This window comes from Gracilibacillus alcaliphilus (assembly GCF_016909015.1).
In the GTDB taxonomy this organism is placed as follows: Bacteria; Bacillota; Bacilli; order Bacillales; family Amphibacillaceae; genus Gracilibacillus; species Gracilibacillus alcaliphilus.
In genome coordinates this window covers 1-57,671 of sequence record NZ_JAFBFA010000004.1, presented here as the reverse complement: position 1 = coordinate 57,671, position 57,671 = coordinate 1, and the positions used below count along the sequence as shown (strand labels likewise).

The 57,671-nt window shown below is 39.2% G+C and carries 58 protein-coding genes (1 of these 58 running past the window's edge); 44 read left to right on the top strand and 14 right to left on the bottom strand.

Going from position 1 to position 57,671, the window contains the following annotated elements; all coding sequences use genetic code 11:
* From JOD18_RS04415 to JOD18_RS04405, 3 genes are all read left to right on the top strand, one after another.
* Positions 1-138 carry the 3' portion of a DMT family transporter gene (locus JOD18_RS04415; RefSeq protein ID WP_204667735.1) on the top strand. It extends 177 nt beyond the left edge of the window, so the window shows 138 of its 315 coding nt (coding positions 178-315); the start codon falls outside the window, past its left edge; its stop codon occupies positions 136-138.
* 378 nt (positions 139-516) lie between these two features.
* Entirely contained in the window at positions 517-1,578 is a 1,062-nt protein-coding gene (locus JOD18_RS04410) for a M20/M25/M40 family metallo-hydrolase (protein ID WP_204667734.1), read from the top strand.
* 137 nt (positions 1,579-1,715) lie between these two features.
* The gene (locus tag JOD18_RS04405; protein WP_204667733.1) at positions 1,716-2,294 is read left to right on the top strand and encodes an ECF transporter S component; all 579 of its coding nucleotides are present in this window, start codon (positions 1,716-1,718) and stop codon (positions 2,292-2,294) included.
* 14 nt (positions 2,295-2,308) lie between these two features.
* Here JOD18_RS04405 and JOD18_RS04400 read toward each other — a convergent pair whose 3' ends face one another.
* Complete coding sequence (locus JOD18_RS04400) at positions 2,309-2,686, bottom strand: hotdog fold thioesterase (RefSeq protein WP_204667893.1); 378 nt, start codon at positions 2,684-2,686, stop codon at positions 2,309-2,311.
* Positions 2,687-2,726: 40 nt separating this feature from the next.
* A complete protein-coding gene (locus tag JOD18_RS04395; RefSeq protein ID WP_204667732.1) occupies positions 2,727-3,659 on the bottom strand; it encodes a 1,4-dihydroxy-2-naphthoate polyprenyltransferase in 933 nt (310 codons plus the stop codon).
* A 675-nt stretch (positions 3,660-4,334) separates the two neighbouring features.
* Here JOD18_RS04395 and JOD18_RS04390 point away from each other — a divergent pair.
* The 9 genes from JOD18_RS04390 (at position 4,335) to metK (ending at position 14,140) form a co-directional block, all read left to right on the top strand.
* The gene (locus JOD18_RS04390) at positions 4,335-5,726 is read left to right on the top strand and encodes an isochorismate synthase (RefSeq protein WP_204667731.1); all 1,392 of its coding nucleotides are present in this window, start codon (positions 4,335-4,337) and stop codon (positions 5,724-5,726) included.
* Entirely contained in the window at positions 5,723-7,465 is a 1,743-nt protein-coding gene (gene menD, locus JOD18_RS04385) for a 2-succinyl-5-enolpyruvyl-6-hydroxy-3-cyclohexene-1-carboxylic-acid synthase (RefSeq protein WP_204667730.1), read from the top strand. Before JOD18_RS04390 ends, menD begins: the two co-directional genes overlap by 4 nt.
* Positions 7,455-8,249, top strand: coding sequence for a 2-succinyl-6-hydroxy-2,4-cyclohexadiene-1-carboxylate synthase (gene menH / locus JOD18_RS04380; RefSeq protein WP_204667729.1), 795 nt, complete (start codon positions 7,455-7,457; stop codon positions 8,247-8,249). The genes menD and menH overlap by 11 nt, the downstream gene beginning before the upstream one ends.
* A complete protein-coding gene (gene menB / locus JOD18_RS04375; RefSeq protein ID WP_204667728.1) occupies positions 8,246-9,064 on the top strand; it encodes a 1,4-dihydroxy-2-naphthoyl-CoA synthase in 819 nt (272 codons plus the stop codon). The genes menH and menB overlap by 4 nt, the downstream gene beginning before the upstream one ends.
* Before the next feature lie 359 nt (positions 9,065-9,423).
* Entirely contained in the window at positions 9,424-10,857 is a 1,434-nt protein-coding gene (locus JOD18_RS04370; RefSeq protein WP_204667727.1) for an o-succinylbenzoate--CoA ligase, read from the top strand.
* A gap of 127 nt (positions 10,858-10,984) precedes the next feature.
* On the top strand, positions 10,985-11,302 hold the full coding sequence (locus JOD18_RS04365; protein WP_204667726.1) for a hydrolase: 318 nt from the start codon (positions 10,985-10,987) through the stop codon (positions 11,300-11,302).
* Positions 11,303-11,404: 102 nt separating this feature from the next.
* On the top strand, positions 11,405-11,929 hold the full coding sequence (locus tag JOD18_RS04360; RefSeq protein WP_204667725.1) for a hypothetical protein: 525 nt from the start codon (positions 11,405-11,407) through the stop codon (positions 11,927-11,929).
* 260 nt (positions 11,930-12,189) lie between these two features.
* Positions 12,190-12,675: an RNA deprotection pyrophosphohydrolase gene (gene ytkD / locus JOD18_RS04355; protein ID WP_204667724.1), complete on the top strand. Its 486-nt coding sequence runs from the start codon at positions 12,190-12,192 to the stop codon at positions 12,673-12,675.
* 265 nt (positions 12,676-12,940) lie between these two features.
* Complete coding sequence (gene metK, locus JOD18_RS04350; RefSeq protein ID WP_204667723.1) at positions 12,941-14,140, top strand: methionine adenosyltransferase; 1,200 nt, start codon at positions 12,941-12,943, stop codon at positions 14,138-14,140.
* 128 nt (positions 14,141-14,268) lie between these two features.
* On the opposite strand, the gene JOD18_RS04345 is transcribed toward metK, so the two are convergent.
* Entirely contained in the window at positions 14,269-14,790 is a 522-nt protein-coding gene (locus tag JOD18_RS04345) for a gamma carbonic anhydrase (protein ID WP_204667722.1), read from the bottom strand.
* Positions 14,791-15,031: 241 nt separating this feature from the next.
* Between JOD18_RS04345 and JOD18_RS04340 the strand changes: the two genes are divergently transcribed.
* Entirely contained in the window at positions 15,032-16,102 is a 1,071-nt protein-coding gene (locus JOD18_RS04340; protein ID WP_338029485.1) for a tetraprenyl-beta-curcumene synthase family protein, read from the top strand.
* 98 nt (positions 16,103-16,200) lie between these two features.
* On the opposite strand, the gene mnmM is transcribed toward JOD18_RS04340, so the two are convergent.
* Positions 16,201-16,755, bottom strand: a complete 555-nt coding sequence (gene mnmM, locus JOD18_RS04335) for a tRNA 5-(aminomethyl)-2-thiouridylate-methyltransferase MnmM (RefSeq protein ID WP_204667721.1) — start codon at positions 16,753-16,755, stop codon at positions 16,201-16,203.
* Between the two features lie 431 nt (positions 16,756-17,186).
* Between mnmM and JOD18_RS04330 the strand changes: the two genes are divergently transcribed.
* The 13 genes from JOD18_RS04330 (at position 17,187) to JOD18_RS04270 (ending at position 29,558) form a co-directional block, all read left to right on the top strand.
* Positions 17,187-17,468, top strand: coding sequence for a DUF2524 family protein (locus JOD18_RS04330; RefSeq protein WP_204667720.1), 282 nt, complete (start codon positions 17,187-17,189; stop codon positions 17,466-17,468).
* Between the two features lie 64 nt (positions 17,469-17,532).
* Positions 17,533-18,261: a hypothetical protein gene (locus tag JOD18_RS04325; protein WP_204667719.1), complete on the top strand. Its 729-nt coding sequence runs from the start codon at positions 17,533-17,535 to the stop codon at positions 18,259-18,261.
* Positions 18,262-18,264: 3 nt separating this feature from the next.
* On the top strand, positions 18,265-18,627 hold the full coding sequence (locus tag JOD18_RS04320; protein ID WP_204667718.1) for a GntR family transcriptional regulator: 363 nt from the start codon (positions 18,265-18,267) through the stop codon (positions 18,625-18,627).
* Positions 18,624-19,286 (top strand): ATP-binding cassette domain-containing protein, encoded by a 663-nt coding sequence (locus tag JOD18_RS04315; RefSeq protein ID WP_204667717.1) that lies wholly within the window; start codon positions 18,624-18,626, stop codon positions 19,284-19,286. The genes JOD18_RS04320 and JOD18_RS04315 overlap by 4 nt, the downstream gene beginning before the upstream one ends.
* A 597-nt stretch (positions 19,287-19,883) precedes the next feature.
* Positions 19,884-21,140 (top strand): cytosine permease, encoded by a 1,257-nt coding sequence (gene codB, locus JOD18_RS04310; protein WP_204667716.1) that lies wholly within the window; start codon positions 19,884-19,886, stop codon positions 21,138-21,140.
* Positions 21,141-22,397 (top strand): cytosine deaminase, encoded by a 1,257-nt coding sequence (codA, locus tag JOD18_RS04305; protein ID WP_204667715.1) that lies wholly within the window; start codon positions 21,141-21,143, stop codon positions 22,395-22,397.
* A 167-nt stretch (positions 22,398-22,564) separates the two neighbouring features.
* Positions 22,565-23,197 carry a TetR/AcrR family transcriptional regulator gene (locus JOD18_RS04300; protein WP_204667714.1) on the top strand — a complete coding sequence of 211 codons (633 nt, stop codon included), beginning with the start codon at positions 22,565-22,567 and terminating at the stop codon, positions 23,195-23,197.
* A 10-nt stretch (positions 23,198-23,207) separates the two neighbouring features.
* Positions 23,208-25,523 carry an ABC transporter permease gene (locus JOD18_RS04295; protein ID WP_204667713.1) on the top strand — a complete coding sequence of 772 codons (2,316 nt, stop codon included), beginning with the start codon at positions 23,208-23,210 and terminating at the stop codon, positions 25,521-25,523.
* Positions 25,524-25,526: 3 nt separating this feature from the next.
* Entirely contained in the window at positions 25,527-26,285 is a 759-nt protein-coding gene (locus JOD18_RS04290) for an ABC transporter ATP-binding protein (protein WP_204667712.1), read from the top strand.
* A 176-nt stretch (positions 26,286-26,461) separates the two neighbouring features.
* Entirely contained in the window at positions 26,462-26,650 is a 189-nt protein-coding gene (locus JOD18_RS04285; RefSeq protein ID WP_204667711.1) for a hypothetical protein, read from the top strand.
* Entirely contained in the window at positions 26,650-27,564 is a 915-nt protein-coding gene (locus JOD18_RS04280) for an ABC transporter ATP-binding protein (protein WP_204667710.1), read from the top strand. The genes JOD18_RS04285 and JOD18_RS04280 overlap by 1 nt, the downstream gene beginning before the upstream one ends.
* Before the next feature lie 6 nt (positions 27,565-27,570).
* Entirely contained in the window at positions 27,571-28,407 is an 837-nt protein-coding gene (locus JOD18_RS04275; protein ID WP_204667709.1) for an ABC transporter permease, read from the top strand.
* A 371-nt stretch (positions 28,408-28,778) separates the two neighbouring features.
* Positions 28,779-29,558, top strand: coding sequence for a hypothetical protein (locus JOD18_RS04270; RefSeq protein WP_204667708.1), 780 nt, complete (start codon positions 28,779-28,781; stop codon positions 29,556-29,558).
* A 314-nt stretch (positions 29,559-29,872) separates the two neighbouring features.
* On the opposite strand, the gene JOD18_RS04265 is transcribed toward JOD18_RS04270, so the two are convergent.
* Positions 29,873-30,217, bottom strand: a complete 345-nt coding sequence (locus tag JOD18_RS04265; protein WP_204667707.1) for an RpnC/YadD family protein — start codon at positions 30,215-30,217, stop codon at positions 29,873-29,875.
* Between the two features lie 456 nt (positions 30,218-30,673).
* Between JOD18_RS04265 and JOD18_RS04260 the strand changes: the two genes are divergently transcribed.
* Complete coding sequence (locus JOD18_RS04260; protein WP_204667706.1) at positions 30,674-32,383, top strand: energy-coupling factor transporter transmembrane component T family protein; 1,710 nt, start codon at positions 30,674-30,676, stop codon at positions 32,381-32,383.
* A 132-nt stretch (positions 32,384-32,515) separates the two neighbouring features.
* Here the strand turns inward: JOD18_RS04260 and JOD18_RS04255 are convergent, their stop codons facing one another.
* Entirely contained in the window at positions 32,516-33,754 is a 1,239-nt protein-coding gene (locus JOD18_RS04255; RefSeq protein WP_239587920.1) for an MFS transporter, read from the bottom strand.
* 934 nt (positions 33,755-34,688) lie between these two features.
* Here JOD18_RS04255 and JOD18_RS04250 point away from each other — a divergent pair.
* From JOD18_RS04250 to JOD18_RS04225, 6 genes are all read left to right on the top strand, one after another.
* Positions 34,689-35,339, top strand: coding sequence for a helix-turn-helix transcriptional regulator (locus tag JOD18_RS04250; RefSeq protein WP_204667704.1), 651 nt, complete (start codon positions 34,689-34,691; stop codon positions 35,337-35,339).
* A 1-nt stretch (position 35,340) separates the two neighbouring features.
* A complete protein-coding gene (locus JOD18_RS04245) occupies positions 35,341-36,147 on the top strand; it encodes a pyruvate, water dikinase regulatory protein (RefSeq protein WP_204667703.1) in 807 nt (268 codons plus the stop codon).
* 29 nt (positions 36,148-36,176) lie between these two features.
* On the top strand, positions 36,177-37,145 hold the full coding sequence (locus tag JOD18_RS04240) for a 2-hydroxyacid dehydrogenase (protein WP_204667702.1): 969 nt from the start codon (positions 36,177-36,179) through the stop codon (positions 37,143-37,145).
* A 440-nt stretch (positions 37,146-37,585) separates the two neighbouring features.
* Entirely contained in the window at positions 37,586-37,813 is a 228-nt protein-coding gene (locus JOD18_RS04235) for a hypothetical protein (RefSeq protein WP_204667701.1), read from the top strand.
* Between the two features lie 432 nt (positions 37,814-38,245).
* Positions 38,246-39,067 carry a sirohydrochlorin chelatase gene (locus tag JOD18_RS04230; protein ID WP_275582960.1) on the top strand — a complete coding sequence of 274 codons (822 nt, stop codon included), beginning with the start codon at positions 38,246-38,248 and terminating at the stop codon, positions 39,065-39,067.
* Positions 39,052-40,089: an anthranilate phosphoribosyltransferase gene (locus JOD18_RS04225; protein WP_204667699.1), complete on the top strand. Its 1,038-nt coding sequence runs from the start codon at positions 39,052-39,054 to the stop codon at positions 40,087-40,089. Before JOD18_RS04230 ends, JOD18_RS04225 begins: the two co-directional genes overlap by 16 nt.
* Before the next feature lie 347 nt (positions 40,090-40,436).
* Here the strand turns inward: JOD18_RS04225 and JOD18_RS04220 are convergent, their stop codons facing one another.
* Entirely contained in the window at positions 40,437-41,066 is a 630-nt protein-coding gene (locus JOD18_RS04220; RefSeq protein ID WP_204667698.1) for a precorrin-2 dehydrogenase/sirohydrochlorin ferrochelatase family protein, read from the bottom strand.
* Between the two features lie 183 nt (positions 41,067-41,249).
* Between JOD18_RS04220 and JOD18_RS04215 the strand changes: the two genes are divergently transcribed.
* The 8 genes from JOD18_RS04215 to JOD18_RS04180 all read left to right on the top strand — a co-directional run bounded on the left by JOD18_RS04215 (position 41,250) and on the right by JOD18_RS04180 (position 48,942).
* On the top strand, positions 41,250-41,858 hold the full coding sequence (locus tag JOD18_RS04215) for an alpha/beta hydrolase (protein ID WP_204667697.1): 609 nt from the start codon (positions 41,250-41,252) through the stop codon (positions 41,856-41,858).
* 553 nt (positions 41,859-42,411) lie between these two features.
* A complete protein-coding gene (locus tag JOD18_RS04210) occupies positions 42,412-43,194 on the top strand; it encodes a SurA N-terminal domain-containing protein (RefSeq protein WP_204667696.1) in 783 nt (260 codons plus the stop codon).
* 196 nt (positions 43,195-43,390) lie between these two features.
* The gene (locus tag JOD18_RS04205) at positions 43,391-43,756 is read left to right on the top strand and encodes a GntR family transcriptional regulator (protein ID WP_204667695.1); all 366 of its coding nucleotides are present in this window, start codon (positions 43,391-43,393) and stop codon (positions 43,754-43,756) included.
* A 17-nt stretch (positions 43,757-43,773) separates the two neighbouring features.
* Positions 43,774-44,673 carry an ABC transporter ATP-binding protein gene (locus tag JOD18_RS04200; protein ID WP_204667694.1) on the top strand — a complete coding sequence of 300 codons (900 nt, stop codon included), beginning with the start codon at positions 43,774-43,776 and terminating at the stop codon, positions 44,671-44,673.
* Positions 44,648-46,615, top strand: a complete 1,968-nt coding sequence (locus JOD18_RS04195; protein WP_204667693.1) for a DUF6449 domain-containing protein — start codon at positions 44,648-44,650, stop codon at positions 46,613-46,615. Before JOD18_RS04200 ends, JOD18_RS04195 begins: the two co-directional genes overlap by 26 nt.
* A gap of 29 nt (positions 46,616-46,644) precedes the next feature.
* A complete protein-coding gene (locus tag JOD18_RS04190; protein WP_204667692.1) occupies positions 46,645-47,154 on the top strand; it encodes an RNA polymerase sigma factor in 510 nt (169 codons plus the stop codon).
* 197 nt (positions 47,155-47,351) lie between these two features.
* Positions 47,352-47,609 (top strand): hypothetical protein, encoded by a 258-nt coding sequence (locus JOD18_RS04185; RefSeq protein ID WP_204667691.1) that lies wholly within the window; start codon positions 47,352-47,354, stop codon positions 47,607-47,609.
* 292 nt (positions 47,610-47,901) lie between these two features.
* Positions 47,902-48,942: a lactonase family protein gene (locus JOD18_RS04180; RefSeq protein ID WP_204667690.1), complete on the top strand. Its 1,041-nt coding sequence runs from the start codon at positions 47,902-47,904 to the stop codon at positions 48,940-48,942.
* Positions 48,943-49,003: 61 nt separating this feature from the next.
* Here JOD18_RS04180 and JOD18_RS04175 read toward each other — a convergent pair whose 3' ends face one another.
* From JOD18_RS04175 to JOD18_RS04165, 3 genes are all read right to left on the bottom strand, one after another.
* Positions 49,004-49,171 carry a hypothetical protein gene (locus tag JOD18_RS04175; RefSeq protein WP_204667689.1) on the bottom strand — a complete coding sequence of 56 codons (168 nt, stop codon included), beginning with the start codon at positions 49,169-49,171 and terminating at the stop codon, positions 49,004-49,006.
* A gap of 23 nt (positions 49,172-49,194) precedes the next feature.
* Positions 49,195-51,129, bottom strand: coding sequence for an aconitate hydratase (locus JOD18_RS04170; protein WP_204667688.1), 1,935 nt, complete (start codon positions 51,127-51,129; stop codon positions 49,195-49,197).
* 449 nt (positions 51,130-51,578) lie between these two features.
* On the bottom strand, positions 51,579-52,253 hold the full coding sequence (locus JOD18_RS04165; protein WP_204667687.1) for a BMQ_0737 family morphogenetic spore coat protein: 675 nt from the start codon (positions 52,251-52,253) through the stop codon (positions 51,579-51,581).
* A gap of 306 nt (positions 52,254-52,559) precedes the next feature.
* Here JOD18_RS04165 and JOD18_RS04160 point away from each other — a divergent pair, with 306 nt between their 5' ends.
* Complete coding sequence (locus JOD18_RS04160; protein WP_204667686.1) at positions 52,560-53,564, top strand: hypothetical protein; 1,005 nt, start codon at positions 52,560-52,562, stop codon at positions 53,562-53,564.
* Positions 53,565-53,625: 61 nt separating this feature from the next.
* Here the strand turns inward: JOD18_RS04160 and JOD18_RS04155 are convergent, their stop codons facing one another.
* The 4 genes from JOD18_RS04155 to JOD18_RS04140 all read right to left on the bottom strand — a co-directional run bounded on the left by JOD18_RS04155 (position 53,626) and on the right by JOD18_RS04140 (position 56,186).
* Positions 53,626-54,129, bottom strand: a complete 504-nt coding sequence (locus JOD18_RS04155; RefSeq protein WP_204667685.1) for a hypothetical protein — start codon at positions 54,127-54,129, stop codon at positions 53,626-53,628.
* A gap of 442 nt (positions 54,130-54,571) precedes the next feature.
* Positions 54,572-54,883, bottom strand: coding sequence for a hypothetical protein (locus tag JOD18_RS04150; RefSeq protein ID WP_204667684.1), 312 nt, complete (start codon positions 54,881-54,883; stop codon positions 54,572-54,574).
* Positions 54,876-55,436, bottom strand: coding sequence for a hypothetical protein (locus tag JOD18_RS04145; protein ID WP_204667683.1), 561 nt, complete (start codon positions 55,434-55,436; stop codon positions 54,876-54,878). Before JOD18_RS04145 ends, JOD18_RS04150 begins: the two co-directional genes overlap by 8 nt.
* A 99-nt stretch (positions 55,437-55,535) precedes the next feature.
* On the bottom strand, positions 55,536-56,186 hold the full coding sequence (locus JOD18_RS04140) for a BMQ_0737 family morphogenetic spore coat protein (protein WP_204667682.1): 651 nt from the start codon (positions 56,184-56,186) through the stop codon (positions 55,536-55,538).
* 503 nt (positions 56,187-56,689) lie between these two features.
* Between JOD18_RS04140 and JOD18_RS04135 the strand changes: the two genes are divergently transcribed.
* Together JOD18_RS04135 and JOD18_RS04130 are read left to right on the top strand one after the other, a co-directional pair.
* On the top strand, positions 56,690-57,103 hold the full coding sequence (locus JOD18_RS04135; RefSeq protein WP_204667681.1) for a M67 family metallopeptidase: 414 nt from the start codon (positions 56,690-56,692) through the stop codon (positions 57,101-57,103).
* Between the two features lie 340 nt (positions 57,104-57,443).
* The coding region (locus tag JOD18_RS04130) for a helix-turn-helix domain-containing protein (protein ID WP_204667680.1) at positions 57,444-57,671 on the top strand (228 nt) is incomplete at its 3' end.

The following is a 57,671-nucleotide window of genomic DNA, read 5'->3' as shown; positions in this document are numbered from 1 at the left end:
GCCATTTGGACGGGAATTGGTGTTGTCGGCGGGGCACTGGTTGGCATGATATTTTATGGTGAATCAAAAGACTGGAGAAGAATGATTTTTATAGCCATGGTTTTAGGCTCGGTAGTCGGACTTAAACTGGTCGCATAAGCGTGTGAAGGCAAACGTTCTATGGTGCTGACAAATGACAAACTAGGAATGATAAGCAAAATGGCTGAGCAAAGAATAAAATATATCCACTTGTACCATCCTAGATAAGAGAGTCTTTCGTTTGTAAATTTGATACCGAGACTATGGTGAAGAAATCTATATAATGTTTAATAAAAGATACCAAGTAGGGATTGTTTTCCGCTTGGTATACTTATTTACAATTGAAAGCAGTGCAAGGAGATGGGGCAGCCTATTTTGTTCTGGTGAGGTCTCTGCTATAATATTCCTAACAGCTTGCTCAGAGGCGAACTGTCTTATGCTAATTAAATTACTTACCTAATGCAATTATATGAACCATTTTAACTGGAGGAATTGACCATGAAAAAGGAAAGTTTGCAATTTTTACAATCGTTACTACATACTCCATCTCCATCAAGTCTGGAGATGAATATTCAACGAAAATGGATCGATTACGTGAAGCCGTATGTGGATGAGATCAGAACAGACCACGCTGGTAATGTGATTGCTGTGAAAAATGAACAAGCCCCTTTCCGTTTATTGCTAGCTGGACATTGTGATGAAGTAGCCTTTGTAGTGAATCGTATCGATGAATCAGGCTTTGTCTATGTGGATAAAATGGGGGGAATTAACCTAAAAGCTGCAATTGGAATGAAAGTCAAGATTTTGGGAGAGGAGCAATCTGTACCCGGTGTGATTGGTGTAAATGCCCAGCATCATGGCGGTATGAAAGATGACTTTGATATAGGGGATTTATTTATTGATTGTGGAGCTAAGAATAAAGCAGAACTAGCTGACAAAGTGCAGATTGGTGATTTGGTAATCTATCGTCGAGAATCTGAACTGTTGATGGATCGATACTTATCCGGCAGGGGATTAGATAATCGAACAGGGGCTTTTATTGTCGCAGAAGTAATGCGACAACTCCATCAGCGTGATATCCAAATTGGGGTATATGGTGTTAGTACCGTCAATGAGGAAACCAATATGGGCGGAGCTTATTTTGCTGCGGCAGGATTAAATCCCGATGCCGCCTTGGCATTAGATGTTACCTTTGCAACCGACTATCCAACTGTGGATCGAAACAAATATGGTGATGTTCGTTTAGACGGAGGGCCTGTTCTTGCCAAAGGTGCACCAATCAATAGGCCATTAAATAAAATGTTGGAGAACACAGCACAAAAAATGGCTATTGATATTCAATATGAGCTTACTCCAAGACAAACTGGAACAGATGCCGATCGGATGCGTTTAACGGGTAAGGGCGTACCAATCAGCTTAGTATCCTTGCCGCTGCGGTATATGCACTCACCAGTTGAAACGGTGAGTATCAAGGATATACAAGAAGAAATTGATCTATTAACCAATCTGATTGTATCGATGACAGGAAAAGAAAGTCTGAATCCACTTGAATTATTCTGATGCAGCGCTGACCAGATGGTTGTGAGGAATTGCGCCTCCATGATAAGAAGGATTGACAACTGACTGAGATAAAACTACTATATAAGAGGACTTTATAGCGGTTGCTCAACAAGTCCAATAAAAGGAGGGAGCTGTAATTGAAACCATCTTCCACACGTTCAGGGAATCTATATCGTTTGATTGTTTTATCAATTATGGGGACGATAGCTGTACTATTAATGTTTTTAAGTTTTCCATTACCAATCCCATTTATTCCGCCTTATTTACGAATAGATATTAGTGATATTCCAGCATTGATAGCTGGTGTTGTCTTTTCTCCTGTGGCAGGGATTATCGTTGTAGGGATTAAAAACCTGCTCTACTTGCTGATAACGGCGGTTTCCGACCCTATTGGCGTGGTAGCCAACTTTATTGCAGGTGTTTTCTTTGTTGTACCTGTTGGTTTTATGTATATGAAATACAAGACCAAGCGCAGTGTGCTCTATGGCTTGTTATTCGGTACGTTGTTATTAGCTGTTAGTATGGCCGTTGGGAACTACTTCTTATTTATTCCCGCCTATAGCTGGTTCATGGGATGGGAAACAATGCCGCAGGCCGTTAAATTAAATACGGTATTAATTGGAATTTTACCATTCAACCTAATAAAAGGGATTGTCGTAGGACTAATATTCTTACTTATTTTTTTGAAATTAGAAAAATGGATAAAGAAGACATAAAAAAATCGAGCAGATTATGCTCGATTTTTTTTTGTAGTGGTGATGATTCCCAATGTACAGCGGGAACTTGCAACCAGCTTGTCCATCTCGTCTTTAATATCAACTTGAAATACCATTGTTGTTCTGCCGACATGAATAGGATGAGCGACAGCGATAATTTTACCGTCCTTTTTACTGCGGAGATGATTACAATTAATTTCAATGCCAACAATGGATTGTTTGGTACTGTCGACATGCTGCATACCACCAAGGCTGGCAGCTGTTTCTGCTAAAGCTGTCGTTGCCCCGCCATGAAGAAATCCCATCGGCTGTTTCACCTTGTCCGTAACCAACATCTCTACGACGGTTTGTTCAGGGGATTGGACAGTGACCGTCATTCCTAAAGTAGACATCAGTGTGTTTGTCAATTAGCTCAGCTCCTCTCATCTCGCACTATAAAGGATATATAATTTGTAAAAGCAATGAAATACCGATAAGTAATCCATAGATGGTATTAGTTTTAGCAACGGCTACCATTGCTGGAATCATGCCTACATTGGTCGTATTGGCATGGAAGGTGCGTACGGCTTCCCGTGCTTTGAAGATACTGAGTAAGCTGATCATGCTGTACAAAGGCAATAAGCCACTATAGATAAAAGCTACAGTTAAACTGAAACTGATTAACATCAGGCTTGATAACAAAAAAATTGCCTTGTTTCTGCCGAGCAAAATAGCTATAGTCTTGCGTCCATTCTCTTTATCTCCATCTAAGTCACGAATATTGTTAGCTAATAAAATACAACCAATCAGGACCGCAATAGGGATGGAAATAAATATGATTTGCCAAGTAACAGTAGCAGATTGAATATAATAGCTGATTGCAATAATGACGGTTCCCATCAATAGTCCTGAAAATAATTCACCAAATGGAGTGTAAGCTATCGGCAGCGGTCCTCCTGTGTATAAATAACCAATTAACATACAAACCAAGCCAATGACAGCAATCCACCAACTTGATTCCATACAAATATAAACCCCTATTAATATAGCAATGCCAAAAAAAATAAATGCCAAACGCTTGACTACAACGGGCTGGACACCATCTCGTACAATAGTTCCGCCGATTCCAACTGACTGCTCATTATCTAGGCCGCGCTTATAATCATAATACTCATTAAACATATTGGTAGCGGCTTGAATTAGCATGGAGGCGAGCAGCATGGCTACAAATAGCAGCGGCTGAAAATGGTTATCTAAGATAGCCAGCATAGTGCCAACAAACACTGGAATAAAAGAAGCTGTTAATGTATGTGGCCGCAGCAATCTCCACCAAACATGGAAGCCTGGTTTTTCATTAAGATGGTTTGCGGAAGAATTTATTTCCATGATATTTTATCTCCTTAATGAGGATGTTCAAAAAGTTCGCTACAAGTGACACATCGAATGTCTAGGTTGGCAATAGAGGAACTTCTACTAAGATCACTCACATCGTGTGGGTAACGCAGAAGTCAACACTTCCTGTGCAAGTCCGCTACTCAAAGCTACGCTGCCTCGAACTTTCGACGTACACGATGTGCTAGTATCGGAGTTGCAACACGATGTTGCGAACTTAACCAATGACGGTCCTTTTTATCTGCCTTTTTGAACACGCACTTAATGTATTAAATATACCGTAACATTACTAGTTTAGTGAATACTTGATAGTGTGTCAAACGATTGTTACGAACCTGTTTGAATTATCGTCATCAATGGGATTTTACCCTTGGAAAAGACTTGTGTATCTTATATAAGCAGAAATTGCCCTTTGATCGAGGATTTTTTGATATACTATATAATGACGGGAAAAAATAATAGTTCACAACTGAACAACCCCTATAATAATTAGCATATATCACGATGCTAATCGTCTATATGCCCTCGCGTTAACAGAGAAAGAAGATCAAAGGGGCTATAGAGGCATACAGACGTTAAATATCATGAAAAGTTTTGTTACCCATCCTAGATCTTCTCTCGGATGGAGGTCTTTATAAGAAATTGCCCTATTATATTGGAGGGTTCGCAATGATTGAAATTCAAGAAAAAAATATAGATGATGTGCTGCAGTCTGCACAAAAACAAGCTATCCAACAATCTGTACCTGCCTTTGTAAGTGTGACGGAGCAGATAGAACCAATTGATCCGATTGTTTTTTTCCATGCAGGCAGTGAATTCAGTAATGACCGCATCTTTTGGTCCAATGCAGATCAACAGGTGGAGTTGGTTGGAATTGGTCAAGCTATTTACTATCAAGATCAAGCAGCTTCCTATCAAGCTGTCAAAAAACAATGGCTTGAAGCGATACAAAACAGTTTTATCGTCAACTCATTTGATAATGTCAAAACAGGACCAATCGCTTTTGCCGGTTTTCCATTTGATCCAGAAGAACAGACGAAAGAATTATGGGCTAAATTTGCTGGCAGTCAATTAATTGTACCTACTTTTTTATTGACAATAGAGAAGGGGCAATATTTTGTGACAACGACAACTCAGGTGACACACGATAGTGAATTGGATGATCTGTTGAAACAATTAACAGAACAGAAACAACAGTTACTGCAAAGCACACAATTCCCGCCAAAGGAAAATCAAATTATCTTACAACATGAAGTGGATCCTCAGCAATGGAAAGAAATGGTTCAAAAAGCTACTGAAGAAATCGCTGCGGAACACGTGCATAAGGTCGTGTTGGCTCGGGAACTCCAGGTGGAATTTAGTCATAGCTGCAGTATTGCGGAAATAATAGCTGCATTGAAAGAAGTACAAGATAACAATTATGTGTTTGCCTGGGAAAAAGATCGGACTTGTTTCATAGGAGCGACACCGGAGCGGCTGGTGAAGGTGGATAATAATCATGTCTATTCCACTTGTCTGGCAGGAACAGCTCCACGTGGAAAAACCAAAAGAGAAGACCGCCATTTAGGTGAAGAACTATTAAACGATAAGAAAAATTTAGAAGAGCACCAATTTGTTGTGGATATGATCAGGAAATCGGTTCATTCCTTTGCCAAGTATGTCAATATTCCAGATAAACCTGTCTTATATCCTTTGAAGAATCTACAGCATTTATATACGCCGGTAAAAGCTGTCTTAGAAGAAGATTATACAATTGTTGATATCATTGAAAAATTACACCCTACACCTGCTTTATGCGGTTTCCCGCGTCATAACTCATTGGCGTTTATCCGTCAGTTTGAACAAATGGAACGGGGCTGGTATGGAGCACCGATTGGCTGGATGGACAGTAGGTTTAATGGTGAATTTGCCGTGGCTATCCGATCTGCATTGGTAGATGATACACATGCCTCCCTATTTGCGGGGTGTGGTGTGCTGCGTGATTCAGATCCACATGGAGAGTATCAAGAAACAGCGATCAAGTTTACCCCGATGCTGGACGCTTTGGGAGGTTGGCTATGAGTAGCACAACAGCTTTAACTGCCTATATTGGCAATTTTACAGATCAATTATATAAAAGTGGTGTGCGGGATATTGTGATTTCTCCGGGATCACGTTCGACACCACTTTCCTTAACATTTGCAGCCTATAGTCACTTTCAGTTATGGGTAGATATTGATGAACGGTCGGCTGCTTACTTTGCTTTGGGAATTGCCAAGGAAACCAAACGGCCTGTGGTGCTTATCTGTTCATCAGGAACCGCTGCTGCTAATTATTTTCCAGCAGTTATTGAAGCGGCTCAGCAAAGAGTGCCGTTAATTGTATTGACTGCGGATCGTCCGCATGAACTGCGTGATGTCGGAGCAGCACAGGCAATTGATCAAATCAAGCTCTTTGGCAGTTATGTCAAATGGTTTCATGAAATGGCTTTACCCGAATCGACCACTGTGATGCGGCAATATGCAAGAAATCATGCCGATCGAGCGGTGCAAACAGCACAAGATGCAGTAGCAGGCCCAGTCCATCTTAATTTTCCATTTCGGGAACCACTTATTCCTGACTTTCAACAGCCAGATATTTGGGGATACACAGAAACAAGCATTGAACGTTTTCCATCTGCCCATACACAATTAGATAGCCAAACTTTATTGAGAATAAAAGAAAAAATGACGGAAAAAGAATCACCAGTTATCGTTATTGGCCCTCATTCTTATGATGGATTAGCGGAAGCAGTCATTGAATTAGCAGAAACATGGCATATCCCTGTTTTTGCCGACCCCTTGTCATTAGCGCGGCTGGAAACAAGCAGTAATGTGGTGATAGACAGCTATGACAGTATACTGAAACGACCGCAAGTAAGACAAGAGGTATCGATTGACTTGGTGATTCGCTTCGGGGCGATGCCTGTTTCCAAGGCGATTCTTCAATTGTTACAAGAACAAACGATCGAGCAGCTTATTATTGATGAAGTCTTTAGTTATCGAAATCCAGCGGTTATGCCAGCTAGTTACCTTCAAGGCAATCCAGTAGATATCGCTAAACAATTAACGGAGGCAGCAGAGAGGATGGATAATGGATGGCTGTCCTTTTGGCAGCAGCTAAACCTCTTGACGAAAGAAGTATTGGCGGATCATCAAGAAGAATTAACTGAAGGAACGGTTGTTCAGGCGATAGCGGATCAAATCCCTGCCGATAGCAGTTTATTTGCCGGCAATAGTATGCCGATACGTGATATTGATACGTTCTGGTTTAATTCAGATAAACGAATTGCTATTCATGCTAATCGAGGAGCCAATGGTATTGATGGAGTAGTCTCAACAGCACTGGGCATGGCCACCACTGGAAAAAGGGTGACTTTATTAATTGGGGATATCTCGTTCCTGCACAGTATGAATGGTTTGTTGTTAACCAAACGATACCTGTTGAATGTCACGATTGTCCTGATCAATAATAATGGTGGAGGTATTTTTTCTTTTTTACCACAAGCAAAGCAAAAAACAGTGCACTATGAACAACTATTTGGTACACCGCAGCAAATCGATATGGAGCATGCCGCACGGTTGTATGATCTGCCGTATGTCCAACCACATGACTGGCCGCAATTAAATAAGGTACTAGCCAAAAGCTATCGAACAGAGGGCGTATCTTTAATTGAGGTGGTCACTAATCGTGATGAAAATGTCCAATGGCATCAGGTGAAATGGCAGCAGATCGAAAAGCTTGTACACCATAAAATCAAGGGTGAACCTGATGTATATTAATCATTATTGGGTCGAATCTTATGGTAAAGGAGAAGCAGTTGTCTTTTTGCATGGATTCACTGGGACGGTTGCCACTTGGTACCCATTTCGAAAGCTGTTGCCAGATCATCAATTGATCTTGATTGATTTGCCTGGACATGGTAAAACAAAGGCAAAGACAGCTTCCCTTCGTCAATGCTGTCAGGATATCCAGCAAGTTCTGGCAAAACTAGGTGTGAAGTCGTTTCATTTAGTGGGGTACTCCTTGGGAGGAAGAACCGCCTTAACATTGGCAAGCTTATTTCCTGACCATGTTCAATCCCTGCTGTTAGAAAGTGCTTCACCAGGAATAATGGAACACGAGGCACGGCAGCAAAGACAAAAACAGGATCAGCAATTGGCCCAATTTATTAGGGAACATCCAATTGAAGCATTTGTCGATTATTGGGAAAATATTCCGCTTTTTAGCGCGCAGAAAAAACTACCTGCAGACAAACAAGCAGTTATTCGAGCTGAGCGATTATCACAGTCGCGAGCTGGATTGGCCCATTCCTTGGAAGTAATGGGCACAGGTGTAATGTCTTCTTGCTGGGGGAGCTTGCCGGATTTGGTGATGCCTATTGTATTAGTAGTTGGTGAGCAGGATCAGAAATTTGTCCAAATCAATCAGCAAATGGATCAATTGCTGGTAAATAGCCGATTGATCCAAGTAAAAGAGGCAGGACATGCAATTCATGTGGAACAATCTGATTTTTTTGGTACAATTGTAGAGGAGTTTATTAATCAAAGGAGGAAATTTTTATGACAGTAGAGTGGGTTACAGAACGCACGTATGAAGATATTCTTTATGAAACATATAATGGTATTGCCAAGATTACGATTAATCGTCCAGAGGTGCGTAATGCCTTTCGGCCGCAAACAGTTAATGAATTGATTGAGGCTTTTACATATGCACGAGATGATTCCAAAGTAGGTGTTATCGTACTTGCAGGTGCAGGAGATAAGGCATTTTGTTCTGGTGGTGATCAGAAGGTGCGTGGTCATGGCGGATATGTGGGAGAAGATGAGATTCCACGCTTAAATGTATTAGACTTACAGCGGCTGATTCGCGTAATCCCTAAGCCAGTGGTGGCCATGGTGTCAGGTTATGCGATTGGCGGAGGGCATGTATTACATATTGTATGTGATTTAACCATTGCCGCAGACAATGCCATTTTCGGACAAACAGGTCCAAAGGTAGGAAGCTTTGATGCCGGTTATGGAGCTGGCTTATTGGCGCGTATTGTCGGCCATAAGAAGGCTCGTGAAATTTGGTATCTATGCCGACAATACAATGCCCAAGAAGCATTAGAGATGGGGCTTGTTAATACAGTCGTACCTTTAGACAAGTTGGAAGAGGAAACGATTCAATGGTGTTCTGAAATGTTAGAGAAGTCACCGACAGCATTGCGTTTCTTAAAAGCTTCATTTAATGCCGATACTGACGGATTAGCTGGCTTGCAGCAAATGGGCGGTGACGCGACACTGCTTTACTATACAACAGACGAGGCAAAAGAAGGCCGCGACGCCTTTAAAGAAAAGCGTAAACCAGACTTTAAACAATTCCCGCGCTTCCCATAAGAAGGCATGAAGTGAATAGGAAGCAGGTTTGAATTTTTGCATAAATGTCTTGTACGTAAGGTTCAAAGAAGAACAGCATGGCTGACTTTTCCTTTTATTTACAAAGTGTAAATGTGGTTCCGATGGTTCTCTGGTGGTATACTGTCTATCCGGTATGGGGCAGTTCATAAGAGAGTGTGTCGGAACCTTTTTCAAAAGAATGGGAAAGTTTTTAAAGAATAGTGAGCGATTCGAAAAGAAAAACACTTTTCTACAAGAGTATTTGGCCGTATCTATGTCTGCTAGCCATAAATGCAAAAGCTTCTTTATTTTTACAAAAAAAACGGCATGTTCATCGCAGAAGTGGGAGGGAAGGATATATGGAACATTGGTTAACAAAGCGTGCTTATCTTACACCTGATCATCCGGCAATTGAGCTGACTGATGGCACTGTGATATCATTTCAAGTGCTGCGAGAGCGCTCCATGACACTTGCAAAACAAATACCAATGTTGGAGGACCAATCCCATGTGGCAATTCTGTCTGATAACTCTTTGGATATGGTGTGTTTGTTTTGGGCCTGTACTTACCTCAAGCACACGGTTGTTTTGCTGAATACCAAGTTAACGCCAGCAGAATGGCGCAAGCAGTGTCAAGATGCCTCGGTGAGCCTGTTGATTACAACAGAGACTTATCAAAAAGAAGCAGCCCATTTACCTGTACAGGTGCTGACTTTTTCTGTGTTAAAAAACCGGCCAGTCACTGCACGTCTTATTCACGAACAAATCAAGGAACAAGCTACTTGCAATATGATGTTTACCTCAGGTACAACTGGAAGGGCAAAAGCGGTGCAGCATACTTATCACAATCACTGGTCAAGTGCAATTGCTTCGGTTTTAAACCTTGGCTTAAGTCTGAATGACAAATGGCTGGCTTGTCTGCCACTATTTCATATTGGCGGCTTGTCAATTTTATTCAAAAGTGTGATCTATGGGATGCCTGTTTATTTATTAGAACGGTTTGATGTTGAGCAAGTCCATCATGCGATTATAAGGCATGGTGTGACGATGCTGTCGGTAGTGGCCGTGACTTGTGCCAGGCTGATAGAACGACTGGGCAGTGAGAACTATCCAGATTCCTTTCGCTGTATGCTCTTGGGTGGAGGCGCAGCACCGAAGGCATTATTAGAAAAGGCAAAACAAAAACAGATACCAATTATTCAAACGTATGGGATGACAGAGACTTCTTCACAAATTGTCACTTTACATGAGAGCGACGCTTTACATAAACTAGGTTCGGCAGGGAAACCACTGTTTTCCGCTTCATTGGAAATACGAGAGGGCAATCAATCATTGCCGGCTGGTGAAACAGGAGAAATTGTTGTCCAAGGGCCAATGATAACCCCTGGTTATTATCGACAGGACGAAGTCAATAGCAAAGCATTTCAAAATGGCTGGTTTTATACAGGGGATGTAGGCTATGTCGATGAAGACGGTTTTCTTTATGTGGTCGATCGTCGGAGTGACTTGATTATTTCGGGTGGGGAAAATATTTACCCTGCAGAAATAGAAGATGTATTGCTTAGATACTCAGGAATTGTGGAGGCGGGCGTCACAGGAGAACCGGATCAACAGTGGGGAAAGGTTCCGGTCGCCTATGTAGTGGTAAGGGACCCTGCGATAACAGAGCAGGATATCTTAACCCATTGCCGCCAGTATCTGGCACGCTTTAAATTACCAAAAAAAATATATTTTCGTGATAAACTGCCGCGAAATGCTGCTAATAAACTGCAACGCCATATGTTGCAGGAATAATGTCAATATGGAAAAGCTCCTTACTAGAAATTAGTAAGGAGCTTTTTTACATAGGCTGATGAACGACAGACAACATAATACATGTTTTTGATTGAAATGACATACAATATTGGATGAGGTGATAAAGATGGAAAAGCGCCAGTACTTTGTAAATTTAGCAACAAAAGAGATTTCTCAAATTCCATATGGAAATAATACATCTTTTACAATTGAAGCCACTGGGGAAGAAATATTTAAGCTTAGAGAGAAATTTGATGAGGTTTATCACGATGAATTTGGTACATTTCTGCGGGCACATATCCCTTTTCTGCAGTATCATGAAGATCCTGAAAATCAGGAATATGATCAAGATTTACAAGAAGTCATGCAAATGATCTATCAGCTGGCAACACCTGAAACAAGACAAGCTATTCAGGAATCTGGTATCAATATTTCAGATAAATGAAACCTTTTAGGATGTTGTTACGTCTTATAGGATAACAATTATACGTTTAATCTTAGTGAGAAAAGGAATAGATGTATAGAAGGATAAAGAGGAGGGGACCACATGAAGAAAACCATCACCATGTTAACCAGTGCACTTCTGCTAATGTTTATGGTGTTTATGCTCAGTTCTTACGAGTTGCAATCACCTAAACAAGAAGGATTAGTCCAAGCAGGAGAGACGGAAGCAGCCCATCATGAAATCCCAGAATTATCTGATCAGGAAATAGTGCATTTGACAGATACCTTTATGGACTTATTGGTTCAAGAGGTAGATGAGCAGTATAAAGTGAAGGATGTAGGTACTAAGGTAGAATTGATGGCACAATTTGAGCCATATGTTTTATCAGATGTAGTTGAGCCATTTATAGATTTTTACTATACAGAGCAAGAAGATGGACTTTATATCTTACCGACGGAAACACCGCCATGGTTTGTTAAAGATCAGCCATATGAAACAAAGGTAGAAGACGAGCAGGTGAAACTTATTCAACATAATCAAAGCCCCTTACATGGGGAATATACCCTGCAATTAACCTTTCAATTCGTCGATGGAGCTTGGAAGATAGCTGATATTATCGTGGAATAGGAAAGGATAGACCTTAATTTGTTGGCATGATTGCTGAGTTTAATTAGCATATGTGAAGAGGTGGAGACTTCCGTTAAAAGTGGAGTCTCTTTTCATTTTATTTGCTAAAGTATACTTTGATCTGGTACGGATTTTTTGTACTGTATATAGTTAACTTCCGTTATTAAGTCATGAGACGGTAAGGCATTTGCTGTTCAAAATTGCTAAATAACGATAGTAAACATTCGCAATAAATGATAGAAAAAGGTACTATAAGATATATGAAGACTTTCTATGATTTTTATAACAATAAAGTACAGCTATCTTTTGGAGGCCAAGCCTTTGAATCCGATCCGAAACATGTGTGGGTAATTTGCCGTTTGGACGGTCAATGGTTGTTAACGAAACATAAGGATCGCGGCTTAGAATTCCCAGGCGGTAAAGTAGAGCCAGGCGAAACACCACAACAAGCGGCCATTAGGGAGGTAAAGGAAGAAACAGGTGGCTTAGTCAAGGATATACGGCTTATTGGTCAATACTATGTAGCAGGAAAAAGAGATCAGCTTGCTAAGAATATTTATTATGCGGTAATCGATCGCCTAGAAGCACAAAACACTTATTATGAGACAGAAGGGCCTGTCTTGCTCCAATCTTTACCTGCTGACCTGAAAAAAAATAACCAATATAGTTTTATTATGAAAGATGATGTGCTGCCTTATAGTTTAGCGTATATTAGCAGGCTAGACCATAATCATAAGCGTCCATAAGCTTCTGTCTGTTTGAGGCAGAAGCTTATGGACGTTGGATATCTTCCTAAAATATTGCCAAGCAAAGCATGTCAAAAGTTGTAAAGAATAGTTGGAAAATTGTTCAAGTCCCCGTTTCTGCTGTTTTTATGTAATGTTTCGTGCATTTTTCGCCGAAACGGTGTATAGTGGAAGAGATGATTTTTATTAGACAGACCTAATCAGTAAAGCAGACTTTTACATAAAGAAAGTTTTAGTGAACATTTATAGGGAGGATGCAAGAAAGATGGCGAAAAATAGACGTTTATTTACTTCAGAATCCGTAACAGAAGGACATCCAGATAAAATATGTGACCAGATTTCTGATTCTATCTTGGATGAAATACTTAAAAACGACCCAAATGCACGTGTTGCCTGTGAAACGACAGTGACAACAGGTCTGGTACTTGTTTCAGGAGAGATATCTACTTCTACCTATGTGGACATACCTAAGATTGTACGAGATACAATTAAAGATATCGGTTATACACGAGCAAAATATGGTTTTGATGCAGAAACATGTGGTGTACTAACTGCCATCGATGAACAGTCTGCTGATATTGCTGGGGGGGTAGATGAAGCATTAGAAGCTCGGGAAGGTCAAATGACAGATAATGAGATTGAGGCGATTGGTGCCGGTGATCAAGGTCTGATGTTTGGTTTTGCTAATAATGAAACACCTGAATTAATGCCGCTGCCCATCAGTTTAGCCCATCGCTTGGCAAAGCGTTTAAGTGATGTAAGAAAAGATCATACCTTAGCTTATTTGCGTCCAGATGGTAAGACACAGGTAACAGTGGAGTATGATGATAATAACCAGCCGTTGCGTATTGATACGATTGTTATTTCCACGCAACATCATCAAGACGTGACATTAGAACAGATCCAACAAGATATGAAAGAGCACGTGATTCAGCCGGTCGTTCCTGTTGAGTTGCTTGATGATGAAACGAAATATTTTATCAATCCAACAGGCCGCTTTGTCATTGGAGGCCCTCAAGGAGATGCAGGCTTAACCGGACGTAAGATTATTGTGGATACCTATGGCGGCTATGCCCGACATGGTGGCGGTGCTTTCAGTGGTAAGGACGCAACGAAGGTAGACCGTTCTGCGGCCTATGCCGCCCGTTATGTGGCGAAGAATATTGTAGCAGCAGGACTGGCGGAGACATGTGAGGTTCAGTTAGCCTATGCAATCGGTGTGGCACAGCCAGTTTCTATTTCGGTAAATACATTTGGGACAAGTGATTATTCGGAAGAAGAGTTGGTTACTGCTGTTCGTGATAATTTTGATTTGCGTCCAGCCGGTATTATTAAAATGCTAGATTTAAGAAGACCTATTTATCGCAAAACAGCTGCCTATGGTCACTTCGGCCGAACAGATGGCGATTTCCCATGGGAGAAAACAGATAAAATAGATGTGTTAAAAACAGCTTTAAAAAAATAAGTTAGTGTAAAACCCTTGTCAGTTCTACTTTGTTGAACTGCAAGGGTTTTTGTGAAAATGATTTAGAAAACTCTTAGTAGTGCTAGCTTAAAAGCCAGAAGGTCAAGCAGATATAGTTCTCTTACTTGCTATCCATCTGCTTGGGTTATTTCTTTATACACCTTTCCTTTTTCTACATAGTCTGCATTAATCCGCTGCATTTCTTCGATATCTTTTTCTGTTAAGTTGCGGACCACTTTAGCTGGACTGCCCAGTGCCAATGTATTCGGAGGTATCTTTTTTCCGGGAGGGACAAGACTTCCTGCTCCAATAAAAGCCCCTTCGCCAATTTCTGCGCCATCCAAAATAATCGAACCCATGCCAATTAACGCACGTTCCCGGATAGTGGCAGAATGCAGAGTAACCTGATGACCAATCGTTACATGATCTTCAATAATAAGTGGCAGATCTGGGCTTTGATGTAATAAGGATAAATCTTGAATATTGGTATATTTGCCGATACGTGTAGGTGCAACATCTCCACGGATAACTGCCTTAAACCAGACACTGCTGTTTGCGCCAATTTCCACATCTCCAGTGATCACTGCATCCGGTGAAATAAATGCCGAATCATCTATAACAGGGCTTTTTTCTTTATAAGTATAGATCATATATGGTAACCTCCTATTATCAGTATATAATTATATGATATCATATATAGAGGTTGTTCAAAAATTTCGATAAAAATGACACATCGAATTTCTGTGTTGGCTTGCTTTTTCGCTACTCACGTATGAAAAGCATACGCTCCGTGGCTCAAAGCTGCGCTGCCTTAAACTTCTCGGTCCTTTTTACCGAACTTTTTGAACACGAATATAGAGAGATAATCATGAGAAAAGTGAGGGAACCAATGTGTCAACAAATGTTCCAGTAAGCGCTCCTTTATTAATGAAAGATGTATACAAGAAGATATTTCCGGAAGTAAATAATCAACTAAATTATTGGCGTGAACGGGCTAGTCAGATTCCAAATGAGGAGTTACGGACACAAGCGTTAGCCAGTATTAAAGATAAGAAATTCCACTGTCAAGGCGGCAGTGTCTATAGTTTCCTGGCTGGAGAGCAATGGCAAGAAGCAATTCGATTTATCATTGCTTATCAAACAATTAGCGATTATCTCGATAATTTATGTGATCGTAGTACCTCTCTCGATCCACTAGATTTTCGTATGCTGCATCAGTCGATGGAGGATGCGTTGACTCCTGAGAACCCTATCCAGACCTATTACCAGTACCGTACCGAGCAGGAAGACGCTGATTATTTACAAGACTTAGTCAAAACGTGTCAAAGTGTGCTCCGTACGATTGAGCAGCACTCCATTTTTCAGCCATATTTGTTAGAACTAGAACGTATGTATAGTGATTTACAAGTACATAAACATGTGGAGCACAGCCAGCGCATCCCACGCTTGGAGAATTGGTTTGAACAGCACCGTGATAAATGGCCAATGCTGACATGGTATGAGTTTGCAGCTTGTACGGGTTCTACCTTAGGCATTTTCTGTCTGGTCTCCTATGGTTTAAATAATCAAATGACAAAAAAACTGGCAGAGCAAATTTTCTCCAGCTATTTTCCTTTTCTGCAAGGACTGCACATTATGCTGGATTATTTTATTGATCAGCAAGAGGATGAGGAAGAGGGCGACTTGAATTTCTGCAATTATTACGCTAATCAACAGAAATTAGAAGATCGGTTGATTTATTTTGTGGAACAAACCAATCAGCAAATTCAGCAACTGCCGGATCGATCCTTTCATGAAATGGTGCAGAATGGCTTGGTCGGCTTGTATTTGGCAGATCCCAAAGTCAAGAAAATGAAGGACGTTCAGCCAATTGTCAAGAAATTAATACAAGTGAGCGGTCGCAAGTCACAATTTTTCCATTGGAATATCCGTGTGTATAATCGACTTGTTGGTAAAGGATAAGCCTAGGTTGTGAGGAACCTAGGCATTTTTCTATTATGAGATATTCGACGAGTGGCTAGTAAGACCAGCCGAGTGACCTGTAAAATGCTTCGAGTGGCCTAAATTTTTTCAATTGCTATAATAAATGGCGGCAGATTGATTTGGTTGATAAATTGATACTGCAGTACTTGGAACTGTTTCTGATCTAAGCTCTGGCAATATGCCAGTACTTGTTCTTTCTCCTCTGTTCCCCCTGGATGGCCGTGATAAATCACTAAAACGACACGTCCGTTTTTTCTTAAGGATTGCAGCAACGTGCTGAGTGCGGTAATGGTAGTGTCCGGCACAGTGATAATACTGTGATCAGCTTTTGGTAAATAGCCTAAATTGAAAATGGCAGCTGCAATAGGTTGATCCTGTATATATTGATCGATATGTTCATGGCCATCATGGATAAGTTCCACATGGCGAATACCTTTGTCTGTTAACTTCCTGCGTGTGTTAATAATGGCTTGATCTTGAATATCGAAGGCATACACTTGTCCTGTGGCTGTTACTAGTTCAGCGAGCTTTAAGGTGTCGTGACCATTTCCGCAAGTGGCATCAATAACGGTATCGCCAGGTTGAATAATTTCTGTCAGCAGCTGGTGTGAATAGTGGATAATTGAATGCATATGATAAGCTCCTTTAAATTGGGATGATGCTTTAAGAGGTTGTTCAAAAAGTCCAACAAAAATGCCGTAGCGAATTTCTACGTTGGCAGTTGAGGAGCAGCTACTAAGCTCACTCACATCGTGTGGGTAACGCAGAAGTCAACACTTCCTGTGTAAGCCCGCTACTCACGAATTAAATGGCATACGTCCGTTCCTTGAAAAAGAAGACCGCTTTTTCGGCGTGCAAGATCGTTTGCTCAAAGTTGCACCGCCTTGAACTTTCGACGTACAGGATGTACTAGTATCGGTGTTGCAACACGATGTTGCGAACTTAACCGATGATGGCCTTTTTTGCCGAACTTTTTGAACACGCATTTTAAGTGTAGCAAATCTTAATGAAATTGTGTATGGAATAGGCCCTGTCTTCTCACACTATAACAGAGGTGAGGATAATGACAACAAGAGAATCAATAGAAGAACTCTTAACAAAAGGTCAACAAATTTTGGAGCAAGTGGATCAGCAATTAGAACAATCGAATCGAAATGACTTTGAGATGAATCAAGAATATACCGAAGCTCACATGGAATTGGAGGCCTTCTCTCAGAAACTTAACCGTGTGATGCAGAGTGCAAATCCACAGCAATTAGAACAACTGCAGCGTTTTCAATTTATCGTTCAAACCAAGTTAAATGACCTAATATTGGATCGAGTCGATATCGATCAATATCAATAAGCTAGACATTTGCTTTGTATCAGTGTACTATATAGGTAGTACACTAATGCGTTGAGGTGAGTTTATGTCTGTTTATCAAGGGTTATGGAGAAAGGAAATACTTATGATGCGGGGATTTCATATATTAATGAGCATAGCCGGTGTCGTCTTAGTTGGTACCGTGTTGCTTAATCAAGATGGTCATTCAGGAGTAGAAACAGCGCTAGAGCTTTCTGCATTAAGCTTTGTTCTTATGCCTGCCACAGTGCTTTTCAGTTTGAATATGGAGAAACATCAATTGTCGCTGTTTTTATTTGTGAAACGGAATTTGCCGAAACAAGTCCTGATTAAATTTTTTCATGGATGGATCTTGTTTACAATTTACTTTCTATTTATCGCAGTCTTAACACTTGTTTTTTATCTAATAGGCCAAGTCGGAGATACGATTCCAGATATTCTGCAAGGTTTAGCGACGGCGTACATATACCTATTCTTTATTTCTGTTATGGGGACTGTCGCTGTTTTTCTAGCTTGGGTGCTATACCAATTATTAAGAAAAAGATTTAATTTTTTTCTTAGTTTGATCTTGATTTATTTCTTTTTTGTTGCTCTAGTAAGTTTGGTTCAAGTTGTGCTAAGGCAAATTTCATGGATGGATTCCTGGTCGATGGTGCCTGTCCGGTTGAACAAATCTCTTTCCATGTTTTGGGTGAATGATCAGATATCGATGATAGCAGTTATTATTTTTCTGATTATCTTGGTATTTTTTTATCAATTGTCATTGTTTTTGCTTAAATACAAGGTGGAGGTATAGGTAATGCCTCCACAATTTCAACAAAATAAACCGATTTACCTGCAGGTGATGGATCAGCTCATTCAAGAAATTGTCAGCCGGCAAAGGAAACCAGGAGAGAAATTGCCATCGGTTCGAGAATTGGCGATAGCGACCTCGGTGAACCCAAATACAATTCAACGTGTTTACCGTGAACTAGAACAACGGCACATTACGGAAACCAAGCGAGGACAAGGGACATTTGTTACGGAAGACCGAGCACTGATCACTACAATAAGGGAAGAACTAAAGCAACAATATGTCAATGATTTTGTCCATGATATGGAGGCACTAGGCTTTAGCAAACAAGAAATTATCGCTAGTATTCAGGAAGGGGAAACCAAATGATAGATGTAAAGAATATTAGTATAAAAAAAAGACTTCGGAACTGTTCTTTTACAGTGGAACGTGGAAAGATTGCTGCAATTATTGGAGAAAATGGAAGTGGTAAGACAACAGTATTAGAAGCAATTGCCGGTGTGTTAAGCCCCGACCGTGGCAGCATAGAACTGCCTCATGATAGAAGTGAACTGATTTCTTACTGCCCTGAACAAGCCTATTTTTATCATTATTTTTCAGTAGAAGCGTTATTTGACTTTTATCAATCACAGTTCCATGATTTTAATCGGGGGAAGGCAGAGGCATTAGCAGATTTTTTTCAATTAGACCGACAGGAAAAAATGGCCTATCTTTCTAAAGGACAGGTCAATCGTGCCAAAATAGCAGTAACACTTGCAAGGGATTGTCCTTATCTAGTCTTAGATGAACCGCTTGCAGGACTGGATCCAATCGTAAAACAAAAGATTGTCCAAGGAATTATTCACTTTATTGATCTTGAGCAGCAATCCTTATTGATTACGACACATGAACTGCTAGAGATAGAAACGATCTTGGATGAGGTAATCGTGATGAGGGATGGTCATGTGATTGCACAGGAAGAAGTGGAGACCATTCGTGAAGGGATGCCAGTACAAGAATGGTTGCAGCAACTGTATGAAACGGTGTAACTGTAGAATAATGTCTTATTCTTGTTATTGTTAGGCTTTGGTGTGAGATAAAAGTGTTTCATTTTATAGAAATAACATATTATTGACAAATCTCGACTAGCCTGAGATAATATTTTTAATTTGATATTGGTACCTTTAATTCAGTCCCGTGAGGCTGACAAGGACAGCGTAACGTAAGTAGATAGCGATTGGCGTCTATTTATTGAGGGCTTCTTGTCGGTTGGGCAGGGAGTTTTTTTATGTCATAAAAGAGGTTGTTCAAAAAGTCCAATAAAAATGACACAGCGAATTTCTGCGCTGGCTTGCTTTTCCACTACTCACGTACTAAAAGCATACGTTCCGTTCCTTGGAAAAGAAAGTCACTTTTCCGGCGTGCGAGAACGTCACCTTGAAAAAGAAGGTCGCTTTTTCTTCGTGCAAGAACGTCTGCTCAAAGGCTGCGCCGCCTTGAACTTTCGACGCACACGACGTGCTAGTATCGGTGTTGCAACACGATGTAGTGAACTTAACCGATGATGGTTCTTTTTATCGAAATTTTTGAACATGCACTAAAACAGCCCGACCTGGTACCAGTACCTGACAAGGAGGAGTTTATAGATGGATAAAGAGTTTGCATTAGAGGCAGTGCCTCAGACCAACAGACGTGGATTTTGGAAGATGTTTATACTGATGGTGGGGTTTACCTTTTTCTCGGCAAGTATGTTATCGGGTGGAGAGCTAGGGTTGGGATTAAGCATGTCTGAGTTTATAGTGATTGTATTGATAGGAAACCTTATTTTAGGGCTGTATACCTCAGGTTTAGCTTTTATAGCCTCCAAGACAGGTTTATCGACACATTTGTTAGCCCGATATGCCTTTGGTGAAAAGGGGTCTTATTTAGTATCTTTCTTATTAGGGGCAACTCAGGTAGGATGGTTTGGTGTAGGGATTGCTATGTTTGCAGTCCCTGTTCATAAAGTGACTGGAATAGACATGCTGCCATTGATTATTGTCGCTGGTATGGCGATGACAACTTCGGCCTTTATCGGAATGAAGGCATTGACATTCTTAAGTTTTATTGCGGTTCCCTCTATTGCTATCTTAGGAAGCGTCTCTGTAGGAATTGCTATTGATGACCTGGGTGGCCTTCGCGAATTATTTGCTTACCAGCCAGACGCGTCTCTGGGATTGGCAACAGCGTTAACGATATGTATTGGTTCCTTTGCCAGCGGCGGAACTTTGACACCGGACTTTACGCGATTTGCGAAAACAAAAACAATCGCTGTTGTGACGACATTGGTTGCCTTTTTCTTAGGGAATTCACTGATGTTCTTATTCGGTGCAGTTGGGGCTGTTTCAACTGGACTAGGAGATATTTCTGAAGTGATGTTTGTGCAAGGAATTATTGTCCCTGCCGTGATTGTGTTAGGATTAAACATATGGACAACAAACGATAATGCGTTATATGCTTCAGGGCTTGGCTTTTCCAATATTACTAAGTTCGATAAACGGAAAGTTGTTATCTTTAACGGTATAATCGGGACTGTTTTTGCGATGTGGTTATATAATAATTTCGTTGGCTGGTTAACCTTGTTAGGGTCAGCATTACCTCCAATAGGTGCAATCCTGCTGGCGGATTTCTTTATCTTGCATAAAGCAAAATATCCAGTCTTTGAGCAGATGAAATTTAAAATGATTCGCTGGTCTGCTATTATTGCTTGGGCAGGGGGATTTGCAGCAGCAGAATTTTTGCCTGGTATTCCGCCATTAAATGGTATGATTGCGGGAGCGTTATTGCATACAGGTATTTCCTTTGTAACCGTGAAACTAATGTCGGCGAAAGAAAAAATTAATTTAGGAAAAGAGGTTTCATAAGTGATTTTTCAAAATGCAGCATTACCAAAAAAAGAGGGCTTGTGGAACATCCATATCGAAGATGGTTGTTTTACAAAGATCGAACCAGCAAAACAAGAGAAAGGTGCGATTGATTTAAAGGGAAAATTAATCAGTGCGCCATTTATTGAACCGCATGTACACCTTGATTCGGTCTTAACGGCAGGGGAGCCGAAGTGGAATGAAAGTGGGACTTTATTTGAAGGTATTTCCACTTGGGTGGAGCGGAAAAAATCGTTATCGATAGAAGATGTAAAATCCAGGGCAACAAAGGCATTGAAATGGCAGATTGCCCAAGGGATTCAGCATGTGCGTACTCATGTCGATGTTTGTGATCCATCTTTAACGGCATTGAAGGCCTTACTGGAAGTGAAGGAAGAGTTAAAAGACTATGTAGACCTGCAGCTAGTGGCGTTTCCACAAGAAGGGTATCTATCTTATCCAAATGGAACAGAGCTGGTAGAAGAAGCCCTGCAGCTAGGTGCTGATGTCGTTGGCGGTATTCCTCATTTTGAATTTACCCGTGAATATGGTGTCGAGTCGATGAAGATCGCTTTTGATTTGGCAGAGAAATATGACCGTTTAATCGATATTCATTGTGATGAAATTGATGATGAACAGTCACGTTTTGTAGAAGTAGTAGCAGCCGAAGCTTATAAACGTGATTTAGGCAGCAAAGTTACAGCAAGCCATACAACAGCTATGCACTCGTATAACAGTGCGTATGTCTCCAAGTTAATGAAACTGTTAGGGCTGGCTGATATTAATTTTATTGCTAATCCACTGGTTAATATCCATTTACAAGGCCGATTTGATGATTATCCTAAGCGCCGCGGTATGACACGGGTGAAAGAACTGACAGAAGCAGGTCTGAATGTCAGCTTTGGTCATGACGATATCTTTGACCCTTGGTATCCGCTTGGGACAGGTAATATGTTACAGGTTTTACATATGGGAATCCATATTGCCCATTTAACAGGATACAATCAAATCATTCAGTCGTTCGATTTTATTACGAAAAATAGTGCCGTTGTCTTGGATATTCAAGAGCAATATGGTATAGAGGTTGGTAAACCAGCTAACTTTATTGTTCTGAATGCTGGAAATGTCTATGATGCGATCCGTAAACAGGCCGAAGTGATTGCCTCTTATCGTAAAGGTGTTAAGATTGCGGAAACGAAACCAAAAGAAACGACTGTATTTCTTAATACAGCAGAGCCGATTGATTTTGAAAGATAAAAACAAGTGAAACCGGATAAAATCAAAAGGAAACATACTTGATTTTATCCGGTTTTTATTTTTCATACTAAAATGATCTAAAAGACCTATATAATGTTGAAGGTTTTTGGATTATACTCTAATTACATAATTATATAGACAGACAGTCGGTCTAGGGGGCGATATCGATGAGAGTAGTCAAGGGAGCACAAGAAAGAAGAAATGAAATTTTAGATGTAGCGGAAGCATTATTTAATGAACAGGGCTATGATGACACAAGTACGAAGGACATTTTGAAAAAGGTTGGAATTGCTAGAGGCACCTTATATTATCATTTTGAAAGCAAAGAGGCAATTATGGATGGAATTATCAAGCGCTATAACGAAAAAATGATTGATTGGACACAAGCAATTGCTGCTAATAAGGAAATACCTGTTATCGAACGATTTTTTATGGCGATTACTTCACTAAATATGAGTGGATCTGTCTCTGAAGAACTAATGACACATATTCATAAACCGCAAAATGCCCTGATGCACCAGAAGATCCAGAAGCTGTTATTTACCGAAATTACACCGATTTTTGCAAAGATTATCGAAGATGGACTAGAAGAAGGTATTTTTCAAACTGATTATCCTTACGAAAGTGTGGAGATGTTGCTGGTGTATGCTGCTACTATTTTTGATGAGGCGACAATTGAATTAACGCAAGCGGAGCAGTTACAACGAATGATGGCTTTTGCCAGTAATGCAGAAAGACTGTTTGGAACAGAACAAGGGGTGATTAGTCAACAGTTGATGAAAATTCTAGCAAAAGAATAGAGGAAAAGATATGTATTTGCGCATGATACGTAATGACCTATTAAGGAATAAGCTGATTAGTTTTACGACGATGTTATTCATTACTGCTGCGACAGCACTTGTAAGTTTAGTATCCATTTTAACCATTAATCTCGTCGGCTCGATCGATACATTAACAAAGCAGACGCAAGTGCCGGATTTCTTACAAATGCACAGCGGTGATCTAGATCAAGAGCGACTGGAAAATTTTGCAGCAGGACATGAGAATGTAAAAGCTTATCAAGTGCTGGATTTTTTAAATATTATTGGATCAAAGATTCAATTAGGTGACAATAATCTGATCGATAATATTCAAGACAATGGCTTTACCACACAAAGTCCATATTTTGATTACCTGATTGACATGGACGGTCAGCCTATCCAACCAGCAGTAGGTGAATTGTATGTGCCGATCGGTTATCTGAAAGACGGAACAGCCCAGATTGGAGAACAAGCAATCATTGCCGGGAAAGAGTTTATCATTGCAGGTTTCCTTAGAGATGGACAAATGAATTCCCCTTTAGCTTCGTCAAAACGTTTTTTGGTAAACGAAAAGGATTATCAAGAATTACAGTCTGAAGGAACGCTTGAATATTTGATTGAATTTCAGCTGAAAGATAGATCCAGAATCAATCAATTTGAAACAGCATATGCAGCTGAGGGTTTAGAAACCAACGGTCCGACATTAACCAGCTCTTTGTTTAAAATCATTAATGGACTGTCTGATGGGATTATGATTGCGATAATCCTGTTGGTGGGATTTCTCATAGTAATCATTGCTTTTATGTGTATTCGATTTACCCTATTAACCAAAATAGAAGAGGACTACCGAGAAATTGGAACAATGAAGGCAATTGGTTTACGATTAGCCGATATCAAAAAAATTTATCTAGCCAAATATGCAGCAGTTGCTTTGGCAGGTTGTTTGAGCGGTTTAATGCTGTCTTTTATTTTCAGTGACCCGTTATTAGCGAATATTCGGCTCTATATGGGAGAAAGTCAATATGCCAGCTGGAGTATGCTGCTTGCTATCTTTGGAAGTATAGTAGTTTTTCTGTTAGTTATTGGCTACATTCATTTCTTGTTAAGACGATTTCGAACCATCTCTGCGGCTTCAGCTCTCCGCAATGGCAGCCCAGGAGAAAAAAGCAGCCGAAAAAAATATCCTTTTCTCAGTAAAAATAGACTCCTACCTATTAATATATTTTTAGGAGTAAAGGATGTCCTTTCCCGGAAAAAGCTATATGCAACGATGCTTATTGTGCTGTTGCTGTCCTGTTTTATTATGATTGTACCGTGGAACACGTATCAGACTGTGTCCTCCCCATCGTTTACAAAATATCTTGGATTTGGAGAATTGGACTTGATGGTCAGTATGTATCCATCCGATGAACTTACGGAAAACGAACGGCAAGTCGACGATTTTCTAAATAAGGACGCGACGATCGCTCAGGTTGTCCAAATTACCTCTAAATCGCTTAAAGCAAAGAAAGAAGACGGCTCTGAAGAAAAAATACTAGTTGAACTCGGAGACCACTCTGCATTTCCAATTGAATATAATACAGGAAAAGCACCAGCACAGCCTAATGAAATTGCCTTATCTTCACTGAATGCTGCCGAATTTGGAAAGCAAGTGGGCGATACAATAGAGATCATTACTGAAAACGGTTTGGAGAGCTTTATTGTTTCGGGGATTTACTCTAATATTTTTAATGGCGGCAAGACAGCCAAAGCAACTTTCACAGCGGAAAGTGCTCCAACGATGTGGCTAAATTATTATATCAAGCTTGACAATGCTGATCAGATTGCTATTAAAACTGAAGAAATATCGCAAGCTTTACCTTTTGTCAAAGTAACAGATACGCACAATCATAAGCAACAAGTATTCGGCACCACGATGGCTTCCATTAAAACAGCAGCGAATATTGCTTTGATAGTGGCTTTATTTATTACAGGACTAGTAAGTTTATTGTTTATGAAATTACTGGTAGCCAAAGATCGGTCAGCCATTGCGATATTAAAAGCAATTGGTTTTACTAATCAGGATCTATCTAAACAATATGCAGCTCGTGGCATTTTCATTTTAGTCATCGGTGTTACTGGAGGAAGTATCTTGGCAAATACCGTTGGGGAAACAATTGCAGGAATGGCTATTTCTTCTTTTGGTGTCGATGCACTAACATTTGTTAGCCACCCATTCATTTATTTGAATTTTCCGATATTAATGCTGTTTGTCACCTTATTAGCCACTAATTTGGGAACCAGTCAAGCTGGAAAAATAAAGATTGCAGAAAATGTAAAGGAGTAAATTATGAAAAAAATAATTGATGGTCAACGAATTCATAAATCTTTTACTGCTGAAAAAGAATCAATCAAGGTTTTACGAGATGTATCTGTCACCATTTATGAGGGAGAGTTTATTGCTGTTATGGGGCCTTCTGGATCAGGAAAATCAACTTTACTCTACACCCTAAGCGGTATGGATACAGTTGACAGCGGAAAGGTAGCATTTATCCATCATAACCTTACTGAATGTGGAGAAGCAGAACTCGCGGATATTCGCCGGCAGCAAATGGGGTTTGTCTTTCAACAGCCCGCTTTTTTAAAAAATTTAACGATCATAGATAATATTATACTTCCTTCGATGCGGGACAACCGAAAACAGGTAAAAGCATTAACAAATAAGGCACAGCAGTTATTGGAACGAACAGGGATCGGTGACTTGGCCGATCGAATGACGCATCAAGTTTCCGGCGGACAACTGCAAAGAGCGGGTATTTGCCGTGCATTAATCAATGAACCGAAAATCATCTTTGGTGATGAACCTACAGGTGCTTTAAATTCAAAGTCTGCCCAAGAAATTATGGATCAATTCCTTCAGACTAATCAAGAAGGTACTACGATTATGCTGGTCACACATGATGCGAAGGTAGCAGCTCAAAGTGAACGCGTGTTATTTATGAAAGATGGGCAAATCGTTGATGAATTGCAACTAGGCAAGTTGTCTAATCAAGCTATAGAGAACCGAACGGAAAGAGTGACGAAAAAAATGCTTCAGGTAGAAATGTAGCTTTTTTCAGTAGAACGAGATTTTGTGAAAAAGGATTTGGTTGGTAATGGGATAGCCTATTCTCTAAACTTACAAATAAATTAGATATCTTATTTCCAATCGTCTTAAATAGACCGGCAGTCAGTCTATTTAAGTTGAGAGGTTGATTTAAAACTTATGGTAAAGGAGAAACAAAAATGAATAATGGGAAACTAGTTGAAAAAATATCAGCAAACACTGGGGTTCATCCCAATGATTGTGCAAAGGTACTGGCTGGCTTGGAGGAAGTTTTAGAAGAGGAGTTAGCAAATTCCTCAAGTGCAGGAAATGCATTGGATAAAATTTATAAGTTGATCTCTTATTTTAACAAAAGGAGAGGTTCATAATGTCTCCAATAATTGCAGTAAAGAATTTCACCAAAAAATATCGGGAATTCCATGCAGTTGATAATGTTTCTTTTGAGGTAGAAAGAGGCAGCATTTTTGCCTTCTTAGGTCCTAATGGAGCGGGAAAAAGTACAACTATCAACACACTTTGTACGATACTTGAAAAGACTTCAGGCTCGTTAATGATTGATGGAAAAGAAATTGATCAGCATAAAGACTATATTCGCAGTGTGATAGGTGTCGTCTTTCAGGAGCAGACTCTTGACGTTAAAATGACGGTAGAAGAAAATTTAAAAATGCATTGTCACTTTTATCGTGTACCTAAGTCCGTTATGAACGAGAGAATTGATTTTGTGCTCCATTTAGTTGACTTAACCAAATGGAGAAAGGCAATGACAAATAGCTTATCGGGTGGAATGAAGCGTCGTGTGGAAATAGCCCGCAGTTTGCTGCATTTGCCGAAAGTGTTGTTTTTGGATGAACCGACTACAGGTTTAGATCCACAAACAAGGGCAAATATATGGGACTATCTTGTTAAATTACAAAAAGAGAAAGATATAACGATATTTTTGACGACACATTATATGGATGAAGCTGAGATTAGCAATAGAGTGGCGATAATGGATTATGGCAAAATCATTGCTTTCGATCATCCAGAAGCATTAAAAAAACAGTATACTTGTGATAAAGCAGTCATTGCTAGTTCAGATCCAAAGCAATTAAGTGAGTTACTTGAGAAGTATGCTGTGACGTATACCAAAGAGAAGCAGCGTTTTTGTCTAGAGATGAATGACTTATCTAAATTGACAAGAATTGTTAGTGAGCATCAATTATCGATGATAGATCTGGAGATTCGTAAAGGGACGTTAAATGATGTTTTTCTCGAAATCACTGGCAAGGAGATAAGGGAGTGAAGTTACATGCGGATTATATCAGCATTATGCATGAGAAATATCAAGTTATTTCTAAGAAATCGAGTGCAGTTAATTTTAGTTTTAATCGTGCCTTTCTTTTATTTATATTTGTTAAGCACCATTTTTAAGAGTACCGCCATTTCTGATCCAATCAGCTATGTATTAGCAGGGATTATTATCATTGTTGTATTTCAGACATCATTGAATATAGCCACGTCAACGATTGATGATATAGTATCGGGGTATATGAAGGAAGTGCTTGTAAGTCCAGCAAAAAGAGTGCAAATAGTCATTGGTCAAATTTTATCCTCGACAATTATTGCTACGTTTCAAGGAATACTTATTTTGATAGTAGGCTACTTTATCGGATTGAGGTATGATTCCGTATTGACGCCATTAGCTGTTGTAGCAACCATGATATTTGTTGGTCTTGTATTTTCGGCTTTTGGTTTGTTTTTAGCGATGTCCGTTAAAAATTCACAAACTTTTCAGATCACATCTGTCGCATTTACAACGCCGATTACATTCCTGTGCGGAGTGTATGTACCACTTAGCCTGTTACCCATTGGTTTGCAATATATCGCTTTTCTGAATCCGATGACATATGCCGCTTCCTTTTTCAGAGCATTGACTCTGGAAAAATTATCACAGCCTGTAAATGATTTAGTCTCTGATCAACTGGCATTTAAGATAAGTAACATCATCATCACGCCGCAAATTAGTTTTTTCGTCGTGTTATTGTTCGGGCTCTTATTCTTAGTTCTTTCCACAGTTACCTTTACAAAAGTAGACTTTGCAAGAATTAATCGAACCCAAACAAATAAAGATATTTATGATCAGTAGGGAGTATGGATGCGCCTGTGTTTCGCAAGAAGCTTCAAATCCATAGGTCGCTCCTGATAAACGAGAGAGCCAATTCTATCTATTTGGGAGTATAGGATTAAGCTTGGTAAGGTCTCTTCATCATTAGCCTCAGCTGTTCTCTGTTTGGTTAAGTTTTTGAAGAGAAATCAGGTATAGCTAATTGTTGATATATTAGTATTCGAAGATATTCACGAAATCCTATCGTCAGATTATTTTGTGTTGGATAATGACTGCAGCAAACTAAGCTATCATTATTTTTGGCATCAAAGGACTTTAATATGGTAAGCTAGTAGTGTTTGTGTAATAGAGACCGAAAAACTACAGGCTGGTAATTGAAAGGGGAATGAAGGATGCTGTTTTGGGGGATTATTCCTTTACCTGTAATTTTTATGATCTTTTCGGCTTACCTTATTGCCCTGTTATGGGGACAGCGCGGTCCGCGAAGGTATCGGCGAGATCGCTTTTTCACAATGAAAGGCAAGGATTTTCAAGCAGAAAGTGAAGAATCGCTGGAAGCAGGCCAGCTGTTAGATGAGGGAGTTCTCAAAGTGAGTAATCGATCAGAATTACAAGCGAATGAAGCAGTTTGGAAACGGAGGGATATACAATTCCGTTATTCTCCACGGTTTTATATACATGGGGAAATGTGGTCTTATTACGTAAGTCAGACTGTCCAGCAGAGCCGCAGTATGGTCGATTATGCCAGAATCATTAAACTGCTTGGAGCCATGAGTCTGGACCTTTCTCCAAATATATTCCAACGGATTCTGAGACAAGTCAATATGCTAGTCTGGCTAGCCTTATACGTTACTGCCTTTGTGATGGTCTACACTGCAATCGAAACACAGCCATATGGACGACCTAACTTAGGTACGCCGTGGGAACAGCTTAATACGGGTACCATCGTGCTCTTTTGCTATATGATATTTCGTTTTGGAGCGGAGACGATCCAATATTTGATGCAAATTCATCGTTCGAAGCGAATGATCAAGGACTTGGCTTTTTTTCAATCGGAAAGAACGGTGGATTTGATCCATAAATACTTACATCGTCAATTTTTTAATTACATAGTTAGTTATCTATTAGTTATTTTTGTATTCTTCATCCTTACAGCCATGACAATAATGTAGGCGGACAGTATCATACAAAACCTCGATTAAATCCTCATCAAACCAGGTGGGGATTATTTTGTACGTTATAACGTAAAATGGTAATTTTCTTGCGTCAATAATGGCAGGCTATTTTTAACGACTTGTACCTTTTCCTTTTCTGAGTATCCCATTTTACTAAGGAGGGCAGCTGCAACAGGATTATTCGATTGAATGTAGTTACGCCAATCAATTCTGTTTACGCAAATGAAGGGTCATATAGAGGTTGTTCAAAAAGCCTAATAAAAAGGACACGTCGAATTTCTGCGTTGGCTTGCTTCTCCGTTGCTCACGTATTAAAACATACGCTCCGCTACTCCAAGCTGCACCGCCTTGAACTTCTTGGTCCTTTTCATCGGACTTTTTGAACATGTACATATAATGGAAGTTAACACATGGTGGAATGGGAATGCCATCGTATATTCATCTCGTTCCCAGTTCTCCTGGTAACTAAAAATGGCGATAGGCACAATCGGTTTTCTATACTTATTATACAACATGTTGAAATACAGAAACATCCGTTCATGAAAATGTGTCTGCTGGGAGCTTTGTGGTTCAACATGGATAATAATAACGGCCTCTTTTCCCTTTAGCTTTGTTTCCAACACCATATCCAATCGACGCACATTTCCTTCATTCAAATCGGTAAACACTTCTTCTGAAAGTGGCTTAATCTATATAAAATCTAGGTAAGTGTGAACGACATGGGAAAATTCCTCCAGAAATTCTTCGAAAAACGTATGGATTAATTCTTTGAATAGTTGATCGTGGCTGGAGTAAGTTTTGGGTGTTTCACGAACTATCGATAATACGGCCATTTTAGCACGCCCTTTGTGGATTTATCAGAGGATATACAGTGGTGAAATTTATGAACAATTTAAAGGAACGAGCATTTGTGTTGCGGGAGTTTTCTTTTTATAGATGCCGTTTTGCAGATAATTCTTTTGTACTTTTTTCAAGGGGAATTTTCGTTTAAAGAGCTTACAGATGGTCTGACAACAGCGGTCATGTTAACGAATTATGGAAGTGATGAAACAAAATGAATCCTTTTTGCTTATTCACCCGTAAACAAGATAACAGTAGGGAGGAAGAAATGAATGGGAGTCTTACTAGCAACCTTAATAAGTTTTATTTTATATCTTTTGTGTGTGATAGTGATAATGACGGTATCGTCATTACGGCCAAAGCGGGTATTGAATTTCGCACTATGGCTATTCGTTTTTGGTTTTATCATTATGGTAATGATCAATTATTTTGTTATGCCAACGATTACTGTTCCAAATATGTTAATGATTAATTTAATCGTGGCAATTATTCTTGTTCCTGTATTGATATTTTTGCTGCAGCCCAATAAATTAATAGAGAAAAAAGTGCTGACACCACTTGCAGGTATCTATGTATTAGGTTTACTAACCTTTATCGTGGTTATTGTTGCCGGCTTTGCAGTATTAGGCTCGTCACAAAAAACAATTAAAGTCAGTGAAGAAGCGGAAGCAGAACCGTTATCAAAAGATGAAACACCGATCACAGTGGCACCTGAATTTGCACGCAATAAGATTCAAAAGGCGATGAGTGTTGTGCCGAATCCTCAGTTTTATGATTTAGGTAAATTGCAAGTACAACAAGTGGATAATGAGATTGTGTATGTGGCACCTGTTGAATTTGCTGATTTCTGGAAATTTATTCGCGGAAATGAGACAGCTGGTTATTTTATGATTTCTGCCACTGATGTCAATGCCCAGCCGAGTTTTGAAGAAGAGGCCATGAAGTATACCAACTCCAGCTACTTTCATAAGTATGTACAGCGTGTCATTTATAATAAATATCCGCAGTATATACAAAGCGGAGAAGCACAAATTGAGGTCGATGATAACGGCAAGCCATGGTATGTGCAAACCATCTATAGGCCGATGCACATTACCAACAAGCCGAACCTGAAGAAACTGAAGGTAGTAGTGATTGACCCTGTAACTGGTGAGATGAATGCCTACAAGACCGATGAAGCTCCGGCTTTTATTGAAGGTTCGATCAGTTCTGAAATGGCTACCTTGACCAATAATTATTACGGCAAGTATATTCATGGCTGGTTAAACAGTATTTTCGGTAAAAGGGATGTCAAGTTACCAAACCAATCGGGCTCAGAATCAGGTGTTACCCCGATGTTTGATGAAAATGGTGATATGTATTACTTTACCGACATGACCTCACCGAAGAAAAATATCGATTCGGCATTAGGTTATACACTAGTCAACGCCCGTACAGGTGAGCTTACTTATTACGGTGGGGAGAAAAACAACGGTATTATGGACAGTGAAGGGGCGAAACAAATCGTTAATAAAGAGTTTCCTGAGAAAAAATGGGAAGGCTATATGCCAGTATTATACAATATTGATGGGAACCCGACATGGGTGGTGAATGTATTAGATCCAAACGGACTGCACAAACAATATGCCTATATTAAGGCGAATGATTCCGATTTTGCAGTGTTTGGTGATACAGCCAATGCCACATTAGATGCTTATCGGATGGCCTTGCTGCAAGATCCTGGTAATAGTCAAGCTACTGGTGATACTATAACCGAAACAATCGAAGGTATGGTTAATCGTGTGTTGGTTCATTCGACAGAACAAGGACAAATCGTCCAGTTTTTACTAGAAGATGATTCCGTCATCTATACAGTTAATGCCAGCAAAGCTCCGTTAGCCATCTTCCTTGAACAAGGAGACACTATTCAGGCAGAAGCACAAGTGTTAGATAATGGCACAGCTACGGTAGAAACCATAGAAATTGATGGATTAACGGATTAGCAACAAGCATGGCGTAACAGCCATGCTTGTTTACTGATGCTAGAAATAGTGATAGCTGTCTTTTTTATTAAGTATAAACCAAACCAATCGTGAAAAGATATGACTTTAGTTGCGTGGATAAATCGGCTTTGGTTATATCGTGACTTTGTCGTTTTTTCTCAATCTCCGATGTATCTCAAACGTACTGATTGCACATAGGAGAGCAGTAAACCCAATAAAGAAATAGCCTGCCTGCATACCGATTTGACTGCTTTCCTCTACAGTAGCCCCAAAGGAGAATGCTGTGACTAGTTCAATGATATAGCCGATTAATAGATTAGAGATGATACCGCCCACTCCGATCATAACGACAACAAAGGTAATTGCAGCATCAGTTCCTGAACGGTACTGTTTGGCGATTAAGGCCATCATTGTTGGATAGATTGGCCCAACACCAAATCCAGCAATAGCGAATAAGACCGCAGTCTTGTCTCCCATAAATATCGGAAATAGGCTTAGTACCCCCGCAACAAGGGAAAAGATAATAATCGAAGGCGCATAACCAATTCGATCGGTTAAAGGACCCAACACTAATCTGGAAATCATAAACATAAAAAAGAATAATGATAACAAACCAGAGGCGTCTGCCAGTGACCATTCATTAACCCTTACTAAATAGTTTACCAGCCAGGCAGCAATTCCTAACTCTACAGTCACTCCCATGGTTAAGGCAAAAACAATCAGCCAAGCAATCGGGTCTTTCGTCAATTTCTTAAATGAGGTTCTTTCTTCTGTCTCAGAACCTTGCTCTTTGGGAAATTTACTTAAGAGTACAGGGATAATCGGCAACAGTGATAGACTCATCATAATCAAATACATCCCGCGCCAGCCAAGTATGGTGGAGGATATCTCCCATCCCATCAAATGAGCAGCGGCAATCGGCGCTACAGTAGAACCGACCCCAAAGAAAAAGTGTGATAAGTTCAACATTGTACCAGTGTTTTTTGTGAATAATCTGGCAGCCAAAATAGCTAAACCGATTTCAAGCATACCATTACCTATGTATAGCAAAAAGTATGCGATTACTAGTGAAGTAAAATTACTTGAAAAGTAAATAAACACACCAGATAAAGCCATTAAAGCAAAGGTCAAGACATTCGTTGTTTTTGCACCTATCTTGGCAATTAACCAGGACGTATAGGTACAAGCGAGGAAAAAGCCAAATGAATTAATCGCAAGCAATATCCCCAATGTTCCATCAGTCAGTGCAAGTTCATTTTGCATGTCAGGCAGTGCAGGTCCTTTGATATTCTCAGAAATTCCAAAAATAAAAAAACCGCCAAAAATAACAATTAATAATAGTATGTAGTTCACTTTTCCTTGTTCCTTCATCAACACTGGGCTCCTATTCATCTAATTTTTAATAGCATACTATACCATACAAAAACTTGCTAGCTTTTATGACAAATTTCGCGTAATATAAAGTGAGACTTCCATTTGTGAGTGTATTTCTCACAGATGGTTAGCGAAACTTATCAGGAAGCAAGGCACATATAAAAAGTACACTCCATGCTTGAATAAATCGAAAAGCCATGAAGGAGAAAGCTTCCCCAAGAGAGCGGTCGTGATAAAGTGAGACTTCCATTTGTGAGTGTATTTCTCACAGATGGTTAGCGAAACTTATCAGGAAGCAAGGCACATATAAAAAGTACACTCCATGCTTGAATAAATCAAAAAGCCATGAAGGAGAAAGTATCCCCAAGAGAGCGGTCGTGATAAAGTGAGACTTCCATTTGTGAGTGTATTTCTCACAGATGGTTAGCGAAACTTATCAGGAAGCAAGGCACATATAAAAAGTACACTCCATGCTTGAATAAATCAAAAAGCCATGAAGGAGAAAGTATCCCCAAGAGAGCGGTCGTGATAAAGTGAGACTTTCATTTGTGAGTGTATCTCACAGAGACTTCCTTCGGCCTTTCTTTCAGGCGGATAGTTTGATAACATTTCTCGCTGGATAGGTAATATGTTATGATGACTAGTAGGAAGATGTACAAAAACAGCTTGTCCAAATGTATATGGAACATCTTACAAAAATGGTGGAGGCAACGCAGCACTTTTCCTAAATTGCCGATTCGACATACCAAAAGGCAAGAAATTAGCATTTGTTGTGCATACCCTTTCATTTGTTTTGTAAGAATTGATGGATGATGGTCTCAGAAAAAACTAAGGCTTTCGTCATAAAAACTTGTAAATAGGCCGGGTTTTTGTTCTGTTGTTTCAAACAAGTAAAGTAAGTGTTTGTTTGCGAAGAATCAGGAGGAAAAAAATGATTGACTTTACAAAACGACAAAAGGAAATTATGAATATTCTAGGAAAACATGAACCGATTACCGCTGAACAAATTGCTGAAATGCTAGGTGTCAGCAAAGGTACACTGCGTTCTGATCTAGCCGTATTAGTTATGACGGGACATATCGAGGCCAAACCAAAGGTAGGCTATTTTTTGGCGAAGGAATCCAGTAGGTTAAGTCAACAGGATATTTGGAAGCAGACACTTGTCAAAGACATCCAAGGTGTTCCAATAACGATTCCATCAACAACTACCGTAAAGGATGCCGTCATTTCTTTATTTATGGAGGATGTTGGTTCATTGATTGTAGTCGATGAACAGCAGCATTTAGAAGGGATTGTTTCCCGAAAAGACCTGCTGAAAGTGACTTTAGGAAATGCAGAAGCAGCTCATATGCCTGTTCATTTAGTGATGACTCGACAGCCTAAGGTTTATACGGTATCCGCAAATAAAAGCGTTTACGAAGCAGCTAATATGATGGTGTACTATGAAATTGACAGCTTGCCAGTGGTAAAAGAAAATCATCAAAATAAAGAGAAGGTGGTTGGAAGAATTACCAAGACACACATAGTAAAAGCAATAGTGGATAATCAGTTTGATAACCTGTATAAACGGGGGGATGAATAAAATGGATGAGAAAGCATATGTATTTGTCTGTTCAGATGCCGTAGGGGAAACGGCAGAGGCAGTTGTTCGAGCTACGATTAGACAGTTTGCCAATAATAATGTCCAAGTTAAGCGCTACAGCCATATTCAAACAGAGGCAGAGATCGAAAAAATTATTGAAGAGATTCAAGATAAGAATGGATTTATTGTCTATACATTAGTACAGCCAGAACTGCGTGCAAAAATGAAAGAAGATACGATTGCCGCAGACGTTCGTGCTGTCGACCTAATGGGACCGATGATGCAAGCCTTTATTGATACGTTTAATCGTAAACCTATGCCGGAGCCGGGGCAGCGTCAAGTTTTGGACGAAGAATACTTTAGAAGAATTGAAGCGGTAGAATTTGCTGTTAAATATGATGATGGTAAAGACCTTAAAGGATTATTACTAGCTGATGTGGTTCTTGTTGGTGTGTCACGTACATCGAAGACACCATTAAGTATTTTTCTTGCCCATAAAGGGATTAAGACAGCCAATTTACCAATCTTGCCGGATATGGAAGCGCCTGAGGAGTTATTAAGGCCTTTGGATCGTATGATTGTCGGATTAACTATCAATGCTGATCAATTACTTAAGATTAGAACAGCCAGGTTAAAAACATTAGGTTTACCTGCTAATTCCAGATATGCCTCAATGGATCAGATTGAACGTGAATTACAGACGGCAAATAAACTAATGAAGAGACTGGACTGTCCAGTTATCAATGTGTCAGACAAGTCGATTGAAGAAACGGCTGGTGTCATTATCGAGATGTTGGCCGAACGATAAATAAACAGGTGTTAACAGGAGGGCATATGATGAAAAAGAAAATACTTGTGACAGAAACGATTCCCAATTCAGTTAGAGATATGCTGGAGGCAGAAGTATCGGTTAAAGAGTGGGGCAATTCTAAACAAATGCCGCGAGAAGAATTATTAGAAATGATTGGGGAGTTTCATGGGCTGTTAACTTCTAAAGATAAAATAGATCAAGAACTGCTGCAGGCTGGAACCAATTTAGAAGTGGTCAGCAATATTTCTGTCGGCTATGATAATATGAATGTAGCCGCAATAAAGGAGGCAGGTATCTTAGCTACACATACACCTTATGTACTAGATGAAACGGTGGCTGATTTGATCTTTGGTTTGATATTAAGTGTAGCCCGGCGCATCCCGGAATTAGATCAATATGTCAAACAAGGCAAATGGACCAAGGCCATTGATTTGCCGGAATTTGGTCACAATGTACATAGTAAGAAATTGGGTATTATCGGCATGGGACGAATCGGTGAGAAAGTGGCCCGTCGAGCCAGTTTGGGCTTTAATATGGAGGTCTCCTATTATAATCGTTCACGTAATCAAAAAGTAGAACAAGCACTGGGTGTAACCTATCAATCATATAATAACTTGTTGCAAGACTCTGATTACATATTGTTAATGACACCATTAACAAATGAAACACACCATATGATTAATAAGGAAGCCTTTGAGAAAATGAAAGAGAACTGTTTCTTTATTAATGCCTCCCGTGGGGCAGTTGTCGATGAGAAAGCATTGATTACAGCATTAGAGAAAAAACAAATTGCTGGGGCTGGGCTGGATGTTTTTGAACAAGAGCCAATAGAACGGGATAACCCGTTATTAACCTTCTCTAATGTTGTTACGCTACCTCATATCGGTTCAGCAACAGCTGAAACAAGAGAAGAAATGAAAAAATATGCCGCAAAAAATATCCTACAGGCTCTGCGGGGAGAAAAGCCGGATGCACTAATTAAAGAGTTGCAGTAGAGATATGAACCAATCTGAAAATGAGGTCAAATCCTTGTAAGAAGTATGTGCTACTTAGTAAAACTTGGCGATAAGCCAAGTTTCTATGGTAAAAGCCCTAGTTTTGCTTATACAATGCTCCATAAATTTTTTCGAAAATTCCTATAGTGGAACGAAAAGTGTCCTATTAAAAATGTAGAGATTGGAGCGTCACAACGGAGATAAAGGAAACACGGCGACGGAAGGAGTCGATGTGGACTTATCGCAGGGCATGACGTGACATCTCTAAAGTTTGGCGCTTGGAGCTGGACATGGCTATTCTTGAATAAGAATGAACGCATGAAAAATTATATGCTTGCTGACCTTATAAAAAAGTATTTTCTATAAAAAAACACTTCCAAAATCGTGAAAGTAATGTATCATAGAATTAGAAAATAGTTATAGTTTAATGAGGTGTAATTGTGAGTATTTTAGGTGAAGCTATGAAAATACCTGTAGATAATTTCTTAGGTATGCTCTTATATGCAGTTATTTTTATTATTGCCGCAGTCGTTATCCTAGGGTTGATACTGTGGATTATCCCATTCAAGCTTCCATATGCTCTGAAAAGTCTGATTATGTTTATTGGAGTGGCTATCGTCTTATTTATATGGTGGAACACCATTGCCTCACCAGTGCTGCATTTATAAAGTGAAACTTCGTTCAGTGGGGGCTTTTAGACACACAGGACGTCGCAAACTTAGTCTGTTTGCATCCCAAACGTTAGTTGAATCAAATGGCTGTTACTGGCTGTTGAATCTTCCACTTAGAAATGACGTGTTTCCTTATTTCTTGAAGTGGGAGTCTTACAACCAGTTATACTGACTTTTTCAGTGTGAGGGGTCTATCTGAAATGGATCAAATATTCATGTCAAGCCCCTTCAAATCATCTATATATTGGAAATGAGGCCTGCAGATTAGTTGGCGTCATTTTTAAGGTATGTCTTTTCTAACCTTGTTGCAGTACATAGAATGTGGATAATACTCAAAGCTTATAGGCAAAAAGCCAGTATTTTAGCTGGCTTTTTGCTTTTAATCACGTTGGAAAACGCCTGTTTCCATCTTTCAGCTGCTTTCCATTTATGATAAACTATACCTATATAAATAGGGATTTTTTTACTAATATAAGTGTGAGGAGGATAAACATGGAAGCGATCATATACATATGTCATGGCAGTCGAGTAAAACAATCAAAGCATGAGTCCATGCAACTAATCAAACGTGTGCAACGCGAAGTTGATGTCCCTATTCAATCGGTTTGTTTCCTGGAATTACAAGAGCCGGGATTATCGGAGGCAGTAGCGGAAGTGGCAGAAAAGGGTGCTACTAGCATAGCTATTATACCAATCTTATTATTAACTGCAGGCCATGCGAAAAGAGATATACCAGAGCTGATTGAAAGAGAACAGGCCAAATACCCCGAAGTTGATTTTCATTACGGACGTGCTATTGAGGTAGATTCTCGTATGGTTGAGGCGTTAGCAGATAGAATTCGAGAATTGCCGAGTGATCAGCCAGAAACCTTTGATTTGCTGTTAGTTGGGAGAGGGAGCAGTGACCCAGATGTTGTTCACGATATGGAGCAAATCGCAGCCGGGCTTCAACCCAATTTCCCAAACAACTTGGTAGATGTTTGTTTTTTGGCTGCTGCTGAACCTAAATTTGAAGAATTGTTATTGGAAAAGGTAAAGCAAGGTAAATCGGTAATAGTGCTTCCTTATTTGTTGTTTACCGGATTGCTAGATAAAGGAATTAAAGAATATATTGATTCATTAGAAGTGCCAGCAGACCAGCAAATATTGGTTGCAGATTATTTAGGCCATCACTCCAATGTGGTTAAGATTTTGGTGGAAAGAACGGAAGAGGCTAGAAAAGGAGTGAACCGTCCATGCAGCAATGGATAAAGGAAGTAGCCAGAGGAAAAAAGGGAGCCAAAGATTTAAGCTACCAAGAGACGAAAGAAGTAGCCAATATCATAGTTTCCAATCAGGCAACATCAGCGCAAATTGCTGCTTATTTAGTTGGTGCCCGCATAAAGATGGAATCATCAGAAGAACTACTGGCATTTATTCATACACTTACACAACATGCCGAACACCTGCCATTACCGGAAGAGGTGCAGCGTCGAACGATTGATTTTGCAGGTCCATATAATGGCAGGCATTCTTTTGCTGCCACCATTCCTGTCTCACTATTATTAGCTGAGCAAGGGGTACCAGTATTTATCGCGGCAAGCGATACCTTGCCACCCAAATATGGCACTTCTTTAAAAGCAATTTTTCACGAGTTAGGTATTGCAACCAATTCAGACAGTCAAACTGCAGCTGCACAAATGCTGAATCATCAATTCGGCTTTGCTGATACCGAGCAGTATTGTTCCGTGCTTGCGCGATTGAGATCTTTAAGGGAAGAAATCGGAGTGCGTACCTTGTTTAACACAGTAGAAAAGCTTGTTAATATCAGCGGTGCCCGAAATATAATGCTTGGAGCTTTTCATCGCACGGCTATCAATAAGCTGTCAGACGTATTTGCACAGCTCGATTACCAACATGCTTATGTGGTCCAAGGTCTGGAAGGATCAGAAGATGTACCTGTTCATCGCAATAGTTTTGTCTTTGATTGGACACCAGAAGGCTTACAGTCCTTTATTGTTAAGCCACAGGAATATGGTTTGGCATCTAAGGATTTTGATAAAGAGCATAAACATTCTGCTATAGAGCAAGCAGCAATCATTCAAGCCATTTTCCATGGGGAGAACAAAGATAGTTATTATTATAACCAGGTTCTATTAAATGCTGGTTTACGTTACTATTTGTTTGGAGTGCTGCCAAGTATCGAAGAAGGGATAAGTCTTGCAGAAGAACAGATTCGTTCTGGTCGAGCACTGCGGCAATTAACAACCGTACAGGAATCTAATGGTAACTAGTTGTTTATAAAAGTGTGTGTACAAAACCAACATGTTCTAATCACAACAGGTAACATTGGGGTAACTAGTAAATGGATGTAAAAAAAAATGAGAATGGAAGAAAAGACGTAATAACTAAAAATGTGTGTATGACCACTTCTACCTTTTTCTATGCTCCATCTTATTCTTCTGTCAAAGCACTATTAAATAGCTAAACAGCAGCCTGGCACCGATATGCTAACGGAGCTTGGCTGTTTCATTTCTGTTTCTCAGATATGCAGGATTCTACCTCTTTCCAATCTTTAGAGGGCCGTTAAGATTTTCATAATAGGCCTAAAGAAACGGTCCCTTGACTACAATCCATCCCGTTACCTGTCTGAGTTGCCGTAACCTCTTTGTGTGACTTCCTTCAGCCAATCTTGTTGGGCTGGCAGGGAGTATATCGGATGATCGACAATTTCTTGCAATAGTTGCTGTCGTTCATCGCTGGAATGAATATGTGCTTTCACTGCTAAGCGGGCTTGATAAAGGAAGTCAATATAATCTTCGTAGGTGGTCGGCAGTTGTGCTTCCAGCTCTTGCCTTAGTTTCTTCGCTAAGATAGGACTGGAACCGCCAGTTGAAATAGCGATTTGCAATCGTCCTTTTGTTAATGTAACGGGAAAGGTGAGATTCCCTTTCTCTGCGTGATGAGCTGCATTAATCCAGGCAGTACTGGGGGCATGATCGAGTATATATTGATTGGTATCTTGGTCATTAGTAGCAATAATAATCATGTCTGCCGCCTCTAAGTGATGCCGCTGACAGTGTGCTGCCACCCATTCAATGTCATATTGCTTTATCAAGCGTTGAACAGCCTCTGTCACTTCAGGACTGATTAATGTGATGTTTTGCCGGAAGGGAAGCAATGTCTGCAATCTCCTTGCTGCTACTTTGCCGCCGCCAATTATGATGATTTGTTTCTTTTGTAAGTTGAGCAGAAAAGGTAAATAGGTCATGTGTAACCACCTCTGTTATTGTGTATTGTTGTACAAACTGTTCGTCTGTTTGATGATATTCTTATTTTAGTATGGGATGATAGCTTAAGCAAGCAGTTGACATGATGTGTGAAGTTTCTTACACTTGTAGGTAGAATGAATCGGTTATTATTTCGAATATGAGATATTGGAGTGGTTGTGACGATGAAGCATATTTTTAAAGAAGGAAAGAATTTACAAGGGCCGACATTATTATTATTGCATGGAACAGGTGGTACGGAATCGGACTTATTGCCTCTTGCAGAGATTATTGATCCCGCTGCAAATGTATTAAGTGTGCGGGGGAATATCTTAGAAAATGGTATGCCGCGTTTCTTTAGGCGATTAGCGGAAGGCGTATTTGATGAAGCAGACCTTATTTACCGGACAAAAGAGCTACATGAATTCTTAGATGAGGCAGCGGTAGAATATCAATTTGACCGTAATTATGTCATTGCTATCGGCTATTCCAATGGAGCTAATATTGCAGCAAGTCTGCTGTTTCACTACCAAGACGCCATGAGTGCTGCGATTCTTCATCATCCAATGGTACCTAGAAGAGGTATCGAGCTGCCTGATTTGGCAAGTATCAAGATATTTTTAGCAGCTGGCCATAATGATCCATTATGTACAGAACAAGAAACAATTGATTTGGAGCAGATCCTAACAGACAATGGTGCAGAGGTAGACATACACTGGGAATACAACGGTCACCAACTAAGCCGGACAGAAGTAGAAGCAGCAAGGGATTGGTATCGAAAAAAAATCAATTAATGAAGGAAACAGACGGAAATCACAGCTAATGCAGTTGGATAAACTTTGTTTGCAGAAAAAAGGAGATCAACACAGCGATGATGTTGGTCTCCCTTTTTATAGTATAAGCAAGCATAAAAAATAGGTGTGTAATCGCTCCAGAAATAGGCTCCGCGTTCCATGGCCTGGCGCTCTCAGCCTCCTCCGAAAAGAAGAGCTCTTTTCTGTACTGCTCCCCTCATGTTGGACACATTATCCAACATTAGAGGGTTAAGAAATGTCCAGGTTTACCAAAGCATTTAAATTGCCGGACAAGTCTTCTTCAAAGCGCACATAACATGTAGTCAGTCGGTGAAAATAATACATGCTTGTACTTTTTTCATATTTCTACTGTTTTTACACTTCTTGTACTTTTTATTGTAAGCATGTCCATTCAAACCTTGGCAACAGGGCGATTATCAGGTTACAAAATGTTTACAGGCCTAAAATATGGCATATTTATGATTTTGCATTTAGATAAAAGTATGCTACACTCGCCAAAAGGTAGAATAAAACAGAAAAGGATGTGTAATAGATGTATAAAAAAAGCTTACTAAGCATTGCATTTCTTATAATGCTTTCTATATTAGCTGCTTGTGGTGGTGATGAAGCAGATGAGAACGAAAATGCGGAAACCAACACAGGTGAACAAACAAACGAACAAGCAAATGAACCAGCAGAAGAGCTGGAAATGCCAGAGGCAGATTTAGAAGGGCTACCTGATGTTATTGCCGAAGTGAATGAAGCAGAGATCACGAGAGAACAGTTTGAAACGATATATACGATACAGTTTCAACAAGCGGCAATGCAAATGCAGATGACCGGCCAAGAATTGAACCAGGATGAATTGAAGCAGCAAGTAGCTGAAAATATGATTGATCAGCAACTATTGATACAGGCAGCAGATGAGCAAGGGATGGAATCTTCAGAAGATGAAGTAAATACAGTGATTAATGAGCTGCTAGCACAAAACGGTCTTGAATCTAAAGAAGATTTGATCACTGCTTTGGAAGAACAGGGAACAACTGAAGAAGATTTCATGCAGCAGGTAGAGGAACAAGTAAAAGTAGACAATCTGATAGCTAATGAATCTGGTGAATTAGAGCCCAGCGATGAAGAAGTCCAAGCGTTGTATGACCAGATGGTGGAACAGCAGGAACAACTCAATCAATCCGAAGAAGAGCAAGATATCCCTTCATTAGAAGAGGTAAGAGCGGATTTAGAGGATCAAATTGTTTTGCAAAAGCAATCAGAAGTAGCATTGGATATGATCAGTCAATTACGAGAAGATGCGGACATAACCAATCACCTAGGATAAACGTACAGACGAAGTTCGTTTGTAGCAAAAGAGTCGGGAAATCGATCTAACCATCGATTAGCCCGATTTTTTTTGATGGATATTTTTTTAAATAAAGACTTGCAAGTTTGCCAAAAAGATATATAATTAACTGTATTAAGAAACATAGTACAGTTAATACAATTGGTACAATTCATACACTGAAAGGGAGGGTGCCATGTTTGAACTAGATTTGCGTGATCGGAGACCGATCTATGAGCAGCTGGTAGATAAGTTTAAACAATTGATTTTCAGCGACATATTGAAACAAGATGAGCAGTTACCATCGGTTCGTTCATTAGCTCAAGAGTTATCGATTAATCCGAATACGATTCAAAAGGCTTATCGAGAATTAGAAACACAAGGATATATATATTCGGTCAAGGGGAAGGGGAGTTTTGTGAATCAATTAGCAGAAATAGATAACCGCTCCGAATTAGAGGAACTTAGCAAACAACTGCAAAAATTAATGAGAGAGGCTTTATTTTTAGGGATGACGAAAGAAGATTTATATCAGCTAATAGAAGAGAGTCAATCCTTGTGATCTAAGGGGGGAAGCAAATGATTCAGATTGAACAAGTAAGAAAGAAATTTGAAAAAAGCCTCGTATTGGAAAATGTAAACTTGACCGTGAAAAAAGGTTCGATATATGGTCTGCTAGGGTCAAATGGTGCAGGCAAAACGACTTTATTGAAAGCAATTGCCGGTATTATTAAACAGGACCAAGGCAGGGTTCAGATTGACGGCATGCCTGTTTTTGAGAATAGCTTACTAAAAGAACGGATCGTTTTCATTCCGGATCAATTATATTTCTTTTCACAATCTACAACCAAACAAATGGCAAGTTTCTATGCCAATATGTATCCTGATTGGGATCAACAGCGCTTTGAACATATCCAGCAATTATTAGATTTAAACCCGAGGGCGAAGATCCACAAGTTCTCAAAAGGGATGCAGCGACAAGTGGCTTTTTGGCTGGCATTATGTGCCAAACCTGATTATTTTATTCTGGATGAGCCCTTTGATGGTCTTGATCCAGTTATTAGACGGAAGATTAAATCATGGATTATTCAAGATGTGGCAGAACGGGACATGACAGTGTTGGTTTCCTCTCATAATTTACAAGAGGTAGAGGATATATGTGATGCCATCGGCGTGATCCACCGCGGCAAACTGCTTATCGAAAATAGCTTAGATGATTTGAAGTCAGATACACACAAGGTTCAGTTTGCCTTTAAACAAGAGGTAGATGACAGTTTATTTACTAAATTAGAGATTGTGGAAAAAGAACAGCGTGGCAGTGTCTATATTTGTGTAGTGCGCGGCAGTGCAAGTGAGATTGAGGAGACCATTGCAGCATATCATCCTGTCATTTTTGATCTTTTGCCATTAACGTTAGAGGAAATATTTATTTATGAAATGGAGGAGGCAGGCTATGCGATCGAAAATATTCTCTTATAAAAAAGAATTGGTCAAACAAGGTTTTCGATCAACAGGCTGGATTGGAATTGCTTATTTGTTTGTATTAGTGCTGATAATGCCCGTACAAGTGTTGATGGAAGTATCAAGTGCAAATTTCACCCCAACTCATTTTAACATTAACACAAATGAGCAAATGATGTTTATTCCATTAAATCAACATCTTCAGATTTTATTTATCATCATTTTCCCAATATTGTCGGCTGTCTTTGCCTGTCATTATATGCATAGTAAGGGCTCATCCGATTTTATGCATAGTCTGCCCATTAAACGGTCATCGATTTTTGCCCATCAGTTTATAATGGGATACATCCAATTATTCATTCCGGTGGCAATTACCAGTCTGTTGATGTGGGCATTATTAAGTGTAGATCATGTATCCGTTCTTTATCAAACTGACGATATTATTCATGGTTTCTATTATACGATGTTATTTAATACCTTGTTTTTTACCAGCAGTTTTTTTGTGGGGCATTTAACAGGTAATTCTTTCCTGCAAGGTGTACTTACTTATATAGGATTATTGTTTCCAACGGGAATTATTGTGCTTATTCAAAGTAACTTAAGTATGCTGTTGGTAGGATTTGGTGATAATAACTTATTTGATATATTTTTGAGAGAACTGTCTCCGATTATTTGGCTGGTTGAATACGCAATTTACTATCCGGTTGATAAGAATTTTTGGTATTACTGGGTTTTCTCTACGGGCTTTCTTATCGTTGCCTTTGTGTTATATCGGGTACGTCCAGCCGAGGCGACACAGCAAGCTTTTGCTTTTCGCATTATCAAGCCGATTTTTAAGTTTGGCTTAACATTCTGTATGATGCTGCTTGGCGGTTTTTACTTTGGATTAGTGCAAGGAGCGATGCTTTCTTGGCTGACTTTTGGTTATGCACTCGGTGCCATCGTCGGTTATTTATTGGCAGAGATGTTAATTCAAAAGACTTGGCGTGTTTTTTATCAGTGGAAGGGCTTTGTTATCTATTTAGGCATTTCAGCTATCTTGTTGTTGTCGGTTGTAATGGACTGGTACGGTTTTGAAAACAAGATTCCTGCTGCTGATCAAATAATAGGAGTAAAGGTAAACAGTGATTTATTCCCTGGCTATTATTATGATGCACCTGAAAGAACAGAAGATTTTTTTATTAAAGATAGACAAATAATTCAAGACGCACAGACATTACATGAACACCTGATTGAGGAAAATATAAGTAATGATCCTGACTACTATTGGAGTTATAACAATATAGGTATCGAGTATTTATTATCTAATGGAAAAACATTCAGCCGAGGATATTATGTTGATAACCTGGATGCATTGGATTCCTTTTTTGCGGTACTAAGCCAAGATGATGATTTTAAGAAAAGCCTGTTCCCTATGTTATTTGATAAAGACCTTGAATTAAAGCGGGTTTACTTATCCGGTTTTCAACAAACAAAAAATATAAAGGATCCTGAAACGATCAATAGACTGATGGAGGCATTGAGACAAGATTATCTGGGGATGGATTATCAAGAGTTGAAAGGATTACATGATTATCAAGGCCTGAGTATGGAATTTTATCCGAATGAGGCCAATAGTTATTATTATACAATTCCATTAACTTTTGAGCATGTAATAGACTTTCTAAAAGAAGAAGGATTACTCCAATTGGTGCAAATAAATGAGGATTCCGTACAAATGATTGCCATCATGGATCAACATGGTAATCCGGAGATGTTATATGACGCACCCTACGAGGAAATAGAGAATTTATTGAAGATCACTGATCGCAAGGAAATCAATCAATTAATTGATATCGAAGGAAATAAAGATGGTGAATGGCATATTGGTATATATGACAGGGAGAATATGCTAATCAAAAGTATGCCGATCGATAAGTCACAAGTACCAGCAACATTTATCGAGCGAATGGAGTTATAGAAACCCTTTAGAACAGGAGGAGAAATCAAATGGGGGATTCTAACATTTTTGAACGGATGGTAGGAAAATTCCAATCGATGATGCATTATACGGCATTTAAGGTAGTCAAAGATAAACAAATAGCTGAAGATGTCGTGCAGGAAGTATGGATCAAAGTGATTAACCAAGGGAAGAATTTGCCACAGATAGAGAAGTTAGGGGCATGGTTAAAGACGATCACGGTAAGAACCGCAATTGATCAATTGCGTAAAGAAAAACGATCCCATATGAATTTATTTCAAGAGGCCAACTGGATGGAAGAGCTGAATGTATGTGCTGGTAATTTTGTGGAAGACAGCTTGAATTGCTCGTTTATGTTAGAAGAGCTTGAACAATGTATTAGCAGCTACCAAACTCTTTTACCAGTATTTCAGCTGAAATTCAAACTAGAATTAGATGATCAACAAATTGCGGATATTTTAAATATTAGTTATGCAGCAGTGAAGACCAGAGTGTTTCGAACAAGACAACTGTTAAAGAAATCCTATTTAGCTGCTTAGAATATAGAACCACAAGAAACTTAGACATCTGTGGTAAATTGATAAAATGATAAATGACCAGAAACTGTCACAAGTTTCTGGTTTTTTCTTAGCGTAAATAGGTTTATAATGGAATCAGTATGGAATTCTAATCAGCGAGGTGCTGGGAGGATTTGATGCTGCGATAATTTTGTTTGATGTAAAAAAGGATGAGTCATGTGAGTTATGTATTATATGTAGTTATACCTTGGATCTTTCTCTGCTTATTTCTGGTAGGGATGATCTTTAGCTTGTTTAAGAAATTACCTTACTGGTGGGGCTTTTTAAGCTGTGCGGCAGGTGTTATTATTTATTTAATCGGTAATGAAGTAATTGGTGGTTATGATGGGATGAGTCTGAGTTTAATCGGGGCTTTGCCTTTTACGATTGGCTTATTTATTTTATTTTTTCTTTTTGTTGGTAATAAATTTCAATAATAAAATCAGAGTAAAATCGCCAAGATTGCAAAGAATAACATTTATCTACCAGAATGGAGGGATACATGTGAGAAGAGGAAGAGTCCTGCCTATCCTAGCCTCGATTGGCATTGGTGCCTATGCTTATTATCAAATGCGCAGAAAGAAAACAACGATGTAAGAGAAATGAAAAGGCTTGGCGGCTGCCAAGTTTTCTTTCATTTCTCTTTTTTGTTATAATAGGTAAGATCCCTGATCGCTATTCTCCATGTTTCAGTTATGGGGAATGCTGATAAAAGAAAGGTTGAGGAAAATGACGAAATACATAGGCTATATTGGTTCTTATACTAAAAAGGCAAGTAGAGGTGTATACCGGTTTGTTTTAGATACAGAGGCGAAGCAACTAAGTAATGTCGAACTGGCAGCACCACTGGATAATCCTACTTATCTAACGGTAAGCAAGGATAACCGTTATGTATATGCGGTTTCAAAAGAAGGGGATCAAGGCGGTCTGACTGCTTTTGAAATCACAGATGATCAAGGCAATCTCAAACAATTGAACAGCCAGACAACCCCAGGTTCTGCGCCATGTCACGTCAGTGTAGACAGTCATAACCAATTAGTGGTAACAGCAAATTATCATACTCAATTGGTGGAGGCCTTCCCGGCCAACCAAGATGGTTCTCTGCAGGCTCCAAGTTCTGTCAAGCAAGAAGGTAGCGGCCCGCATGAACGCCAAGAGAAACCACATCTGCACTATGCAGGCTATACACCAGATGAACAATTTGTAGTTGTAGTAGACTTAGGCAGTGACACGATTACGACTTATCGTCCGAATGACGGCACTTTAGAAGAAGTGAATGTATTAAAAACCAAACCAGGCAGCGGTCCGCGTCATTTAGCCTTCCATCCAAATGGAAAATATGCCTATGTGATGACAGAGCTAAGTAATGAAGTGATTGTCTTGTCTTATAATCAGGAAGATGGCCGTTTTGAAGAGGTGCAATATATCTCGACATTACCGGAAGATTTTACGGACAATAGCCAAGGTAGTGCGATCTATCTATCTTCAGATGGCCGGTTTGTTTATGCCGGTAACCGTGGACACAATTCGATTGCTGTCTACCGTGTATTGGATGATTTTACTGTTGAATTTATCGAGTGGACGAATACGGAAGGAGATTGGCCGCGCGATTTTGTCTTAGACCCGTCAGAGCAATTTATTGTTGCTTCTAACGAACAGTCAGGTACGATTGTGTTATTTGAACGGGATGCTGAGAAAGGTACATTAACTCTATTACAAAAAGATGTAGAGGCACCAGAAGCCGTTTGTTTGAAATTTTTGCATAATTAAAGGAAAAAGGACTAAGGGACAATTAGCTAATTAACCCTTAGTCTCTTTCTATGCTCTCCTGTTAATCAATTACACGGTTGTTGTCATCTACTTGTAGGTTTTCGGCCGTTTCGAAGACAGAAATAAATCCGTCGCCATGGCAAATAGAACATGTAAATTGCCATTGCTCATCATCCATTAATAATCCTGTTCCCTCACATGCTTTGCAAGCAAATTCTTGTGATCCCATTGCTAACTTCCTTTCTTTTGTTTTTAGTGTTTTTGTTTAATCCAATTAATAATCCCGCCTGCTAAGAGGATATCAAGATGCCGTTTGGTCAGGTCGTGTTGAACTGTAATGGCATGATCACTATCTTTAATCTGAATATCAAATTGCCGCTGATTCTGAATCGTATGATGGATATCACGAAATTCAAGGATATCCCTCTGATGGAGAAGATTATAATCTTCTTCCTGGACAAACGTTAATGGCAAGATTCCAAAATTAATCAAATTTTGCAGATGAATTCTGGCAAAGTCTTTGACAAGCACAACCTTCAGGCCTAAATAGCGCGGTGCAAGTGCAGCGTGTTCCCGACTTGAGCCTTGCCCGTAATTAAAACCAGCGATTACCATATGCCCGCCGTTATCTCTTTTTTTCATTGCCTTTTCATAATAATCTTCATCGATTATTTCAAAGGCAAAGGTACTGATCTTTTGAATATTACTACGGTAAGGTAATACCCGTGATCCGCCGGCAAGGATTTCATCTGTCGAAATATTATCAGCCATTTTTAATAGCACTGGCAGGTCAAAGTTATCCTCAAGCGGTTCAAAATCAGGAATAGTCGTAATATTTGGCCCTTTTTCTAGCTCAATATCGCTATTATCTGCAGGAGGTGCTTCTAACATACCTTGAGTAGAAAACGCTGTTGGTTCACTTATTTTTGGATAAGGGATATCCAATGTTCTCGGGTCGGTGATTACGCCTGTTAATGCAGAAGCAGCTGCTGTTTCGGGACTGCAGAGAAACACACTGTCTTCCCTTGTACCAGATCGTCCTGGAAAATTTCTAGGAGTTGTCCGCAAGCTATTGCGGCCGGTGGCTGGTGCTTGACCCATTCCAATACAACCATTACAGCCTGCTTGATGCATGCGGGCACCAGCTGCCAATAAGTTGGCAATATGTCCTGTTTCCACTAGCTGCTCTAGCAATTGACGGGAGGTAGGGTTAATATCAAACGAAATCCCAGCCGCAATTTGTCTGCCTTTGACTATTTCACTGGCAATAGCAAAATCACGATAACCTGGATTGGCAGAAGATCCGATGTAACTTTGATAAATGGCTTCACCAGCCGCCTCTGCAACTGGCATTACATTGTCTGGACTGGAAGGTGTAGCAATTAATGGTTCTAAGGAAGACAAATCAATTTGCTCATATTCATCATAGCTTGCTTGTTTATCTGCCTTTAACTCGATCCAATCTTCTGCACGACCTTGTTGTTTTAAGAAACGCTTTATTTCCTGATCAGAAGGGAATACTGTTGCCGTTGCGCCCAATTCGGCACCCATATTGGCAATGACATGGCGATCCATCGCCGATAATTCTTTGAGGCCTGGTCCGTAATATTCAATGATTTTACCAACTCCGCCTTTTACGCCATGCCGGCGTAACATTTCTAAAATGACATCCTTGGCACTAACCCAATCAGGCAGTTTACCTGTAAGCTCTACACCCATAATCCGTGGCATTTTTACAAAATAAGGTTCACCTGCCATAGCCATAGTGACATCAATTCCCCCAGCACCCATGGCCAACATACCCATACAACCATTGGCACATGTATGACTGTCTGAGCCTAATAAGGTCTTTCCCGGACGTGCTAGCTGCTGCATATGAACAGGGTGGCTGACCCCATTACCAGGTCTGCTGAAATAAATTCCAAATTTCTGTGCTGCACTCCGTAAAAATAAATGGTCATCGGCATTACGGAAATCTTCTTGGATTAAGTTATGATCTACATATTGTGCTGAGGCCTCTGTCTTGACCTTATCAATGCCCATGGCCTCTAATTCAAGCATGACCATCGTACCTGTTGCATCCTGTGTTAAGGTCTGGTCAATTCGCAGTCCGATTTCTTCACCAGCATTCATTTCTCCCGACAGTAAATGATTTTGAATTAACTTTTGAGCTACATTTAGCTGCATGTTTTTCTCCTCCTTATTTGGTGTACTGTCATTAGATTATGCTTATATAGTTATTATTACACATAGGAATTGAGGCTAAACGAGATATATTGAAGAAAAAGGGATTTCTTTTGTGATTATTAGGTTAATTACTTTATCCTGGTGCCATCGTCCGTATGCTTCCCACTGATTGGCAGCAGTCTCGCTTTATGTATTTACGTGTTTATCATCTATAAGGCTGTTTCCACAAGGTATGTTGTAAGGATAAATAAATGTGGATGGAAAATTCAATCTCCTCTGATGATCTCGCGTGTTGTGTTGGTTGTTTGCAATCTTAATCTTCTTATAGTACAAAAAATCCCCTTCCAGGAAGTCTTCTAAGAGCATCATTGCATGCTCTCTTTTTGGAATCTCTACCTGTAGGGGATATAACACCACTGCTCTTTTTTTTATTTCTATGCCCAGAAAACTTAGTCTTTTGCCACCTCGTCATTGTTTGGAAAAATTACTGGACACTGAGGCGGCATTGTTGGTGCAGGACAAGGAGGAATTGGGAGCATATCTCTTGGTTCACAGAATTCAGCAACAATCTCAAGTGTTACTTCAAATGTTGATTGAATGCTTTGACAAACTCGTACAGTAAGTGTGACATCCAGTTCATTTGGATCTACTGTTTCATCACAACAAGCTGTACATACAAAGCAATCCAAATCGGTGAAACTTACATTAATATCTGTTCCTTCTGGTGCACAAAGGATCACTTGCTCACAACGGTTGAATTCTGCTTCAGCTACTTTTATTGTACCTCCACCAGCTTCTGGAGTTAGATCAACGAAAATAGTGACTTCAAAACTTTTACGAATGTTTACCCTTTGTAAGATTACTTCAGTGCCATCAATAATTAACTCTTGATCTGTTCGATCCAAAATGACAATAGGATCTACAGCAGCAGGCACAACCGTACATGACACCGTATCGGTATCGATATCCTCACATGTTAATTGCTCTCCAGTATTTGGATTCAACGGTAATTCCAAATCTTTTAAATCTAAATCAAATGTTGCTTCATTGAGAATCCAGTCATACACCTTTTCTGTATTAATACAGAGGAGCTCTTGCCCTCCTGATAAATTATTTGCTTGCATTATTGCAAACACCTCCGAATAAGATAAATTTCTTTCATAGGTAGCTTATGAATAAACCATCCAAACGATATAGTGATATAGCGGAATTATCATGATAATCATATTTTTAGGTGAACACTATAATCATAACGGCCTCCAGATAATTTTAAACATCAAATGTAGCTGTGTTTAGCCTAAATAGGGAAATTTGTGCATAAAATGAGTATGTTAACACAATCTGTGATCTGTGATTAAAAACATGTACATTTGTCACATATTGATGTTTCATAAATAGTATATTAATGTGGTGAAAAAGGGTGAATAAAAATGTATAGATATGAGCTGTATAGTATTGAAGATATTGAGAACTTAAAAAAGGAACTCAATACCTACAAGCAAACCATTAAAACCATAACAGATGGTAATTTATTGGAAGATTATCTTAAGACGAAAGATGATTTTTATCACTTAAAAATAAGACTACTTGAATTAGAAGGAGACATGAAGGCTATGGAAAATAATTATCAAGAAGAAATATCCAATCATCAAATGGAGGAACGGCACCTCGCTAGTCAGTTTTCAGCTATTACAGCTTCCTTACAACAATTAAAGCAAGATGGGCAATTAATTAAAAATAAATTGGAACAGCTCCCCTGGGTTGAGCTTTCTGAAAAAATAAATCAATTAATAAGTGATCAGCAAATAACTGCCATGGAACAGAAAAAAGAGCTGGAAAGTTTGAAAGGGGAAATTGCTCAAATAACAGAATGGATGAGAATGAAAGAGGAAAGGGCACAGAACAACCTTTCACCAAAGAGATCGGAGTACAAACAATTACAAGGCATGTTACAGCCCTCGAACCATGTTGAACAATCCTTAAACAAAAAAAATAACCAAGTAAATAGGCAACACTATAGTCGTACCAAAATAACTAACGAAAAATCTTATTATACTGATCCACAACAAGAACAAAAATTACAAAATAGGGAAAAGGGGAAAATTCGTAATGCACCATATGATTTAAACAGAAATATTATAATTCGTAAAGAAACACCTAAAAGTAAATCAGAAAGTAAAGAGGCCCCCCGTGATACTAACCATACTTTACCTAATGAGGAAGAGACTATTTCTGTTCAAAATAATCATTTATCCCATGGCAATAACATAACAGACGAGCAAATACCCAGTATGGACATAGAAAAAACATTAACAGATGATCCGGAATCTACAGAAAAGCTAATAGAATCAGCGAATAGTAACACAGAGCATACTGATAATCTAAATAAAAAGTCAGAGCTTTCATCCTTTCTTTCTCTATTTAAAAAAGGATGAAGGGAACAAAAACTGAATCGGTGACATAAATTGTATCACCGATTCAGCTGCAGAATGTGTTTTATATAGTACCACCGTTGGATGGAGCAGGGAAATTAAATGATGGTGGAGTTCCTTGTGTTTTACAGCGGTTAGGATCTACGTCACACAAATTACCTTCCGCGTCTTTAATAACGGAACGCGTAACGGTAATCGTTGTACGCAATATTACTTTAATCAGGATACCTGATAATGTTACAACACCAGCAACGTCAAGACCCGGAACTTGCTGAGTGAAGATTCCTTCGATTTCAAATGGAGTTTCTTGCAGCATATCTTGCGGGCATGCTCCTGGAAAATCGGTATGTGCCTGGAAAGGAATACTTGTTGTAAACGTAATCGGAAGATCAATATTTAATACCGATATGGAAACAGTTGCCGGTATAAGCCCCATATTAACAACCTTATCTTCGATAATTCGAGCATTTCGCGTAATACCGTCTAGGTCAGGAGTAACGGTAATAGATAAGATATCACCAAGGATCGGTATTCCTAAATCGGTGAGCGGAATGAACCTTTCAGCCACCTTCTGGACGCTTTTGGTACCTACCAAGGAATTAACTAAGAAACAGTCACTATCTAATTTTGCAGGTTTTAGTTCACGTTTCTTAAAATTACATTTACAGGTGGCCTCATTTTTACAACATGAATGGTGGTGTGATCTTTGAGATTTTTTGTCAACCACTGTAACGTTTTTAAAACATTTAGAGGACATTACATCCTCCTCCTTTCGTGAATTCTGTTTAGAAAATAAATTATTATTTTCAAGATTATACTATTAGTTAAAGATGTCTTGTGACTGGACTTATGTATAAGCTGACACATATTTTATTATTATTCATTTAGTTTTGATGATAGAGGCCTGCTTTGAAGGGTGAATTGTTTCCCTCTATAGATAAAATCAAACAATGACCAGCAGATTTTTGATCCTGCTGATCATTCATGAAATGTAGCTTCTATTTACTCAATTAACTTTCAGATTGGTTTATTATTTTTTCAATCATATCGATAGTTTCTTCAAATGCGTGCTGACTATCTTGTATCAAAAGATCCAAATGTTTTTCGATTTCCTCTAGATTACATTCGTCAGTTTCTTGGCTATAATAGTCCTCCTCCATTTTTATAAGAAAATGAGCAATTAACACATTCATTAAATGGGTTTCCGAAAAAATAAAATGATTATTTCTTTGGTCATTGTTTTTCCAGTCTTCAAAATTTTCTTTCATATACATTTGCATCAACTCTCGGAATGTGGATTGGTGATCATCTGTATTATGCATCCGTATCCTCCTTATCTATTTGCCCACTCAGATTAATTTGGTTAAGTGCACTAATACCTTCTTTTAATTCATCCCCGTATGCAAAACCCAAAATACTTCCAGCATAAGAGGATACTGGTGACCATTTAATCTGAAAATCTGAAAATGAGAGTGTTTCCAATGGATGAAGTACTTGAAGATTATTTGGTTTTAGCCAGTATTCTTGTTTATCTGCTGGATCATTTATTTTTTCCCAAGAATTCGATAATTTGACTTTTTGGTTTGTATCTTTATGTAAGTACTTACCTGAAAATTCAAAGCATGAGGAGGGGGATAATTTTATACAAATGTAAGGGTTTGTCAACGGTTTTTCGCCAATATTATAAATGTGAAATGAACCCAAGCAGAAATTTTCAGCGCCAATTTTATGATAAATATTAGAATAATATGTAAAATAACTAATGATATTCAATTTTTCAGGTGCTTTTATTTCTTTCATTAATACATGTATTTTTTTTAAGTAAGAATTATTCATTTCATGCCATCTTGTCATTTTTTGTTTCACTTTATCCATTACATTCACCTCCACAGAAAATAAAGAGAGGAATTCCCCCTCTCTTTAAATCTATGCTGAAATTTATTTTGGTATTACTACTAATAATATTGTCAGTGGTTATGGAAAAACTACTGGACATTGAGGCGGACGGGTAGGTGATGGACAAGGAGGTACTGGAAACATATCTCTTGGTGTACAGAAGTCAGCTACTACTTCAATGGTTACTTCAAAAGTTGATTGAATGCTTTGGCATAGACGTACATTAATCGTTACATCAAGTGTGTTAGGAGTACTTGTTGTATCACAAGAAGCTGTGCATACAAAGCACTCTAGATCAGTGAAAGATACATGGATGTCTGTACCTTCCGGTGCACACAGCATTACTTGTTCACAACGTGTGAATTCTACTGTATCTATTTCAACAGTCATTCCTCCAAGGTTATCTATTAAATCCGCAAAAATAGTCACCTCAAATTTTTTGCGAATATTCACCAACTGTAATGTTACCTCTGCACCGTCCACTACAAATTGTTGATCCACCCGGTCTAAAATAACTATTGGATCAACAGGAGAGGGGGTAATCGCACAAGAAATGGAATCAACATTAATGTCGTTGCATTCTAATGGGAGTCCTGTAGCCGGATTAACTGGTAATTCCAAGTCAGCTAATGATAAATCGAACGCTGCTTCATTTAGAATCCAGTCATATACTTTCTCTGTATTAATACAGAGGAGTTCTTGCCCGCCGTTTAAGTTATCTGCTTTCATATTAAAAAAACACCTCCGAATATAAACATGATTAGTTTTCTACATAGATAGCATATGAAAGCATGCACTTACCCGTATAGTTGTTTGGCGGATTTGCCACCATTATTTTAATATAGAACATTGGTCTTAATGTAACCGCCCGTAAAGTTTTTAGGGCTAAAGAAGGTAAAGTGGTGGAGCAGGTGAACTAACATTTCCATAAAGCTCGTTCTATCTAAAATTAGATAATGACTGACTTGATGATAGATCAAATTTTTCTAATACCAATATGGAAGTTGATTGCATATGATGAGGTGGGTAATAAAGTGAAACTTCGTACAGTGGGTTTCGACGCATAGGATGTGCTAGTCAGACGTCGCGAACTTAGTCCTTTTCCTCTCTCCTCCCGCTGAACGTTAGTTGAACCAACCGGGCCGCTACTGGCTGTAAGCAGTTATGATAAGTGCTGGCAGGAAGGTTGAAAAATTGCTGCATTATATTCTATGTTAAAAAGTAGGGTGGATATGAAACGTGAAAAAATAATTATACCGCAAATATTGCATGATCAAATGGTAGAACACGGCAGAATGGCATTGCCATATGAGGCATGTGGCATGCTCTCGGGGAACCGCCAGGAAGTAATGTCAATTTGGCCGTTGCAAAATGAATGGAAATCCGACAGGCGTTTTTTTGTAAGTAAACAAGTAGTGGAACAAACCATACAGAAAGCAAATGATTTAGGTGAACAGATTCTGGCCATATATCATACTCACCCTTCGACTGAGCCTAAGCCGTCTCATTATGATATTAAAAATCATCTAGATAAAAACATAAAAATGGTGATAGTTTCCTATAAAGCAAATACGCCGACAGTAAAATGGTATCGGATCATGAATGATTATTATCAAGAGTGCTATGTTTCGATTAAGTCATCATGATCGCCCAATCAGTTCATCAAAAAATAACTACAATAAATGTAAGAGGAGTGGATGTTTTGAAGGCGAAGCAATTGAAAAAGCATGTAAGTCATAAAAAAACGAATAAGCCAATTGTAATGAAATCATCAGACATTAAACATTGGCCTTGGAAAAAAAGAGGTGGTTGCTGCGGAAAATAGAGTCAGAAAACGATTTCTTATTAAAAGAACTAGCAGATGAAATGATTATTATATCTAGTAAAAAAAAAGAGATACTTAGGCAAAGCACATGTGATATGCTCCCTTTATAGTAGACAGAGAAATAATAAAAATTCTCACCTATTATGAAGGGAGTATTTTGTATGTCTAAAAGAATGACCAAACAGGAGTTAGATGAACGAATTCAAATCGTACGGCAAGTATTAGAAAAGAGGAAACCTGTAGGGGCTTTAGCTAAAGAGTATGAAATAAGTAAATCGACACTTAAAAGCTGGGTTCGTAAATATCAGGCTGATGGAGTAGATGGCTTGAAAGAATCGAGAAGCTGGAAGTCCTATTCTGCGGAATTAAAACAACAGGCAGTCGAGTTT

Bases quoted from the DNA above. Each gene is read 5' to 3' on its own strand.
- JOD18_RS04410 (WP_204667734.1), top strand. From the start codon at position 517: ATGAAAAAGGAAAGTTTGCAATTTTTACAATCGTTACTACATACTCCA.
- JOD18_RS04400 (WP_204667893.1), bottom strand. From the start codon at position 2,686: ATGTCTACTTTAGGAATGACGGTCACTGTCCAATCCCCTGAACAAACC.
- JOD18_RS04395 (WP_204667732.1), bottom strand. From the start codon at position 3,659: ATGGAAATAAATTCTTCCGCAAACCATCTTAATGAAAAACCAGGCTTC.
- JOD18_RS04390 (WP_204667731.1), top strand. From the start codon at position 4,335: ATGATTGAAATTCAAGAAAAAAATATAGATGATGTGCTGCAGTCTGCA.
- menD (WP_204667730.1), top strand. From the start codon at position 5,723: ATGAGTAGCACAACAGCTTTAACTGCCTATATTGGCAATTTTACAGAT.
- menH (WP_204667729.1), top strand. From the start codon at position 7,455: ATGTATATTAATCATTATTGGGTCGAATCTTATGGTAAAGGAGAAGCA.
- menB (WP_204667728.1), top strand. From the start codon at position 8,246: ATGACAGTAGAGTGGGTTACAGAACGCACGTATGAAGATATTCTTTAT.
- JOD18_RS04370 (WP_204667727.1), top strand. From the start codon at position 9,424: ATGGAACATTGGTTAACAAAGCGTGCTTATCTTACACCTGATCATCCG.
- JOD18_RS04365 (WP_204667726.1), top strand. From the start codon at position 10,985: ATGGAAAAGCGCCAGTACTTTGTAAATTTAGCAACAAAAGAGATTTCT.
- JOD18_RS04360 (WP_204667725.1), top strand. From the start codon at position 11,405: ATGAAGAAAACCATCACCATGTTAACCAGTGCACTTCTGCTAATGTTT.
- ytkD (WP_204667724.1), top strand. From the start codon at position 12,190: ATGAAGACTTTCTATGATTTTTATAACAATAAAGTACAGCTATCTTTT.
- metK (WP_204667723.1), top strand. From the start codon at position 12,941: ATGGCGAAAAATAGACGTTTATTTACTTCAGAATCCGTAACAGAAGGA.
- JOD18_RS04345 (WP_204667722.1), bottom strand. From the start codon at position 14,790: ATGATCTATACTTATAAAGAAAAAAGCCCTGTTATAGATGATTCGGCA.
- mnmM (WP_204667721.1), bottom strand. From the start codon at position 16,755: ATGCATTCAATTATCCACTATTCACACCAGCTGCTGACAGAAATTATT.
- JOD18_RS04330 (WP_204667720.1), top strand. From the start codon at position 17,187: ATGACAACAAGAGAATCAATAGAAGAACTCTTAACAAAAGGTCAACAA.
- JOD18_RS04325 (WP_204667719.1), top strand. From the start codon at position 17,533: ATGTCTGTTTATCAAGGGTTATGGAGAAAGGAAATACTTATGATGCGG.
- JOD18_RS04320 (WP_204667718.1), top strand. From the start codon at position 18,265: ATGCCTCCACAATTTCAACAAAATAAACCGATTTACCTGCAGGTGATG.
- JOD18_RS04315 (WP_204667717.1), top strand. From the start codon at position 18,624: ATGATAGATGTAAAGAATATTAGTATAAAAAAAAGACTTCGGAACTGT.
- codB (WP_204667716.1), top strand. From the start codon at position 19,884: ATGGATAAAGAGTTTGCATTAGAGGCAGTGCCTCAGACCAACAGACGT.
- JOD18_RS04300 (WP_204667714.1), top strand. From the start codon at position 22,565: ATGAGAGTAGTCAAGGGAGCACAAGAAAGAAGAAATGAAATTTTAGAT.
- JOD18_RS04295 (WP_204667713.1), top strand. From the start codon at position 23,208: ATGTATTTGCGCATGATACGTAATGACCTATTAAGGAATAAGCTGATT.
- JOD18_RS04290 (WP_204667712.1), top strand. From the start codon at position 25,527: ATGAAAAAAATAATTGATGGTCAACGAATTCATAAATCTTTTACTGCT.
- JOD18_RS04285 (WP_204667711.1), top strand. From the start codon at position 26,462: ATGAATAATGGGAAACTAGTTGAAAAAATATCAGCAAACACTGGGGTT.
- JOD18_RS04280 (WP_204667710.1), top strand. From the start codon at position 26,650: ATGTCTCCAATAATTGCAGTAAAGAATTTCACCAAAAAATATCGGGAA.
- JOD18_RS04275 (WP_204667709.1), top strand. From the start codon at position 27,571: ATGCGGATTATATCAGCATTATGCATGAGAAATATCAAGTTATTTCTA.
- JOD18_RS04270 (WP_204667708.1), top strand. From the start codon at position 28,779: ATGCTGTTTTGGGGGATTATTCCTTTACCTGTAATTTTTATGATCTTT.
- JOD18_RS04260 (WP_204667706.1), top strand. From the start codon at position 30,674: ATGGGAGTCTTACTAGCAACCTTAATAAGTTTTATTTTATATCTTTTG.
- JOD18_RS04255 (WP_239587920.1), bottom strand. From the start codon at position 33,754: ATGAAGGAACAAGGAAAAGTGAACTACATACTATTATTAATTGTTATT.
- JOD18_RS04250 (WP_204667704.1), top strand. From the start codon at position 34,689: ATGATTGACTTTACAAAACGACAAAAGGAAATTATGAATATTCTAGGA.
- JOD18_RS04245 (WP_204667703.1), top strand. From the start codon at position 35,341: ATGGATGAGAAAGCATATGTATTTGTCTGTTCAGATGCCGTAGGGGAA.
- JOD18_RS04240 (WP_204667702.1), top strand. From the start codon at position 36,177: ATGAAAAAGAAAATACTTGTGACAGAAACGATTCCCAATTCAGTTAGA.
- JOD18_RS04230 (WP_275582960.1), top strand. From the start codon at position 38,246: ATGATAAACTATACCTATATAAATAGGGATTTTTTTACTAATATAAGT.
- JOD18_RS04225 (WP_204667699.1), top strand. From the start codon at position 39,052: ATGCAGCAATGGATAAAGGAAGTAGCCAGAGGAAAAAAGGGAGCCAAA.
- JOD18_RS04220 (WP_204667698.1), bottom strand. From the start codon at position 41,066: ATGACCTATTTACCTTTTCTGCTCAACTTACAAAAGAAACAAATCATC.
- JOD18_RS04215 (WP_204667697.1), top strand. From the start codon at position 41,250: ATGAAGCATATTTTTAAAGAAGGAAAGAATTTACAAGGGCCGACATTA.
- JOD18_RS04210 (WP_204667696.1), top strand. From the start codon at position 42,412: ATGTATAAAAAAAGCTTACTAAGCATTGCATTTCTTATAATGCTTTCT.
- JOD18_RS04205 (WP_204667695.1), top strand. From the start codon at position 43,391: ATGTTTGAACTAGATTTGCGTGATCGGAGACCGATCTATGAGCAGCTG.
- JOD18_RS04200 (WP_204667694.1), top strand. From the start codon at position 43,774: ATGATTCAGATTGAACAAGTAAGAAAGAAATTTGAAAAAAGCCTCGTA.
- JOD18_RS04195 (WP_204667693.1), top strand. From the start codon at position 44,648: ATGCGATCGAAAATATTCTCTTATAAAAAAGAATTGGTCAAACAAGGT.
- JOD18_RS04190 (WP_204667692.1), top strand. From the start codon at position 46,645: ATGGGGGATTCTAACATTTTTGAACGGATGGTAGGAAAATTCCAATCG.
- JOD18_RS04180 (WP_204667690.1), top strand. From the start codon at position 47,902: ATGACGAAATACATAGGCTATATTGGTTCTTATACTAAAAAGGCAAGT.
- JOD18_RS04175 (WP_204667689.1), bottom strand. From the start codon at position 49,171: ATGGGATCACAAGAATTTGCTTGCAAAGCATGTGAGGGAACAGGATTA.
- JOD18_RS04170 (WP_204667688.1), bottom strand. From the start codon at position 51,129: ATGCAGCTAAATGTAGCTCAAAAGTTAATTCAAAATCATTTACTGTCG.
- JOD18_RS04165 (WP_204667687.1), bottom strand. From the start codon at position 52,253: ATGCAAGCAAATAATTTATCAGGAGGGCAAGAGCTCCTCTGTATTAAT.
- JOD18_RS04160 (WP_204667686.1), top strand. From the start codon at position 52,560: ATGTATAGATATGAGCTGTATAGTATTGAAGATATTGAGAACTTAAAA.
- JOD18_RS04150 (WP_204667684.1), bottom strand. From the start codon at position 54,883: ATGCATAATACAGATGATCACCAATCCACATTCCGAGAGTTGATGCAA.
- JOD18_RS04145 (WP_204667683.1), bottom strand. From the start codon at position 55,436: ATGGATAAAGTGAAACAAAAAATGACAAGATGGCATGAAATGAATAAT.
- JOD18_RS04140 (WP_204667682.1), bottom strand. From the start codon at position 56,186: ATGAAAGCAGATAACTTAAACGGCGGGCAAGAACTCCTCTGTATTAAT.
- JOD18_RS04135 (WP_204667681.1), top strand. From the start codon at position 56,690: ATGAAACGTGAAAAAATAATTATACCGCAAATATTGCATGATCAAATG.